This is a genomic window from Mycobacterium sp. SMC-21, assembly GCF_045310825.1.
In the GTDB taxonomy this organism is placed as follows: Bacteria; Actinomycetota; Actinomycetes; order Mycobacteriales; family Mycobacteriaceae; genus Mycobacterium.
In genome coordinates this window covers 1-49336 of record NZ_JBJIAO010000036.1, presented here as the reverse complement: position 1 = coordinate 49336, position 49336 = coordinate 1, and the positions used below count along the sequence as shown (strand labels likewise).

48 protein-coding genes, 2 tRNA genes and 1 pseudogene are annotated in these 49336 nt (G+C 68.0%); 28 read left to right on the top strand and 23 right to left on the bottom strand.

Translation table 11 applies throughout. The annotated features are described in order from the left end of the window. Positions 1-147 precede the first annotated feature (147 nt). A complete protein-coding gene (locus ACJH6H_RS24380; RefSeq protein ID WP_406775972.1) occupies positions 148-1161 on the bottom strand; it encodes a cupin domain-containing protein in 1014 nt (337 codons plus the stop codon). Between the two features lie 34 nt (positions 1162-1195). Here ACJH6H_RS24380 and ACJH6H_RS24375 point away from each other — a divergent pair, with 34 nt between their 5' ends. Further along, positions 1196-1888: an alpha/beta hydrolase gene (locus tag ACJH6H_RS24375; protein ID WP_318986717.1), complete on the top strand. Its 693-nt coding sequence runs from the start codon at positions 1196-1198 to the stop codon at positions 1886-1888. On the opposite strand, the gene ACJH6H_RS24370 is transcribed toward ACJH6H_RS24375, so the two are convergent. Both ACJH6H_RS24370 and mfd read right to left on the bottom strand, forming a co-directional pair. Beyond that, a complete protein-coding gene (locus tag ACJH6H_RS24370) occupies positions 1876-2823 on the bottom strand; it encodes a nucleoside triphosphate pyrophosphohydrolase (protein WP_318986718.1) in 948 nt (315 codons plus the stop codon). The two genes, ACJH6H_RS24375 and ACJH6H_RS24370, sit on opposite strands and share 13 nt — an antisense overlap. Next, complete coding sequence (gene mfd, locus ACJH6H_RS24365) at positions 2820-6470, bottom strand: transcription-repair coupling factor (RefSeq protein ID WP_406775971.1); 3651 nt, start codon at positions 6468-6470, stop codon at positions 2820-2822. Before mfd ends, ACJH6H_RS24370 begins: the two co-directional genes overlap by 4 nt. A gap of 107 nt (positions 6471-6577) precedes the next feature. On the opposite strand from mfd, the gene ACJH6H_RS24360 reads away from it, so the two are divergent. Next, positions 6578-7825: a diaminopimelate decarboxylase family protein gene (locus ACJH6H_RS24360; RefSeq protein WP_406775970.1), complete on the top strand. Its 1248-nt coding sequence runs from the start codon at positions 6578-6580 to the stop codon at positions 7823-7825. 79 nt (positions 7826-7904) lie between these two features. On the opposite strand, the gene ACJH6H_RS24355 is transcribed toward ACJH6H_RS24360, so the two are convergent. After that, positions 7905-8498 (bottom strand): TetR/AcrR family transcriptional regulator, encoded by a 594-nt coding sequence (locus ACJH6H_RS24355; protein WP_064983424.1) that lies wholly within the window; start codon positions 8496-8498, stop codon positions 7905-7907. An 85-nt stretch (positions 8499-8583) separates the two neighbouring features. Here ACJH6H_RS24355 and ACJH6H_RS24350 point away from each other — a divergent pair. The 8 genes from ACJH6H_RS24350 (at position 8584) to pth (ending at position 14511) form a co-directional block, all read left to right on the top strand. After that, positions 8584-8655, top strand: a tRNA-Gln gene (locus ACJH6H_RS24350). A 38-nt stretch (positions 8656-8693) separates the two neighbouring features. Beyond that, the gene (gene glmU / locus ACJH6H_RS24345) at positions 8694-10136 is read left to right on the top strand and encodes a bifunctional UDP-N-acetylglucosamine diphosphorylase/glucosamine-1-phosphate N-acetyltransferase GlmU (protein WP_406775969.1); all 1443 of its coding nucleotides are present in this window, start codon (positions 8694-8696) and stop codon (positions 10134-10136) included. A gap of 103 nt (positions 10137-10239) precedes the next feature. Then, entirely contained in the window at positions 10240-11220 is a 981-nt protein-coding gene (locus tag ACJH6H_RS24340) for a ribose-phosphate diphosphokinase (protein WP_318986724.1), read from the top strand. Further along, positions 11221-11559, top strand: a complete 339-nt coding sequence (gene arsC / locus ACJH6H_RS24335) for an arsenate reductase (glutaredoxin) (RefSeq protein WP_318986725.1) — start codon at positions 11221-11223, stop codon at positions 11557-11559. Positions 11560-11561: 2 nt separating this feature from the next. Further along, positions 11562-12215, top strand: a complete 654-nt coding sequence (locus ACJH6H_RS24330) for an LpqN/LpqT family lipoprotein (RefSeq protein WP_406775974.1) — start codon at positions 11562-11564, stop codon at positions 12213-12215. Positions 12216-12239: 24 nt separating this feature from the next. Next, positions 12240-13109, top strand: coding sequence for an oxidoreductase (locus ACJH6H_RS24325; RefSeq protein ID WP_346416164.1), 870 nt, complete (start codon positions 12240-12242; stop codon positions 13107-13109). 151 nt (positions 13110-13260) lie between these two features. Continuing rightward, a complete protein-coding gene (locus ACJH6H_RS24320; protein ID WP_318986728.1) occupies positions 13261-13929 on the top strand; it encodes a 50S ribosomal protein L25/general stress protein Ctc in 669 nt (222 codons plus the stop codon). A gap of 6 nt (positions 13930-13935) precedes the next feature. After that, complete coding sequence (gene pth / locus ACJH6H_RS24315) at positions 13936-14511, top strand: aminoacyl-tRNA hydrolase (RefSeq protein WP_064859487.1); 576 nt, start codon at positions 13936-13938, stop codon at positions 14509-14511. Between the two features lie 75 nt (positions 14512-14586). Here the strand turns inward: pth and ACJH6H_RS24310 are convergent, their stop codons facing one another. From ACJH6H_RS24310 to ACJH6H_RS24280, 7 genes are all read right to left on the bottom strand, one after another. Continuing rightward, positions 14587-14850, bottom strand: coding sequence for a hypothetical protein (locus ACJH6H_RS24310; protein ID WP_110767396.1), 264 nt, complete (start codon positions 14848-14850; stop codon positions 14587-14589). Positions 14851-15099: 249 nt separating this feature from the next. After that, positions 15100-15522 carry a hypothetical protein gene (locus tag ACJH6H_RS24305; RefSeq protein ID WP_406775968.1) on the bottom strand — a complete coding sequence of 141 codons (423 nt, stop codon included), beginning with the start codon at positions 15520-15522 and terminating at the stop codon, positions 15100-15102. Between the two features lie 146 nt (positions 15523-15668). Next, positions 15669-17306, bottom strand: a complete 1638-nt coding sequence (locus ACJH6H_RS24300) for a fatty acyl-AMP ligase (protein WP_293014853.1) — start codon at positions 17304-17306, stop codon at positions 15669-15671. 293 nt (positions 17307-17599) lie between these two features. Continuing rightward, the gene (locus ACJH6H_RS24295) at positions 17600-18568 is read right to left on the bottom strand and encodes a 4-(cytidine 5'-diphospho)-2-C-methyl-D-erythritol kinase (protein ID WP_226520758.1); all 969 of its coding nucleotides are present in this window, start codon (positions 18566-18568) and stop codon (positions 17600-17602) included. Between the two features lie 65 nt (positions 18569-18633). After that, complete coding sequence (gene rsmA, locus ACJH6H_RS24290; RefSeq protein WP_406775967.1) at positions 18634-19554, bottom strand: 16S rRNA (adenine(1518)-N(6)/adenine(1519)-N(6))-dimethyltransferase RsmA; 921 nt, start codon at positions 19552-19554, stop codon at positions 18634-18636. Continuing rightward, positions 19551-20678: a transglycosylase family protein gene (locus ACJH6H_RS24285; RefSeq protein WP_406775966.1), complete on the bottom strand. Its 1128-nt coding sequence runs from the start codon at positions 20676-20678 to the stop codon at positions 19551-19553. The genes rsmA and ACJH6H_RS24285 overlap by 4 nt, the downstream gene beginning before the upstream one ends. Before the next feature lie 128 nt (positions 20679-20806). Further along, on the bottom strand, positions 20807-21640 hold the full coding sequence (locus tag ACJH6H_RS24280) for a TatD family hydrolase (protein WP_133427946.1): 834 nt from the start codon (positions 21638-21640) through the stop codon (positions 20807-20809). 25 nt (positions 21641-21665) lie between these two features. On the opposite strand from ACJH6H_RS24280, the gene metG reads away from it, so the two are divergent. From metG to ACJH6H_RS24255, 5 genes are all read left to right on the top strand, one after another. Then, the gene (metG, locus tag ACJH6H_RS24275) at positions 21666-23255 is read left to right on the top strand and encodes a methionine--tRNA ligase (protein ID WP_406775965.1); all 1590 of its coding nucleotides are present in this window, start codon (positions 21666-21668) and stop codon (positions 23253-23255) included. A 9-nt stretch (positions 23256-23264) separates the two neighbouring features. Then, positions 23265-24620, top strand: a complete 1356-nt coding sequence (gene gdhA / locus ACJH6H_RS24270) for an NADP-specific glutamate dehydrogenase (protein WP_406775964.1) — start codon at positions 23265-23267, stop codon at positions 24618-24620. Positions 24621-24767: 147 nt separating this feature from the next. Beyond that, entirely contained in the window at positions 24768-25937 is a 1170-nt protein-coding gene (locus tag ACJH6H_RS24265) for an NAD(P)/FAD-dependent oxidoreductase (RefSeq protein ID WP_406775963.1), read from the top strand. Beyond that, the gene (locus tag ACJH6H_RS24260; RefSeq protein ID WP_226520751.1) at positions 25934-26845 is read left to right on the top strand and encodes an RNA polymerase sigma-70 factor; all 912 of its coding nucleotides are present in this window, start codon (positions 25934-25936) and stop codon (positions 26843-26845) included. The genes ACJH6H_RS24265 and ACJH6H_RS24260 overlap by 4 nt, the downstream gene beginning before the upstream one ends. A 287-nt stretch (positions 26846-27132) precedes the next feature. Next, the gene (locus tag ACJH6H_RS24255; protein ID WP_226520750.1) at positions 27133-28338 is read left to right on the top strand and encodes an aminodeoxychorismate synthase component I; all 1206 of its coding nucleotides are present in this window, start codon (positions 27133-27135) and stop codon (positions 28336-28338) included. Here ACJH6H_RS24255 and rsmI read toward each other — a convergent pair. Continuing rightward, on the bottom strand, positions 28310-29176 hold the full coding sequence (gene rsmI, locus ACJH6H_RS24250; protein ID WP_226520749.1) for a 16S rRNA (cytidine(1402)-2'-O)-methyltransferase: 867 nt from the start codon (positions 29174-29176) through the stop codon (positions 28310-28312). The genes ACJH6H_RS24255 and rsmI overlap by 29 nt on opposite strands. 24 nt (positions 29177-29200) lie before the next feature. Between rsmI and ACJH6H_RS24245 the strand changes: the two genes are divergently transcribed. After that, positions 29201-30739, top strand: coding sequence for a dolichyl-phosphate-mannose--protein mannosyltransferase (locus tag ACJH6H_RS24245; protein ID WP_060999283.1), 1539 nt, complete (start codon positions 29201-29203; stop codon positions 30737-30739). A gap of 102 nt (positions 30740-30841) precedes the next feature. Next, on the top strand, positions 30842-31453 hold the full coding sequence (locus tag ACJH6H_RS24240) for an alpha-ketoglutarate-dependent dioxygenase AlkB (protein ID WP_060999285.1): 612 nt from the start codon (positions 30842-30844) through the stop codon (positions 31451-31453). On the opposite strand, the gene ACJH6H_RS24235 is transcribed toward ACJH6H_RS24240, so the two are convergent. Both ACJH6H_RS24235 and ACJH6H_RS24230 read right to left on the bottom strand, forming a co-directional pair. Further along, positions 31454-32113: a DUF5642 family protein gene (locus ACJH6H_RS24235; RefSeq protein WP_061010658.1), complete on the bottom strand. Its 660-nt coding sequence runs from the start codon at positions 32111-32113 to the stop codon at positions 31454-31456. A gap of 10 nt (positions 32114-32123) precedes the next feature. After that, entirely contained in the window at positions 32124-32798 is a 675-nt protein-coding gene (locus ACJH6H_RS24230; protein WP_061007395.1) for a DUF5642 family protein, read from the bottom strand. Between the two features lie 148 nt (positions 32799-32946). Between ACJH6H_RS24230 and ACJH6H_RS24225 the strand changes: the two genes are divergently transcribed. Next, positions 32947-33639 (top strand): LpqN/LpqT family lipoprotein, encoded by a 693-nt coding sequence (locus ACJH6H_RS24225; RefSeq protein WP_061007396.1) that lies wholly within the window; start codon positions 32947-32949, stop codon positions 33637-33639. An 11-nt stretch (positions 33640-33650) separates the two neighbouring features. Here the strand turns inward: ACJH6H_RS24225 and ACJH6H_RS24220 are convergent, their stop codons facing one another. Further along, on the bottom strand, positions 33651-34487 hold the full coding sequence (locus tag ACJH6H_RS24220) for a shikimate 5-dehydrogenase (protein ID WP_406775962.1): 837 nt from the start codon (positions 34485-34487) through the stop codon (positions 33651-33653). Continuing rightward, positions 34487-35512 (bottom strand): GNAT family N-acetyltransferase, encoded by a 1026-nt coding sequence (locus tag ACJH6H_RS24215; RefSeq protein ID WP_406775961.1) that lies wholly within the window; start codon positions 35510-35512, stop codon positions 34487-34489. The genes ACJH6H_RS24220 and ACJH6H_RS24215 overlap by 1 nt, the downstream gene beginning before the upstream one ends. Before the next feature lie 121 nt (positions 35513-35633). On the opposite strand from ACJH6H_RS24215, the gene ACJH6H_RS24210 reads away from it, so the two are divergent. The 5 genes from ACJH6H_RS24210 to ACJH6H_RS24190 all read left to right on the top strand — a co-directional run bounded on the left by ACJH6H_RS24210 (position 35634) and on the right by ACJH6H_RS24190 (position 39374). Then, positions 35634-35885, top strand: a complete 252-nt coding sequence (locus ACJH6H_RS24210; protein ID WP_061007399.1) for a type B 50S ribosomal protein L31 — start codon at positions 35634-35636, stop codon at positions 35883-35885. After that, entirely contained in the window at positions 35813-36253 is a 441-nt protein-coding gene (locus ACJH6H_RS24205) for a WhiB family transcriptional regulator (protein WP_244881354.1), read from the top strand. Before ACJH6H_RS24210 ends, ACJH6H_RS24205 begins: the two co-directional genes overlap by 73 nt. A gap of 56 nt (positions 36254-36309) precedes the next feature. Further along, on the top strand, positions 36310-37224 hold the full coding sequence (locus ACJH6H_RS24200; protein ID WP_061007400.1) for a lysophospholipid acyltransferase family protein: 915 nt from the start codon (positions 36310-36312) through the stop codon (positions 37222-37224). A gap of 87 nt (positions 37225-37311) precedes the next feature. Beyond that, entirely contained in the window at positions 37312-38109 is a 798-nt protein-coding gene (locus ACJH6H_RS24195) for an enoyl-CoA hydratase/isomerase family protein (protein ID WP_061007401.1), read from the top strand. Positions 38110-38123: 14 nt separating this feature from the next. Next, a complete protein-coding gene (locus ACJH6H_RS24190; protein ID WP_406775960.1) occupies positions 38124-39374 on the top strand; it encodes an MgtC/SapB family protein in 1251 nt (416 codons plus the stop codon). Positions 39375-39388: 14 nt separating this feature from the next. Here ACJH6H_RS24190 and hchA read toward each other — a convergent pair whose 3' ends face one another. Then, positions 39389-40264, bottom strand: a complete 876-nt coding sequence (gene hchA / locus ACJH6H_RS24185; RefSeq protein ID WP_406775959.1) for a glyoxalase III HchA — start codon at positions 40262-40264, stop codon at positions 39389-39391. Between the two features lie 96 nt (positions 40265-40360). Beyond that, the gene (locus tag ACJH6H_RS24180; protein WP_061007404.1) at positions 40361-41656 is read right to left on the bottom strand and encodes a cytochrome P450; all 1296 of its coding nucleotides are present in this window, start codon (positions 41654-41656) and stop codon (positions 40361-40363) included. Between the two features lie 217 nt (positions 41657-41873). Here ACJH6H_RS24180 and ACJH6H_RS24175 point away from each other — a divergent pair, with 217 nt between their 5' ends. Next, positions 41874-42431 (top strand): TetR/AcrR family transcriptional regulator, encoded by a 558-nt coding sequence (locus tag ACJH6H_RS24175; protein WP_061007405.1) that lies wholly within the window; start codon positions 41874-41876, stop codon positions 42429-42431. A gap of 62 nt (positions 42432-42493) precedes the next feature. On the opposite strand, the gene ACJH6H_RS24170 is transcribed toward ACJH6H_RS24175, so the two are convergent. The 5 genes from ACJH6H_RS24170 to ACJH6H_RS24150 form a co-directional block, all read right to left on the bottom strand. Next, positions 42494-42566: transfer RNA gene (locus ACJH6H_RS24170), tRNA-Ala, on the bottom strand. 50 nt (positions 42567-42616) lie between these two features. After that, positions 42617-43813: a gephyrin-like molybdotransferase receptor GlpR gene (glpR, locus tag ACJH6H_RS24165; RefSeq protein ID WP_061007406.1), complete on the bottom strand. Its 1197-nt coding sequence runs from the start codon at positions 43811-43813 to the stop codon at positions 42617-42619. A gap of 194 nt (positions 43814-44007) precedes the next feature. Continuing rightward, positions 44008-44661, bottom strand: coding sequence for a GNAT family N-acetyltransferase (locus ACJH6H_RS24160; RefSeq protein ID WP_061007407.1), 654 nt, complete (start codon positions 44659-44661; stop codon positions 44008-44010). A gap of 3 nt (positions 44662-44664) precedes the next feature. After that, positions 44665-45903, bottom strand: a complete 1239-nt coding sequence (glp, locus tag ACJH6H_RS24155) for a gephyrin-like molybdotransferase Glp (protein WP_061010656.1) — start codon at positions 45901-45903, stop codon at positions 44665-44667. 86 nt (positions 45904-45989) lie between these two features. After that, positions 45990-46880: a UTP--glucose-1-phosphate uridylyltransferase gene (locus ACJH6H_RS24150; RefSeq protein WP_406775973.1), complete on the bottom strand. Its 891-nt coding sequence runs from the start codon at positions 46878-46880 to the stop codon at positions 45990-45992. Between the two features lie 159 nt (positions 46881-47039). On the opposite strand from ACJH6H_RS24150, the gene ACJH6H_RS24145 reads away from it, so the two are divergent. The 4 genes and pseudogenes from ACJH6H_RS24145 to ACJH6H_RS24130 form a co-directional block, all read left to right on the top strand. Next, complete coding sequence (locus tag ACJH6H_RS24145; protein WP_267324768.1) at positions 47040-47612, top strand: 5-formyltetrahydrofolate cyclo-ligase; 573 nt, start codon at positions 47040-47042, stop codon at positions 47610-47612. Positions 47613-47879: 267 nt separating this feature from the next. After that, positions 47880-48197 (top strand): FmdB family zinc ribbon protein, encoded by a 318-nt coding sequence (locus tag ACJH6H_RS24140; protein WP_267324767.1) that lies wholly within the window; start codon positions 47880-47882, stop codon positions 48195-48197. A 63-nt stretch (positions 48198-48260) separates the two neighbouring features. Then, positions 48261-48926 (top strand): SAF domain-containing protein, encoded by a 666-nt coding sequence (locus ACJH6H_RS24135; protein WP_406775958.1) that lies wholly within the window; start codon positions 48261-48263, stop codon positions 48924-48926. A 141-nt stretch (positions 48927-49067) separates the two neighbouring features. After that, positions 49068-49257: pseudogene (locus ACJH6H_RS24130) on the top strand (MscL family protein); the annotation flags it as partial. Between the last annotated feature and the right edge of the window lie 79 nt (positions 49258-49336).

Sequence of the window (49336 nt, the reverse complement as noted above, 5' to 3'; positions counted from 1 at the left end):
CACCGTCAGACGGCGATCAACACACCGAAACGGAGGTCGCCTGAAACACCCCGATCCACAGGTATTGACAATTGCTCTTGCGTTCAAGCGGTACGGCGCCGTCGCATCACGCGAGACTGACCTGACGGCGGAAATCCAGCTCGAAAATCACCCTGCGGTCAGGCTCGCCGAAGCTCCCGTGGCAACGGGAGTGACGAATATGCCGACTCGTCGGTCCGCGCGGCCCACGGTGTTCCGCCAGCGCAGCGGCGGGGCCCCGAACCGACGGCTGAATGCCCGGCTGAAACCGGCTTCGGAGGAATAGCCCACTGCCGCGGCGATCGCAGCGACCGACGCGGTATCCGTCCGCAACAACTGCGCCGCCCGGTCGAGCCGGCGGTCGATGAGGTAGCCGGCGGGCGGACACCCCAGCAGCCGGGTGAACCGCTCGGCGAACGCGGTCCGCGACAGGTTGGCCATCTGAGCGAGTTCGGCGACCGACCACGGCCGTGCCAAATCCTGGTGAACGGCCGAAAGCACTTGACCCAGTAGCGGATCCAACGCGGCAGTCAGCCAGCCCGACGGCGCGGCCGTGTCGCGCGACCAGGCCCGCAACGTGTGGATGAACAGCAGGTCCAGGATGCGCGAGATCATCACCGCCGATCCGGGCCGCGGCGCCGCGACCTCTGCCACCAGCAGCCGCAGGCTGACCTCCAGCCACTCCCGATCCACCCCGCCACCGGGCACCACGATGGCCGGGGGCAGCACCGACAACAGCGGATCGGCGACGGCGTCGTCGACCGCGAACGTCCCGGTCACCCAGCGCGGCGAATCCTGTTGCGGGAGTTCATCTTCGTCGGTGTAGCGGTCAGCGTCGACGATCTCGCGGACCGGTACGTCGGGCCCCGCCTGCAGCTGGTGCCGGTCACCGCGGGCCAGGAGCACCAGGTCGCCACCGCGCAGCGTGATCGCCGGCCCGCCGCCGCGCACCCGGAGCCGGACGTCGCCGTGCTCGACGATGTGCAGGAGGCGTTGCCCCGGCATCGCGATGGTGAACGGCACGCAGCGGGGCGCATAACGGGCGACGTGCTGACCGCGCAGGCGCACGGTGTCGAGGATCTCGGAGAACGCATCGGACACAGGTGGCGGTGAATCGGCAAAGTTTGGCGCCTGATCAGTCATTGAACTTGCCTCATCGTCCAAATACTGTCACCGCATGACCGAAAAACCAACAGTCGTCCTGGTCCACGGATTCTGGGGCGGTGCCGCCCACTGGGCCAACGTGATCGTCGAACTGAACCGGCGTGGCTACCCGTCGCTGCGCGCGGTGGAGAACCCGCTGACGTCGCTGGCCGACGATGCCGAGCGCACCCGCAAGATGGTCAGTCAGGTCGACGGTCCCGTCGTCCTGGTCGGGCACTCGTACGGCGGGGCCGTCATCACCGAAGCCGGAGACCTGCCCAATGTGAAGGCCCTGGTCTATATCGCGGCCTTCGCACCCGACGCCGGGGAGAGCCCCGGCGGGATCACCCAGGAGATGCCGCCCGCAGCGGCGGCCAACCTCGCACCCGATTCGGACGGCTACCTCTGGGTCCTCCAGGACAAGTTCCACGAGAGCTTCTGCCAGGACCTGTCGCCCGATGACGCGCTCGTCATGGCCGTCACCCAAAAGGCCCCGCTGGCATCGACTTTCGGTGACACGGTGACGGTGCCGGCCTGGCGGGTCAAGCCGTCGTGGTATCAGGTGTCCACACAGGACCGCATGATCCACCCCGACAACGAACGCCGCATGGCGGAGCGCATGAACCCGCGCAAGATCATCGAACTGGACGCCAGCCACGCGTCGCTGGCTTCACAGGCGGCGGCCGTGGCCGACCTGATCGACGAGGCCGCGACTCAGTCGACCTGAACCGGCCAGTGCTCCCGCCACTCATCCTCTGACACAGCACCCAGCGGTGCCGCGTCCAACTCCACCGCCACTTCGTCGCCGCGGCGGGCGGCGACGATGCGGCGCTCGGCCTCCCGCACGGTATCGATGAATTCGAGAGCCACTGTGCGCAAGGCACTCTCGGCGTCGAAGTCAGGTGCCAGGGTCACCGAGGTGAGTCCGGCCGGAAGCAGATCGGACGGCAGACCGGCCGTGCCGGCCCGTTCGATCAGCTTCTGCGCCAGGGCCAGCGCCGGCAGTGCCGTCGGCACCTCGTCCATGCACGACGTCCGCGCAGCCTTCTCGAGCGCTTTGCGCTCCTCCCATTGCGCAATCTGGTCTTCCAGCGAGATCTCTTGTCCGGCAAGCACTGCCGGCACGCGGTTGCCGAGCTTGCGGATCAGGGTGTCGGCCACGTCATCGATGCCGAACGGATGCAGGGGCGCGTCTTCGGCAATGCGGGCGTGAAACAGCACCTGCAGCAACACATCCCCGAGTTCCTCGCGGACGTCGTCGGCGTTGCCGCCCCGCACCGCGTCGAACAGCTCGTAGGTCTCCTCCAGCAGATACCGGCGCAGCGAGTCGTGCGTCTGCTCGCTCTCCCACGGGCCGTTGGTGCGCAGCTTGTCCATCATCGTGACGGCGTCGATGAGCCGCTCGCCCGGCTGCGAACTGTCCGCTGCGATCAGCTTCTCACCGGCCGCGAGCCGGGCCCGCACCTGCGGATGCTCCGGATCGGACGACAACAGCACGGGTGCCGGATTGTCGGCGTCGCCGTACGCCGGCCGGCCCGACGGCAACGACCACGGCACCTTGACCGGCAGTTCCTCGGTGTACTGCACGTCGCCGGTGAGCAGCACGAGCGCGTCGATCGGCATCAGCGAGGGGCGGCGCGGATCGACCAGGACGACCGTCATGTGCGATCCGCCTCTGCCACCGCGCTACCTCCCAGATCGGTGATATCAACTTCACCTGCCGCTTTCCCGTCGAGCACCAGCAGCAAACCCGCCACCGCGCGGGCCAGCTCCAGGTCCCGGATGCGGGGTGCGCCAACCCCGGCGCCGGCCCGTGGGATCGGGATCTGCACCGTCGACGTGGTGGCCCGGTACGTCGCGCCGGGATACATCCGCTTGAGGCGCAGCTGCCCCGAGTCCATGAGCGTCAGCGGCGTCAGCCGGATGGTCGAGTCCGAGATCGCGCTCACTTCGGTGACGCCGTACTCGCGGCACAGCAGCCGCAGGCGCGCCACCGCGACGAGGCGCTGCGCGGGTTCGGGCAGTGGTCCGTAGCGGTCCACCAACTCCTCGACCACCGACGCCACCGCCGCGTGGTCGGACGCCGCGGCCAACCGGCGGTAGGCCTCGAGCCGCAGCCGGTCGCTGCCGATGTAGTCCGGCGGCAGGTGGGCGTCGATCGGCAGGTCGACCCGCACCTCCTTCGGTTCCTCCACGGCCGCAATGGTTTTGCCGTCCACGGCGGCCCGGTAGGCCTCGACGGCCTCACCGACCAGCCGGACGTACAGGTCGAAGCCGACGCCCGCGACGTGCCCGGACTGTTCGACACCGAGCACGTTGCCGGCACCACGGATCTCGAGGTCCTTCATCGCCACCGCCATACCGGCGCCCAGATCGTTGTTCTGGGCGATGGTCGCCAGCCGGTCGTGCGCGGTCTCGGTGAGCGGAACCTCGGGCGGATACAGGAAGTACGCGTAGCCGCGTTCGCGGCTGCGGCCCACGCGGCCCCGCAGCTGGTGCAGCTGCGACAGGCCGAAGGTGTCGGCGCGCTCCACGATCAGCGTGTTGGCGTTCGAAATGTCAAGGCCCGTCTCGACAATCGTGGTGCACACCAGGATGTCGTACTCGCGGTTCCAGAAGCCCTCGACGGTCTTCTCCAGCATTTCCTCGGGCATCTGCCCGTGCGCCACGACCACCCGCGCCTCGGGCACCATCGCCCGCACCCGCGCGGCCGCGTTGTCGATCGACTTCACCCGGTTGTGGATATAGAACGCCTGCCCGTCCCGCAGCAGCTCGCGTCGCAGCGCCGCGGCGACCTGCTTGTCGTCATGCGGCCCGACGTAAGTCAGCACCGGGAAGCGTTCCTCGGGCGGCGTCAGGATCGTCGACATCTCCCGGATACCCGCGAGGCTCATCTCCAGCGTGCGCGGGATCGGGGTGGCGCTCATGGTCAGCACGTCGACGTGGGTGCGCATCGACTTGATGTGCTCCTTGTGCTCGACGCCGAACCGCTGTTCCTCGTCGACGATCACCAGACCCAGATCTTTCCACGTCACGCCGGTCGCCAGCAGTCGGTGCGTGCCGATCACCACGTCGACCGAGCCGTCCTTCAAACCCTCGACCACCAAACGGGATTCGGCCGGATCGGTGAACCGGGACAGGCCCTTGACCGTCACCGGGAAGCCCGCCATGCGCGCGGTGAAGGTCTGCAGGTGCTGGTCGGCCAGCAGCGTCGTCGGCACCAAGACCGCGACCTGCTTGCCGTCCTGCACGGCCTTGAACGCCGCGCGGACCGCGATCTCGGTCTTGCCGTAGCCGACGTCACCGCAGATGACCCGGTCCATCGGGACCGGCTTCTCCATGTCGGCCTTGACCTCGGTGATGGCGGTCAACTGGTCCATGGTCTCGGTGAAGCCGAACGCGTCTTCCATCTCGGCCTGCCACGGGGTGTCCGGCGCGAAGGCATGCCCCGGCGCGGACTGTCGCTTGGCGTACAGAGACACCAGCTCGCCGGCGATCTCGCGAACTGCCTTGCGCGCCTTGGTCTTCGTGTTGGTCCAGTCGCTGCCGCCGAGCCGGCTCAGCGTGGGCTCGGTGCCGCCGACGTAGCGGGACAGCTGGTCCAGCGAATCCATCGGCACGTACAGCCGGTCGGACCCACCGCCGCGTTTGGCCGACGCGTACTCGAGCACCAGGTACTCGCGCCGGGCGCCGCCGACCACACGCTCGGTCATCTCGACGAACTTGCCGATGCCGTGCTGGTCATGCACCACCAGGTCGCCGGCCGTCAACGCCAGCGGGTCGACGACGTTGCGCCGTTTGGCGGCAAGCCTTTTGCCCTCGGTGACCCCGGCCCGGTTACCCGTCAGATCGGTCTCGGTGATGATCACGAGGTTGACGCCGGCCAGCACCAGACCGTCGTGCAGCGGCCCCTTGAGCACACCGACGACACCGGACTTGGGCACCTCGCCGGGCTCCAACATCGTTGCGGCGACGTCGGATTCGCCGAGTTGCTCGACCACGCGGTGCGCGGTACCGGTGCCCGGCGTCACCACCGCGGCGAGCCCGCCGGTGGCGATGTGCGCCCGCAGCATCGCGAAGATCTCTTCGAGGCTCTGCTGGCTGCGCGCCGACGGCGCCGGCCGGATGTCGAGCTCCCGCGCCGACTCGTTGGCCAGCTGGCTCAGCGTCCACCATGGGTGGCCGCCGGCGGCCGCGGATTCACGGACCTCCACGAAGTCCCGGAAACCCGAACCACCGAGCTGCTCGATGTCGATCGGCGCGTCGCCGCCCACGGCGGCCACCGACCACGAGGCCTCCAGGAACTCGCGGCCGGTCTTGATCAGGTCGGCGGCGCGGGTCCGCACCTTCTCCGGATCACAGATCAGCAGCGGCGCACCGGCCGGGAGCCGGTCGGTGAGCAGCGCCAGTTCGCCGGGGCGCAACACCGGCAGCAGCGCCTCCATGCCGTCGACCGGAATGCCTTCGGCGAGCTTGGCCATCATGTCGGCGACGCTGCCGGTCACCTGGTTGTCGCTACTGGGCAGGCCCGCGCCGATCTCGGCGGCGCGTTCGCGGACGTCCGCGGTCAGCAGCAGTTCACGGCACGGCATCGCGATCACGGTGTCGACGGCGATCTCGGGAATGGACCGCTGGTCGGCCACCGAGAACATCCGCATCTCGGTGACCTCGTCGCCCCAGAACTCGACGCGCACGGGGTGCTCGGCAGTAGGGGTGAAAACGTCGAGAATGCCTCCGCGGACCGCGAATTCGCCGCGCTTGCCCACCATGTCGACGCGCGTGTAGGCCAGCTCGACCAGCCGCGCGACGGTGTCGTCGAAGTCGGCCTCGCCGCCGACGGTCAGCGTCACGGGTTCGGCGTCGGTCACGCCGCCGGCCAGCGGCTGCAGCAGCGACCGGGCCGTGGTGACCACCACGCGCAGCGGCGGCCCGAGGCGGGCGTCATCAGGCAGCGCCAACCGGCGCAGCACCGTCAACCGGGCACCCACGGTGTCGACGCCGGGCGAGAGCCGCTCGTGCGGCAGCGTCTCCCACGACGGGAACAACGCCACGGCGTCGCCGTGGACGGCCCGCAGTTCGGCGGTGAGATCGTCGGCCTCGCGACCGGTGGCCGTGACGACGAGCACCGGGCCCGCGGCGGCGAGCGCGGCCGCGACCGGGAGCCGTGCGCTGACCGGGCCCACCAGAGCCTGCTCGGCGACACCGTCAGCGGCCTGCCGCGTCAGTTCCTGCAGGCCAGGATCGGTGAGTGCGAGTTGGACGAGCCCCGCCAACGGGGTTTGGATCGATTGCTGCCCCGGGGAGGTCATGATGCCTCTGATTGTAGTTCGCAGGACTTCGTCAATATTGGGCACCGTCCCGTCAAGGGATCGTCAACGCGGCGCTCAGCGGCCGATTCGGGGCGCAGGGTGGATCCATGACACTGCTCGACATCCTGCCGTCCCTGCGGGGCGCCATGCGTCCGCGCATCGACACCGCCATCTGGCCGCTGACCACCCAGGTCGACGCCCTGGGCCGACTCTGCGTCGGGTCGGTCGCGCTCACCGACGTGGCCGACGAGTTCGGCACGCCCGCATACGTTCTGGATGAGGCCGACTTCCGCAAGCGGGCGCAGCACTACCGTGCCACGCTGCGCGGTGTCGAGGTCGTCTACGCCGCCCAGTCCCTGCTGACCAGGACCGTTGCCGGTTGGGTGCACGAAGCCGGCCTCGGCATGGCGGTGTGTTCGACGGCCGAGCTGGCCACGGCACTGGCCGGCGGCATGGACCCGGCGCGCATCGTCGTCCACGGCAGCGGCAAGTCGGTCGACGAACTGGCCACCGCCGCGGGCGCCGGCGTCGGCCGCATCGTGCTGGACTGCCCCATCGAGATGGCCTACCTGGCCGGCGTCGCGCGCCGGCGGCAGGCCGTGCTGCTGCAGGTCCGGCCCGGTGTCGACGTGCTGCCGACCGTCCGTCGCGCACTGGCCACCCCGCAACTGCCGCTGGCCGGGCTGTACTGCAATCTCGGCACGCAGATCGCCGAACCGGAGGTCTACGTCGAAGCCGTCCGCGGCCTCGTCGACACCATGACCGATGTGCGCGCCGCCCACGGCGTGGTGCTCACCGAACTGAACATCGGCGGCGGCCACGCCATCGCCTACCGCACCGGGGAACCCGAACTCGACGTGCCGGCCCTGGCCGATTTCCTGGAAGACGCCCTCGACGCCGCGTGCGCCGCCAACCGGTTCCCCCGTCCCCGGCTCGTCGTCGAACCCGGCCGGGCGATCAGCGGCCGCGCCGGCGTGACGCTGCACCGCGTGCAATCGGTGTCGGCCCGCACCGACGGCCGCGCCGTCGTCACCGTCGACGGCAGCCACCCGCATTCCGCGCCGGTTGCGAATTACACTGTCGCCCTTGCCAATCGGCACCCACTCGGGCCCACGCGGCGGTCCACCGTCGTCGGCCGCGACGGCTCCGTCATCGCTGATGATCTCGACCTGCCCGACGACGTCCATCCCGGCGATCTGCTCGCCACCGCGTGCACCGGCGCCTACCACCACAGCATGGCGTCGAACTTCACCATGACGACGCGGCCGCCGGTCATCGCCGTGTGCGACCGCCGGGTCCGGGCACTGATCCGCCGCGAGACCACCGCGGACCTGCTGCTGCGCGACTGCGGGTAGGACCGTCCGCCGAGCATGAGCTTGTGTGCCAACTCTGCGCCGAATCCCGCACACAAGCTCATGTTGGGCGAGCTACAGCTCAGTTCTCGTGCAGCTCGGGATCCGACTCGAGGTGCGTCAGCCCGTTCCAGCACAGGTTGACCACGTGCGCGGCCACCACTTCCTTCTTGGGCTGCCGCACATCCAGCCACCACTGGGCCGTCATCGACACCGAACCGACCAGCGCCTGCGCGTACAGCGGCGCCAGTTCCGGATCGAGCCCCCGCCGGGAGAAGTCACCGGCCAGGATCGACGACACCTGGTTGACGGCGTCATTGAGCAGCGTCGCGTAGGTGCCGGCCGTGATGGTGGCGGGCGAGTCGCGGATCAGGATCCGGAAGCCGTCGGTGTGCTCCTCGACGTAGGTCAACAGGGCCAGCGCCACCCGCTCGACACGTACCCGGGACCGGTTGTTGGTCAATGACGACGTGATGCCGTCGAGCAGTGCCGACATCTCGCGGTCGACGACGACGGCGTAGAGGCCTTCCTTACCGCCGAAATGCTCGTAGACGACGGGCTTGGAGACGTTGGCGCGCTGCGCGATCTCCTCGATGGACGTGCCGTCGTAACCGCGCTCGGCGAAAAGCGACTTCGCGATCTCGATGAGCTGCTGACGGCGTTCACTGCCGGTCATGCGCGCACGAGGGACGCGCGCTCCGTTCTCCGCCGCTGCCATGGTCGCCAGCGTATCCGCTTGCACTAGAGTCTCTGGCGAGTAATCCGTCGTGGTGTAATCGGCAGCACCTCTGATTTTGGTTCAGATAGTTCAGGTTCGAGTCCTGGCGACGGAGCAAGTTCAAAGCGCGATGCGGCGTAGAGAGAGGCGTACGTGACTCGAGGCGAAGCCGCTGTCATCGTTCTGGCAGCTGGGTCGGGCACCCGGATGCGCTCCGACATCCCGAAGGTCCTGCATACGCTGGCCGGCCGCAGCATGCTGGCGCACGCGCTGCATGCCGTGGCCAAGGTCAACCCGACGCACCTGGTCGTGGTGGTCGGTAAGGAGCGCGAGCGCGTCACCGCCCATGTGCACGAGATCGCGGGCGGCCTCGGGCGCAGCGTCACCGTCGCCATCCAGGACCAACAGCTCGGCACCGGGCACGCCGTCAGCTGCGGGCTGTCCGCACTGCCCGAGGACTTCGCCGGCACCGTCGTCGTCACCGCGGGTGATGTGCCGTTGCTCGGCGCCGACACCCTTGCCGACCTCGTCGACACCCACGCCGCCGCCACCGCGGCCGCCACGGTGCTGACCACCACCGTCACCAACCCGACGGGCTACGGCCGCATCCTGCGCACACAGGACCACGAGGTGATCGGCATCGTCGAGCAGGCCGACGCCACCGAATCCCAGCGCGCCATCCGCGAGGTGAACTCCGGGGTGTACGCGTTCGACGCAGCAGCCCTGCGGTCGGCACTGAGCCGGCTGCGCTCGGACAACGCCCAACAGGAGCTCTACCTCACCGACGCCATCGCGATCGTGCGCGGCGACGGCCAGATCGTCCGGGCCCACCACGTCGACGACAGCGCGCAGGTCTCCGGTGTCAACGACCGCGTGCAACTGTCCGAGGTGGCCGCCGAGCTGAACCGCCGCATCATCGCCGGGCATCAGCGCGCCGGCGTCACGATCATCGACCCAGCCACCACCTGGATCGACGTCGACGTGAGCATCGGCCGCGACACCGTCGTCAAGCAGTGCACCCAGCTGCTGGGCGCCACCGACGTCGGCGCGAACTGCGTCATCGGCCCCGACACCACACTGACCGACATGGAGGTCGGTGACGGCGCCGAGGTGATCCGCACCCACGGGCAGCTGGCCGTCATCGGCACCGGCGCCACCGTCGGGCCGTTCACGTACCTGCGGCCCGGCACCGAGCTGGGCGCCGACGGCAAGCTGGGCGCGTTCGTCGAGGTCAAGAACTCGAAGATCGGCACCGGCACCAAGGTGCCCCACCTGACCTACGTCGGGGACGCCGACATCGGCGAGTACAGCAACATCGGCGCGTCCAGCGTCTTCGTCAACTACGACGGCGAGAACAAGAACCGCACCACCATCGGTTCGCACGTGCGCACGGGCTCGGACACCATGTTCGTCGCACCCGTGACCGTCGGCGACGGCGCCTACACCGGCGCCGGCACCGTGGTCCGCGAGGACGTGCCGCCCGGCGCGCTGGCCGTCTCGAAGGGTGAGCAGCGCAACATCGAAGGCTGGGTCGAGCGCAAACGCCCCGACTCGAAGGCCGCAGCCGCAGCCCGGAAAGCGCGCGGCGAGAGCTGAGCTCGATGTTTGTTGTTGGTGTTCTGGTAACCCGGCAACAGTTCCGGGTTACCGGCAAGTACCATTACCGCGTATCGATCCCCCACCGCGAAAGCAGCACACAGTGGCCACGGACTGGACCGACAACCGCAAAAATCTGATGCTCTTCTCGGGGCGCGCGCACCCCGAACTGGCCGAACAGGTGGCCAAAGAGCTCGGCGTCGAGGTCACCCCGCAGACATCCCGGGACTTCGCGAACGGCGAGATCTTCGTCCGTTTCGACGAGTCGGTGCGCGGCAGTGACGCCTTCGTGCTGCAGAGCCACCCCGCGCCGCTGAACCACTGGCTGATGGAACAGCTCATCATGATCGACGCGCTCAAGCGCGGGTCGGCCAAGCGGATCACCGCGATCCTGCCGTTCTACCCGTACGCGCGCCAGGACAAGAAGCACCGCGGCCGCGAGCCCATCTCGGCCCGCCTGGTCGCCGACCTGCTCAAGACCGCCGGCGCCGACCGCATCGTCTCGGTCGACCTGCACACCGACCAGATTCAGGGCTTCTTCGACGGTCCCGTCGACCACATGCGCGGCCAGTCCCTGCTGTGCGGCTACATCGGTGACAAGTACTCCGACTCCGACCTCGTCGTGGTCTCCCCCGACTCCGGCCGCGTGCGCGTCGCCGAGAAGTGGGCCGACTCGCTGGGCGGCGTGCCCCTGGCCTTCATCCACAAGACCCGCGACCCGCTGGTGCCCAACCAGGTCAAGGCCAACCGCGTCGTCGGTGAGGTCAAGGGCAAGACCTGCATCCTGACCGACGACATGATCGACACCGGTGGCACCATCGCCGGCGCCGTGAAGCTGCTGCGCGAAGACGGCGCCAAGGACGTCATCATCGCCGCCACGCACGGCGTGCTGTCCGACCCGGCAGCCCAGCGTCTCGCCGACTGTGGCGCCCGCGAGGTCATCGTCACCAACACGCTGCCCATCACGCCGGACAAGCAGTTCGACGCCCTGACCGTGCTGTCGATCGCGCCGCTGCTGGCCTCGACCATCCGCGCGGTGTTCGAAAACGGCTCGGTCACCGGCCTTTTCGACGGATCCGCCTAAATGGCCCGGATTTACCACAACCCGAAGTGCTCGACCTCCCGCAAGACGCTGGATCTGTTGCGGGAGAACGGCGTTGAGCCCGAGGTCGTGCAGTATCTGAAGACGCCGCCGTCCCGGGCCGAGCTCGCGGCGATGATCGAGGATGCGGGCATCGACGTGCGCACCGCGGTGCGCAAGCGCGAAGCCCTCTACGCCGAGCTGAATCTGGCCGAGGCCACCGACGAGCAGTTGCTCGACGCCATGGCGGAGCACCCGATCCTGATCGAGCGGCCCTTCGTCGTCACCGACAAGGGCACCCGGCTGGCCCGCCCGATCGACGCGGTCCGCGAGATTCTGTGATCCTGCAGCGGATCGGTGGGGCGGTGCTGTCCATTGCGACCGCTCTCACCCTCGCCGCATGCGACGCGAAAACGCCTGACTACAAGTCGATCTGGTCGACGACGCCGACCACCAGCACGACTCCGGTGGACAAGGCCAGCCTGATCCCGTTCCCCGACTACCTGAACAAGCTCGGCGTGCAGAGCAAGCAGGTCGTCCCGGACCAGCTCACCGACCTCAAGGTGTCGCTGCCGCGGCCACCGGGCTGGACGGGCTACAAGAACCTCAACTACTCGCCCGGCACCGTGACGATCGCCAAGAACGACACCTATCCCCTGGCGATGCTGATGGTGTTCCAGCTGTCCGGCGACTTCGACGTCAAGGACGCCCTCAAGCACTCCGACGCCGACGCGCTGCTGTCCGAGAACTTCAAGAAGCTCTACAGCTCGAGCGAGGACTTCCAGGGTTATCCGTCGGCCATGATCGAGGGCAGCTACGACCTGCACAACCGCCGGATGCAGTCGTACAACCGGATCGTGATCGCCCAGCCGTCGCCGCCGCGCCCGGGCATCCACTACCTGATCCAGCTGACCGTCACGACGTACGCCGAACAGGCCAAGGAGCAGGCCGGCGACATCGAGACGATCATCAAGGGCTTCTCCGTCGGACCGAAGTAGCGGCGCCGCACTAAGCTCGCCGTCATGAGCGAATGGACCGCCGCGGACCTTCCTTCCTTCGCCGGCCGCACCGTCATCGTCACCGGGGCCAACAGTGGCCTCGGCGAGGTCACCGCCCGTGAGCTGGCCGGCGTGGGCGCCAAGGTCATCCTGGCCTGCCGCAACACCGCCAAAGGCGACGCCGCGGCCGCGGGCATGACCGGCGACGTCGAGGTCCGTCCGCTCGATCTGCAGAGCCTGGCCTCGGTGCGTGAGTTCGCCGCCGGGGTCGACAAGGTCGATGTCCTGATCAACAACGCCGGCATCATGGCGGTGCCCTTCTCGGTGACCGAGGACGGTTTCGAGAGCCAGATCGGCACCAACCACCTGGGCCACTTCGCCCTGACCAACCTGCTGCTGCCCAAGATCACCGACCGCGTCGTCACGGTGTCGTCCGAGCTGCACCTGCTGGGCTACATCAGCCTCAAAGACCTGAACTGGAAGTCGCGGCCGTACTCGGCCTGGCTGGCGTATGGGCAGTCGAAGCTGGCGAATCTGCTGTTCACCAAAGACCTGCAGCGCCGGCTGTCGATCGCGGGCTCGCCCGTCCGGGCGCTGGCCGCGCACCCGGGCTACTCGGCCACCAACCTGCAGGGCCACACCGGCAATGAGTTCGGCGACAAGTTCTGGCTCGCCGCCAACAAGATCGCCACCGACGCGTCCTTCGGTGCGCGCCAGACGCTGTTCGCGGCGTCGCAGGACCTGCCGGGCAACACGTTCGTCGGCCCGAAATTCGGCTTCCGCGGGCCGACCGGCCCCACCCAGCTGATCAAGCCGGCCGCCCGTTCGGCGCGCACCGCGACGGCGCTCTGGGACCTGTCTGCCCAGCTCACTGCCACTGAATTTCCGCTGTAAGGGGCGTTTCCGCTAGTCTGGCTCACGATCACGGCGAGGGTCGGTCCGATTTCGGGCCACCGTTATCGACGGGAATTCACAGCACGTATGTGCGCAGATATCCCAGCCCTGGCCGTGCCACCCAGTAGATACGGCATCAGGAGCGATTCACATGGCCAAGAACGCGGCCCCCACCTCGAACAATCTGACCGCTGCGGTCCGCACCCGGACCGGCAAGGGCGCCTCGCGTCTGGCCCGTCGCGAAGGCCGCGTGCCCGTTGTCCTGTACGGCCACGGCACCGACCCCCAGCACCTCGAGATCAACGCCCACGACTTCGCTGCCGTGCTGCGTAACTCGGGCACCAACGCGGTGCTGACCCTGGACATCGCCGGCAAGGAGCAGCTCGCGCTGACCAAGCAGGTCGTCGTCCACCCGATCAAGCGCAACATCGAGCACGCCGACCTGATCGTCGTGAAGCGTGGCGAGAAGGTCACCGTCGACGTGAACGTCCTCGTCGAGGGCGACGCCGCCCCCGGCACCCTGGTCACCCAGGACGCCAACACCATCCAGATCGAGGCCGAGGCCCTGTCGATCCCCGAGTCGCTGACCATTTCGGTCGAGGGCGTCGAGGCCGGCACCCAGATCCTGGCCGGCCAGGTCGAGCTGCCCAAGGGCGTCACCCTGGTGACCGACGCCGAGACCCTGGTCGTCAACGTCGTCACCGCGCCGACCGCCGAGGACCTGGACGCCGAGGGCGCCGGCGAGGAAGAGGCCGCTTCGGGCGAAGAGGCCGCAGCCGAGGGCGAGGCGGCCGAAGAGGCCGCTGCCGAGTCGGAGTAGTCCGCTTTGGCCGAGCCACTGCTGGTGGTCGGCCTGGGCAATCCTGGGCCGCGCTACGAAACAACGCGGCACAACGTTGGATTTCTGGTTGCCGACATCCTGGCCGAGCGCATCGGCTCAGGATTCAAGGTGCACAAGAAATCCGGAGCTGAGGTCACCACGGGCCGGCTGGGAGGCCGGTCCGTGGTGCTCGCCAAGCCGCGCACCTACATGAACGAATCCGGCAGGCACGTCGGGCCTTTGGCGAAGTTCTATTCGGTCGCACCGGCTGACGTCGTGGTGCTCCACGACGAGCTGGACATCGACTTCGGCCGTATCCGGCTCAAATTCGGCGGCGGCGAGGGCGGCCACAACGGCCTGCGCTCGATCGCTTCCGCCTTGGGCACCAAGGACTTTCAGCGCGTCCGCATCGGCGTCGGCCGCCCACCGGGACGGCAGGACCCGGCCGCGTTCGTGCTGGAGAACTTCAATTCGAGGGAACGGCCCGAACTGGGCACCATCCTCGAACAAGCCGCCGACGCAACGGAACTGCTACTGCAGCACGGCGTCGAGGCGGCACAGAACACCGTCCACGCCTGGTAGCCATTCCGGCCGTAAAACCACGAAAACCCCCAAATTCCACCGAATTTGGGGGCTTTCGCGATTCTCGCGGGAAGATTATCCGCAGATGTGTTGCCGGTCAACGGCATCGGTGTAGCAGTTACGGCGGCCCTGCGCGCCCACGCGCGAACTCTGGGTGGTGTCCTGGGTACGGATGCCCGGGGTCGCCTTGATCGCCACGCTGCCGTTCGTCTCGCATGTCGACGTGCTGCCGGAGTCCTGACAGGTCGGGCGGGCACCTGCGACGGGCGCCATGATGCCGCTGACCGAGGCCAGGCCCACCAGCAGAGCTGCCATCGTGCGCTTGCCTTGATGAGTCATGTCACCTTCTCACTTTCGGGGGAAGGCCGTCTGTCCCTCAGCCTGCCTTCTGGCCCCCGCATGTTAGTTCGACTATATGTTTCGGCCATGTGACCGTGCCATGAACTCATGGCAAACTCACATGTCCGTGAGCAGCCGAAATGCGGTGACCTGGCGATCTTGAAAAAGGCGGTGAGCAACGTCACCGAACAGCCGAGGAACTTTCCCATGCAACGGAATTCGTCACGACCGCTGCATGCGTGCCTCAGTTCACGGGCACGACGACACCAGTGTCGGCGAGTCCGCAGCAAGAGGAGTGTTGTTCGCCGCCGCCCGGTTGAACGCGTCGCGGCGGGCGTCCTCGACCGTCGGCCCCGCGCCGCCGGCCACGACACCGCTCTCGGGGGCGTGCACGTTGACGATGCACAACCGATCGTTGGTGACCTCATCACTCGTGCACTGGTCGGCGCCGGCCCGGTTACACGCCGCGATCACCGCCACAGAGGCCGCACGGACGTCAGGCCCGGTCGCGGTGAAGCCGACGATGACGCCGCCCCGGACACCGGAACCGACCGCTGCGGCAATGTTGTTCGGCTTCCCGAGCACGCCCGCCGAGCCGTCGGCGCAACCGGGTACCGCGGCGATGGCGCCCGCGCCGAGCACTGCAGCCAGGGCAGCCACCACACGCCTCATGAATACGCCGGTCCTCTCGTCGGTAATTGGCGAGATTACCCGGGGTTCACAGCTTTCGCTCAGCGTAGCGGGCAAGCCCATCCGTGTGGAAAACGTAAAAACCCCCGATCTCCTTGGAGATCAGGGGTTTTCACGACTTCACAAACCTAGCCGGTGACGAGTTCCACCGAGTTGGCGCGACGGAGCTTGCCGGACGGGGTCTTCGGGATGGTGCCGGGGCCCAGCACGACCACGTTGCGCGGCCGCACGTCGACCTCGGTCACGACCTCGTGCGCCACCTGATGCTCGATCCGGCGCACTTCCACCGGGTCCTGCCAGGCGTTGGATTCCACTGCGACAGCGAACGTCTCACGCGAATGACCGGCATCCAGGCGCACCGCCACGGCACAGCCCGGGCGCACACCTTCCACCCGGCCCGCCGCGCGTTCGATGTCCGTCGGGTAGATGTTGCGGCCCGCCATGATGATGACGTCCTTCACGCGGCCACACACCACGACGTTCTGCTCCTCGGTGATGTACCCAAGGTCACCGGTGTCGTACCAACCGTTCTCGTCCTGCGTCGGCAGGAAACCGGCCATGGTGATGTAACCGGGGGTCACCGATTCGCCGCGCAGCTGGATGACGCCGACACCGCGCTCGGGCAGGACGTTGCCGTCCTCGTCGACGACGCGGGCCTCGAGGTCGCGCAGCAGCGGGCCCAGCGATGCCAGACGACGCGTGTTGCCCTTCGAGGCGGGCACGGCACGCCGCAGCGCGGCCAGCAGGTCGGCGTCGACCTCATCGACGACCAGGCCGGCGTTGCACGGCGAGAACGACACCGCAAGGCAGGTCTCGGCCATGCCGTAGGCCGGCAGGATGGCCGAGGCCTTCAGCCCGAACGGCTTACCGGCGTCGATGAGGTCCTCGACGTCAGCGGGGTCGACGGGCTCGGCGCCGGACAGCGCGAACCGCAGGGTGGAGAGGTCATATTCGCCCGGCTTGGCCTGGCGGCGCAGCCGCTTGGCGAACAGCGCGTACGCGAAGTTCGGGGCCGCCGTCATGGTGCCCTTGTACTTGTCGATCAGCTTGGCCCACAGCAGGGTGTCGCGCAGGAAGTCCATGGGCGTGACCTTGACCAGCTCGGCGCCGAAGTACATCGGGATGGTCAGGAAGCCGACCATGCCCATGTCGTGGAAGCACGGCAGCCAACTGACCATGACGTCCTTGTCGACGTCGTACTCGGCGCCGATGAACATGGCCTCGGCGTTGGAGTAGATGTTGCGGTGCGTGATCTGCACGGCCTTCGGCGACCCGGTCGAACCCGAGGTCAGCTGCATCAGCGCGAGATCGTCCTCGCCGGTCTCGACGGGGTCGATGGGCTCGGCAGCGAGCAGATCGCCGACCTTGAGGACCTGCAGGCCCTTCTCCTCCAGCACCGGGATGGCCACCAGGAACGGCTCGGACACGATGACGGCCTTGGCCTCGATCATGCCGATGACGTTCATGGTGTCTTCAGCCCAGACGGCCAGGTCGGTGCGAGGGGTCGGCTGGTGCAGCATGGTGAGGCTGCCACCGCGCATCCAGATGCCCTGGACCGTCGGGGCGATCTCGACCGGGAAGCCGGCCAACACACCGATCTTGTCGCCGGGGCCGATGCCCGCGGCCGCCAGGCCGCCTGCGATACGGCGCGCCCGCTCATGGACCTCACCCCAGGTGTGGCGCACCGGCTCGTGCGGCTCACCGGTGACCATGCCCCGCTGCGATGTACGAGCGTTGTAGTACATCTTGTCGGTAAATCGGCTCACGACAACCTCCTGACGTCAGGCGCCACTGCCCGTCGTTCCATAGTCCGTCCGGTGCCAGGCGCACTTGTAGAGGCGCGCACGCACAATTCGGCCGCGGTTATATCTCGAATCGATGGCTCCGCTGCCATGACTCCGGCGCTGCGCATCCGCCCACCGACACCGCCGGTGAGAAAAACCATTGCGTTCCACGCCTGGCCGCTGGCATACACCATCGATCATCTTAAGAGACTCTTAAGTAGCTAACAAACTGTTGGCCGAATTGAGTGCTGGGTCACACCCGGCGGCACACCCGATCAGGCCTGCTTGCTGGGCGCCGGCACCACCCTGGCGCCGTGCACCGGGCCGCTGGCCACACGTACCGTCCGGCAGACCCCGGCACCGGAAAGCTGGGTACCGACCTCGACGGCGTCCTCGGCGGATGCACACAGGAACGCGCAGGTGGGCCCGGAACCGGACACGATGCCCGCCAGGGCACCCGCTTCGACGCCCGCGCGCAACGTGCGCCGCAGCCCGGTGTCCAGGCTGACGGCCGCGGCCTGCAGATCGTTGCCCAGCAGCGGCGCCAGCTCGCGCGGATCACCGGAGGCCAACGCGGTCAGCAACGGCTCAGGATCGTCCAGCGCCGGCGGCCCGCCCGCCCGGGCATCCTCTCGCAGGTTGTCCAACTCAGCGAAAACCTTCGGCGTGGACAGCCCACCCTCAGCAAATGCCAGCACCCAGTGGAACGTGCTCCGCGCCAACACCGTGGCCAACTGCTCGCCGCGGCCGGTGCCCAGCGCGGTGCCACCGTGCAGCGCGAACGGCACGTCGCTGCCGAGCCGGGCCGCCAGCGCATGCAGGTCCCGCCGGGGCACACCCAGCTCCCAGAGATTGTTCATCGCGACCAGCACAGCGGCCGCGTCGGCACTACCGCCGGCCATGCCGCCGGCCACCGGAATGGATTTCTCGATGGAGATCGCGACGTCGGGCGCGCGGCCGACGTGCTCGGCCATCAGTTCCGCGGCCCGCCAGGCGAGATTGCGGTGGTCGGTCGGCAGGCCTTCCGCACCGGCGCCGAACATCTCCACCGACAGCAGGTCCGCGTTGCGAACGGTCACCTCGTCGAACAGGGAGACGGCGTGGAACACCGTGGTGAGCTCGTGATAGCCGTCATCGCGACAGTCACCGACACCGAGGTACAGATTCACCTTGCCCGGCACGCGGACGGTCACCGAGCCTGTGGGTACCCACTCAGAAGCAGTGTTTCCATCCGACGTAGACACGCCACGACATTAACGCCCGCGGCGAGAGCCACAACACCAAGTGTGGAAAAGGCTGCCCGCCGGCCTCAGTGGGTGGCGTCGACCTGCTGCTCAGGCTCCGGGGCCGTGGCGCGCTGCTCGCGATCCAGCTCACCGGAACGCTGCAGCAACCGCACGAAGTCGGCGATCGCCAGGGTCTCGCCACGACGTGCCGGATCGATGCTGGCGGCCAGCAGCCGTTCGGCCGAGGCATTGCCCGAACCCGCCCACTCCGCGAACGCGTTGCGCGACGTCTTGCGCCGCTGCGCGAACGCGATGTCGATCAGGTCGAAAACCTGCGAGCGGAAGCTGTCGTCGGTCGGCCACGGCGACGTCTCGTGCCGGTCGATCCGGACCAGGCCCGAGTAGACCCGCGGGATCGGCCAGAACACCGTCGGCGACACCATGCCGTAGCGCCGCACGTTGCCGAAGAACCGCACCTTGGCACTGGGCACCCCGTAGTCCTTGGTGCCGGGGTCGGCGGCGAGCCGCTCGGCGACCTCGGCCTGGACCATCACCATGACGGTGCGGATGGTCGGGAATTCCGAGAGCAGGTGCAGGATTGCCGGCACCGCGACGTTGTACGGCAGGTTGGCGACCAGCGCGGTCGGCTGCTCTTCCAAGTCGGACGGCATCAGGTCGAGCACGTCGCGGTTGATCACCGTCAACCGGCCGATCTCACTGTGGGAGTGCTCGGCGACCGTGGTCGGCAACTGGCGGGCCAGCACCGGGTCGATCTCGACGGCCGTCACCTTCGCGCCGCGGTCCAGCAGCGCCAGCGTCAGCGAGCCCAGACCCGGGCCGACCTCCAAGACGTGGGACTGCCGGTTCACCCCGGAGGCCGACACGATGCGCCGCACCGTGTTGGCGTCATGCACGAAGTTCTGTCCGAAGGCCTTACGCGGCCGGAAATCAAGCTCTTTTGCCAGATGCCGGATTTCGGTTCGACCGAGTAGCCGGATCGTCATCGTGCCCCAATTCTCCCGCTACACACTGGCCAGGCACCCCAACCTTGGCGGGCTCGCGTCACTTCAGCAATCGCGATCTGCTCTTCACGTGTCGCAAGATCAGCTCTCGCAGCATAACGCAGACCACCCTGTCGTTCCCAGGTGTTCTGATCAAATTGGACGCCACCGTAAAAACCGTTGCCCGTATTGATGGCCCAGTTGCCGGTGGACTCACAACGCGCCAGCGCATCCCAGGCAGCCCCTTGCGTCACCGGCGGCACCTCGGTGCCGGGCTTGGCGCCGACACGCAGGACGCCGTCGCGCGCCGGGGTCAGCACCTGATTGGAGACCGGCAGCCGACCGGTCTCGACACCGTTGACCGTGGCAACGGCGAACGTCACGTTCTGCGTGCCGGGCTGGCCCGGATCGTCGACCACCTTGCGGCTCATGTTGAGCGCCGGGTCGGGCACCGTGTTCATGGTCGGGGGCAGCGGCGATTCCATGGTCACCTGCTGCAGCCGGATCCGGGTCACATCGATCTGCATGCCCTCGGTCACCGGCGTGGCCGCCGCGGGGACGACGGTGTCGCGCTGCTCCAGCGGCACGCCGGCGGTGGCCAGCAGCCCGGCGACGTTGGCCGCGGCCAGGTGCACCTGGCGCGGCACACCGCCGTCGACGATGGTCACGTTGCGGGCGCTGACCACGGGCAGCGACATGCCGGCCAGCGGCACGCGGGTGGCGCGGTCGGCCGCGACGGGCGCGGTGTCGGTCATGGACAGCTGCTTGAGGGCGTCCTGCACGGTGGCGGCGGTGGTCCACACCTGACGCGTGCCCTGGCCGTCCAGCGAAATCTCGAGCGGGCGGCTGCGGCGCAGCACGATGTTCTCGGCGTCGTGCACGTCCTGGTCGGCCGCGGGGAACAGGTCGTCGCGCTCGCCGACGGTGAAGCCGTTCTCGGTCAGGACGTCGCCGATGCGGGTCTTCATGGTCTGCACCGTCATCGGTGCGCCGTCGATGGTGAGGGTGACGGTCTTGTGGTTCGCGACGGCGAACCCGCCGGCGACGGTCAGCGTGGCGAGGAAGGCCCCGGTCACGCCACGCAGCATCGGCGAGCGCGCATCATGCAATTTGTTCAGAACGTTCAAGGCGTCAATCCCGTGTCTATCGAGCCCGGGGTGGCCCCGAGCAGCGGCCGCGGTGACCACATGAAAGCCACCTCGACCGGGTTGATCACAGAACGGTAACGAACGTCCCCGGGAGGCGGCAACTTGGACTAATGATACAGTCCATAGCTTTTCGAAGCGTTTTCCGAGGTCACCGCGGCAATTTCGGCCGCTGAAGAATTCCGGATCTCGGCCAGTGCGCGGACCGTGTACGGCAGGCAGTACGACTCGTTGGGCGCGCCGCGGAACGGGTGCGGCGTCAGGAACGGCGCGTCAGTTTCGACGAGCAACAGCTCCGCCGGGATGATCGCGGCCGCCTCCCGCAGCGCATGCGCGTTCCGGAAGCTGACGGTGCCGGACAGACTCATGAGCCAGCCGTGATCAGCGCAGGTGCGGGCCATCGCGGCGTCCGACGAGAAGCAGTGGAAGATCACCGTCTCCGGCGCGCCCTCGGACCTGAGCACGTCGAGAACCTCGGCGTCGCCGTCCCGGTTGTGGATCATGAGGGGCTTGCCGACCCGTTTGGCCAGGTCGATGTGCCAGGCGAAGGCCTCGCGCTGCGTCGCCTCGTCGGCGCACCCGTCGAGCTTGCCGGGCCAGTACATGTCGATGCCGGTCTCCCCCACCGCGACCACACGCGGGTCGGCGGCCAGGCCTTCCAGGGTGCGTCTGGCCTGGTCATCGAGGGCGTTGGCACGGGTCGGATGCAGCGCGACGGCGGCGTACACGCGCGGATCGGCATGCGCGGCGCCGACGGCCCACTCGGCCGCCTCGAGATCGTCGGCGATGGTGACGACCTTCTCGACGCCGACGGCTTCGGCACGATCCAGGATTTCTTTGATGCTCGCCGCGTCGGTCGCACCACAGGCGTCCAGGTGGGTGTGGGCGTCGATCAGTCCGGGCAGTGGTTCCGGGGCGGGCGGCTTCTCTCGTTTGGCGCTCACAGCGACACCCTAAAGTGAGACCCAAATGACTCAATCTCTCCCCGGCGCGGGGACGCGCACCCCAGGCGCCCCTTTCTACATCACCACCGCCATCGCGTACCCCAACGGCGCACCGCACATCGGGCACGCGTATGAGTACATCGCCACCGACGCGATCGCCCGGTTCAAGCGGCTCGACGGCTTCGACGTCCGCTACCTGACCGGTACCGACGTGCACGGCCAGAAGATGGCCGAGGCCGCGGCGGCCGAAGGCATCACCGCCGCGGAGCTGGCCACGCGCAACTCCGACGTGTTCCAGGCGCTGCAGGAGAAGCTCAACATCTCCTTCGACCGGTTCATCCGGACGTCCGACGCCGACCACTACGAGGCGTCCAAGGACATCTGGCGCCGGATGAACGAGGCCGGGGACATCTACCTCGGCACGTACGCCGGCTGGTACTCGATCCGCGACGAGCGCTTCTTCGCCGAGGACGAGACCGAGGTGCGCGACGGCAGCCGGTTCGCCATCGAGACCGGCACGCCCGTCACGTGGACCGAGGAGCAGACCTACTTCTTCAAGCTGTCGGCCTACACCGACCGCCTGCTGGCGCATTACGAAGAGCACCCCGAGTTCATCGGACCGGACGTGCGGCGCAACGAGATCGTCAGCTTCGTCTCGGGCGGGCTCAAGGACCTGTCGATCTCGCGGACCACATTCGACTGGGGCGTCCCGGTCCCCGACCACCCCGAGCACGTCATGTACGTGTGGGTCGACGCGTTGACGAATTACCTGACGGGCGTGGGTTTTCCGGACGAGGCGTCGCAGGCCTTCCAGAAGTACTGGCCCGCGAACCTGCACATGATCGGCAAGGACATCATCCGCTTCCACACCGTCTACTGGCCGGCGTTCCTGATGTCGGCCGGAATCGCCCTTCCGGAACGGGTTTTCGCGCACGGCTTCATCAACGTCAAGGGCGAGAAGATGAGCAAGTCGGTGGGCAACGTGGTGGACCCCATCGCGCTGATCGACGCCTTCGGCCTGGACCAGGTGCGCTACTTCTTCCTGCGCGAGGTGTCCTTCGGCCAGGACGGCAGCTACAGCGAGGAAGCCATCATCGGCCGCATCAACGCCGACCTGGCCAACGAACTGGGCAACCTGGCACAGCGCTCGCTGTCGATGGTGAACAAGAACCTCGGCGGAATCGTCCCGGAGCCAGGCGAATTCACCGCCGCCGACCTCGAGCTGCTGAAGCAGGCCGACGCCCTCCTCGAGCAGGTGCGGGCGCACTACGACGTGCCGGCGATGCATCTGGCACTGGAGGCCATCTGGCAGATGCTCGGTGCCGCCAACCGCTACTTCTCGGCCGAAGAACCGTGGGTGCTGCGCAAGTCTCCCGCTGAGTCGGACCAGACCCGCTTCGGCACAGTGCTATACACGACGCTGGAGGCGGTCCGGATCGCCGCGCTGCTGGTGCAGCCGGTGATGCCGGAGTCCGGGGGGAAGCTGCTCGACCTTCTTGGGCAGGACGCCTCGGCACGGGACTTCCGTGCCCTGGGCACCCGGCTGGCACCGGGCACGGTGCTACCGACACCCGAAGGCGTATTTCCCCGCTATCAAGCGGAGACCAAGGAGTAACGAAAAGATATGGCGCAGGACGGCTTACACGAGCGGCTGCACGACGTCTACGAGGAAGTCACCCGCCGCAACGCCGGCGAGATCGAATTCCACCAAGCCGTCTACGAGGTCCTGACCAGCCTGGGCCCGGTCGTCGACAAGCACCCCGAGTACTCCGACACCGCCATCATCCGACGGCTGTTCGAGCCCGAGCGGCAGATCATCTTCCGCGTGCCGTGGATCGATGACGCCGGAGCCGAGCAGATCAACCGCGGCTTCCGCGTCGAGTTCAACTCCGCGCTGGGCCCGTTCAAGGGCGGCCTGCGGTTCCATCCGTCGGTCTACCTGGGCATCGTGAAATTCCTTGGCTTCGAGCAGATTTTCAAGAACTCACTGACCGGCCTGCCCATCGGCGGCGGCAAGGGCGGTTCGGACTTCGACCCCAAAGGCCGCTCCAAGAACGAAGTGATGCGGTTCTGTCAGTCGTTCATGACCGAGCTGTACCGGCACATCGGCGAGTACACCGATGTCCCCGCCGGCGACATCGGCGTCGGCGGCCGTGAGATCGGCTATCTGTTCGGCCAGTACAAGCGCATCACCAACCGCTACGAGTCCGGCGTCCTGACGGGCAAGGGCCTGACGTGGGGTGGCTCGCAGGTCCGCACCGAGGCCACCGGCTACGGCACGGTGTTCTTCGTCGACGAAATCCTGCGCAGCACCGGGCAGTCCTTCGACGGCAAGCAGGTCGTGGTGTCCGGATCCGGCAACGTCGCGATCTACGCCATCGAGAAGGTGCACGCGCTCGGCGGCACCGTCATCGGCTGTTCGGACTCCAGCGGGTACATCGTGGACGACAAGGGCGTCGACCTCGAGCTGCTCAAGGAACTCAAGGAAGTACGCCGCGGCCGAATCTCCGAGTACGCCGACATGCGCGGCGGCAGCGCGCGATTCGTCGAGAACGACTCGATCTGGCAGCTGCCGTGCGACATCGCGCTACCGTGCGCGACGCAGAACGAGCTGGACGGCGACGACGCGAAGGCACTCATCGCGTCCGGCTGCCAGGTCGTCGCCGAGGGCGCCAACATGCCGTGCACCCCGGAAGCAGTGAAGTTGTTCGCCGAGGCCAAGGTCGCCTTCGCGCCCGGCAAGGCCGCCAACGCCGGCGGCGTCGCCACCAGCGCGCTGGAGATGCAGCAAAACGCGTCGCGCGACTCGTGGACGTTCGAGGAGACCGAGCAGCGGCTGGCCGAGATCATGGGCCGCATCCACGACCGCTGCCTGAGCACCGCCGACGAATACGGCCAGCCGGGCAACTACATGGCCGGGGCCAACATCGCCGGGTTCATCCGGGTCGCCGACGCGATGTCGGCCCTCGGAGTCGTCTGACCTGGGCATCGACCTTGCGGTGACTCGCTCTTTTGCGCCACGGCCGTCAGGATCAACAACAGCTAGTGTGAGCTGCGCCACACCGCGTCACATTTCGGGCGCCGCCGGTGTCTTGAGGGCATAACCAACCCCGAAGGAGATGCAGTGATGACCGGAAACCAGAAGCCCAACCGCGTCGTCGTCATCGGTGGCGGATACGCCGGCGCGCTGGCGGCCAATCACGTTCTTATGCGCGACGATGTGGCCGTCACCCTGGTGAACCCGCGGCCCAAGTTCGTCGAGCGCATCCGTCTGCACCAGCACGCGGCCGGAAACTACAACGCCACCGACGGCTACGACACGCTGCTCGCCGACGACGTGCGCCTGGTGGTCGACACCGCGACCCGCATCGACGCGGCCGCCCGCACCGTCGAGCTGGCGTCTGGCGACACCCTGGACTACGACTACCTGATCTACGCGGTCGGCAGCACCGGAACGGTACCGGCGTCGGTGCCGGGCGCCGCCGAATTCGCCTATCCGCTGGCCGAATTCGAGCAGGCCGAGCGGCTGGCAGCGCGGCTGCAGGACGTGCCGCTGTCGGCGCCGTTGGTGGTCATCGGCGCCGGCCTCACGGGTATCGAGGCGGCTTCCGAATTCGCCGAGGCCGGCCGCAATGTCGTGTTGGTCGGCAACAAGCTCGCGCCGGCGATGAGCGCCCCGGCCCGCCGGTCGGTGGCCAAGGCCCTCACCAAGCTGGGTGTGACAGTGATCGAGGGCGACGTCAGCGACGTCAGCGCCCACCGGGTGACCCTCGCCGACGGGCGCTTCATCAGCAGCGCCGTGACGGTGTGGACCGCGGGCTTCGGCACCCCGGACCTGGCGGCCGCCAGCGGACTGCGCACCGACGAACTGGGCCGGCTGCTCACCGACGAAACCCTGACCAGCATCGACGATCCGCGCATCGTCGCCACCGGGGACGCCGCCGCGCCGTCGGGTCAGCCACTGCGGATGAGCTGCCAGGCCTCGAGCCCCCTCACCGTGACGGCCGTGGGAACCGTGCTGAGCCGGATCGCCGGGACCGAGCCCGAGCCACTCGATCCGGTGTTCGTCGGATCGTGCGTCAGCCTCGGTCGGCACACGGCGACCATCCAGATCGCCCGCAAGGACGACTCCGCCACGAACTACTACATCGGTGGGCGGGTCGCGGCGAAGCTGAAGGAAGCCATCTGCAAGGGCACGCTGTGGGGCATCCGCCGGACCGCTCGCAAGCCCAGCTCGGTATTCGTGATCAAGGGCGGCAAGCGTGCCGAACAGCTGGCGGAGACCGTCAGCGCATGACCGGCTCAGCCAGTGTCGCAGGGGGTGAACACGCCGAGCGGTTCACCCACCTGCGGCCACTCCTGTTCACCATCGCCTACGAAATCCTCGGCTCGGCAACGGAATCCGACGACGTGCTGCAGGACAGCTACCTGCGGTGGGCCGAGGTCGACCTCGACACGGTGCGGGACACCAAGTCGTACCTGGCGCAGTTGGTCACCCGGCAGGCGCTGAACGCGTTGCGGGCCGGCGCGCGTCGCCGCGAGGAGTACGTCGGCCCGTGGTTGCCCGAGCCGCTGCTGCTCGACGAGCGCGACGCCTCGTCGGATGTCGTTCTCGCCGAATCGGTTTCGATGGCGATGCTTGTGGTTCTCGAATCGCTGACCCCCGACGAGCGGGCCGTGTTCGTACTGCGCGAAGTCTTCGGCTTCGACTACGACGAAATCGCCGGCGCAGTCGGCAAATCGGCCGCCGCGGTCCGGCAGGTGGCGCACCGGGCACGCGAACACGTGCAAGCCCGGCGCAAGCGGTTCACGCCCGACACCGCGAAGTCCGCGGAAGTGACAGCCCAGTTTCTGACGGCAGCGGCGACCGGCGATCTGGACGGCCTGATGACGCTGCTGGCCCCGAACGTCACGTGGACCGCGGACAGCGACGGCAAGGTCAGCGCCGCCCGCAGGCCGGTGTACGGCCCGGACAAGGTCGGGCGACTGCTGCTGGGGCTCATGCGTGGCGTCTCGGGATTCCCCGAGGCGCGCGCCGACCTGGCGACGTACAACAACGCCCCGGCGCTGGTGCTGTACCTCGGCGAGAAGCTCGAGGGCGTCATCCTGATCGAGGTCGAGGACGGCAAGATCAGCCACTTCTACGCGATGCGGAACCCCGACAAGCTCGGTGGTGTGCTGGTCGAGCGGGAGATCACGCGCTGAACCGATCCCGCGAGCTGGGGGCGCCGCGCGGCGCAACTGAGCTGCTGAGCACTTGACAAGCAATTACCCTGTGCGCGTTGACATTGCGTCCACGCAGACAGTCTGCGAGTAGACGTCTGCAGAGGCGCACAGTCAGCAGAGCCCCAAGTTGATCGTGCGTCCACGCAGACAACCTGCGAGTAGTCGACGCCCAGGACGCACGATCAACGGCAGCCCAAGATTCGACAGTTTTACTGGGGGCACCCCCGCTGGGGGCCTGCTCGCGGTCATAGGCGAAGCTGTGGGGCGTGCGAGTCGAGCGGTTGGCCGACCTGGGCGACGCCCCAGGGGTCTTGAAGGCTGTCGCCGACGCCGCCGCGCGCCGCGGCCTGCCACCGCCGGCCGCACTGCTGGGCGACTGGTTCGGCGCGACGGCCGTCATCGCGCCGAGCGTCGCCATCGAACCGGTGCCCGCCACCGAAGTCTTCGACGCGCCAACAGGTTCCGGCGAAGCGATCGGCGGCGGCTGGTTCGGTTACCTGTCGTACCCGGACGGTGGTCACCGAATCCCGGCGGCCGCGGGCGGCTGGTCGGACTCGGTACTGCGGCAGGACGCCGCTGGGCGTTGGTGGTACGAGAGCCTTTCCGGGGCAACGCTTCCCGACTGGCTTGCCGACCTGGAACCGGCGGCGCCCGCGCCGTACACCATCGACTGGCGTGCGCCCGACCGCGCCGAACACCGCGCCGGCGTGCTGTCCTGCCTGGACGCGATCGCCGCGGGCGAGGTGTATCAGGCCTGCGTCTGCACCCGCTTCACCGGACGGCTGTCCGGTGCACCCATCGACTTCTTCGTCGACGCGGTGACGAAGACCGCGCCCGCCCGGGCCGCTTTCGTCGCCGGCACGTGGGGCGCGGTGGCGTCCCTGTCCCCCGAGCTCTTCCTGAGCCGCCGCGGCGAGATCGTCACCTCCAGTCCCATCAAAGGCACCCTCCCCCTTGACCGTTCGCCGTCTGAGCTGGCGTCCTCGGCCAAGGACGTCGCCGAGAACATCATGATCGTCGACCTCGTCCGCAATGATCTGGGCCGCGTCGCGACGACCGGTTCGGTCCGGGTACCGCAACTACTGACAGTCGAACCCGCGCCGGGCGTCTGGCATCTCGTGTCGACGGTGGCCGCGCAGGTTCCGGTCGAGACCCCGATGGCGGCAGTGCTGGACGCCACCTTCCCGCCCGCCTCGGTGACCGGGACACCGAAGTGCCGCGCCCGCGAACTCCTCACCGAGTGGGAACCCTACGACCGCGGAATCTATTGCGGGACGGTCGGTTTGGCGTCGCCGCTGGCCGGCACCGAACTGAACGTCGCGATCCGCACTGTGGAATTCGACGCCGACGGCGCCGCGGTACTGGGCGTGGGCGGCGGCATCACCGCCGACTCCGATCCCGACCGCGAGTGGGAGGAGTGCCTGCACAAGGCCGCCGCCACCGTCAGCCTTGCCCTATCTCGCGGGACTTGAGGACAGCGTCGTAGAGCTCGCGGCGGGAAGGCGCGCCGGGGTTCTCCGCGATCACCTGGGCGCAGGCGTCTTTGACGCGCGCTCCGTCGTCGACCAATTCCTGCACCAGCGCGACCAAACTGTCGATATCCGCCACCGGTGTCGCGCCCGCCAGCACCACGGTGATCTCGCCGAGCACGCCGTCGGCGGCCCACTCGGCCAGCTCCCCCAACGTCCCCCGACGAATCTCCTCATGGGTCTTGGTCAGCTCACGGCACACGACCGCGCGCCGGTCCGGCCCCAGCGCCGTCACTGCCTCGGCCAAGGTCTCGGCCAGCCGGCGCGGTGACTCGAAGAAGACACACGTCCGTCGCTCGGCCGCGAACCCGGCCAGCCACGCCGCCCGGCCCTTGCGTGGCGCGAAGCCTTCGAAGCAGAACCGGTCCGACGCCAGCCCGGACACCGCGAGCGCCGTCGTCACCGCCGACGGGCCCGGCAGGCAGCTCACCGGCAGCCCGGCCTCGGCGCAGGCGGCCACCAGGCGGTACCCCGGATCGCTGATCAGCGGCATGCCGGCGTCGCTGACCACCAGCACGGTCTCGCCCGCGGCGATCGATTCGACAAGTCCCGCGACCCGGGAGGCCTCGTTCTGGTCGAAGAAACTGACGACGCGCCCGACGGGGCGGACATCCAGCGACGCAGCCAGCGCACGCACCCGTCGGGTGTCCTCGGCGGCGATCACATCGGCGGTGCCGAGCGCCTCGATGAGGCGGGCCGAAGCGTCGCCGGGCTGGCCCAATGGCGTGGCCGCGAGCAGCAGTCGACCAGCGTCCGCGGGCGGACCAGATACTGATGTCACACGGGACAGCCTAAGCTCGCTGACGTGACCGCCCCCGCTCTCGACGCCTCCGACGCCGAGCGCGAGGTCCCCGTGATCAGTCCGGCGCCACTGACGCCTGCCGCCGATTTCGGCCCGACCGATCGGCTGCGTGGCTGGACCATGACCGCGGTGATCACCGCGCTGGCCGTCATCACCCGGTTCCTGAACCTGGGCTCCCCGACCGACGCGGGCACCCCGATCTTCGACGAGAAGCACTACGCGCCGCAGGCCTGGCAGGTACTGCACAACAACGGCGTCGAGGACAACCCCGGCTACGGCTTGGTGGTACACCCGCCGGTCGCCAAACAGCTGATGGCCATCGGCGAATGGATCTTCGGCTACAACGGCGTCGGCTGGCGCTTCTCCGGCGCGGTGTGCGGCGTCATCCTGGTGCTGCTGGTGGCGCGGATCGCGCGGCGCATGACGCGCTCGACGCTGCTGGGCGGTATCGCCGGGCTGCTGATCATCGCCGACGGTGTCAGCTTCGTCTCGGCCCGCACCGCGCTGCTCGACGTCTATCAGGCCGTGTTCATCGTGGCGGCGTTCGGCGCGCTCATCGTGGACCGCGACCAGGTGCGTGCCCGAATGCACGTCGCGATGACCGAAGGCCGGATCAACGAGACGGTGTGGGGCCCGCGGCTCGGCGTGCGGTGGTGGCGATTCGGCGCCGGCGTGCTGCTGGGGCTCGCGCTGGCGGTCAAGTGGTCGGGCCTCTATTACATGGTGTTCTTCGGCCTGTTGACCGTCGCGTTCGACGTCGCGGCCCGGCGTGCGTACCGCGTACAGCGGCCCTGGCTGGGGACGCTGCGCCGCGACGTCGCGCCCGGGATGTGGGCGTTGACGCTGGTCCCAGTCGGGGTGTACCTGGCGTCGTACGCGCCGTGGTTCGCCTCGGAGACCGCGATCGACCGGCACATGGAGGGCCGGAACATCGGCGACGGGCCGTTCGCGACGCTGCGCTCGCTCTGGTACTACACGCACGACGTCTACCGCTTCCATTCCGGGCTGACCAATGCCGCGGGCAACCACCACCCCTGGGAATCCAAGCCGTGGACGTGGCCGATGTCGCTGCGGCCGGTCCTCTACGCCATCGACAACAACAACGTGCCGGGCTGCGGCGCACAGTCGTGCGTCAAGGCCGTCATGCTGGCCGGCACGCCGGCCATGTGGTTCATCGCGGTGCCGGTGCTGGCCTGGGCGGTGTGGCGGACGTTCGTCAAACGCGACTGGCGGTATGCCGCCGCGCTGACCGGCTACGCCGCGGGTTACCTGCCGTGGTTCGCCGACATCGACCGGCAGATGTACTTCTTCTACGCAACGCCGATGGCGCCGTTCCTGATCATCCTGATCACGCTGATCCTCGGCGACATCTTGTATCCGAGATCGACGGAACCGGAACGAAGAACGCTCGGACTGCTGGTCGTGTGCTTCTACGTGGCGTTGGTGATTACCAACTTCGCCTGGATGTATCCGATCCTGACGGGGCTGCCGATCTCGCCGTCCACGTGGAACATGGAGATCGTCCTGCCCTCCTGGCGGTGACCCTGCGCCTAGGGGTGCAAGAGTGCGAGTGGCGAACGCCGCCACCGCGGAGTCAACGGAAGGCTTCCGACACATCGAACGCCTGTGCGATAAGATCGCGGGGTGTCCTTGGCGGTTCAGGGTTCGCTGTTCGACCATGCCGAACGGCGATGGCTCGGCGACGGCGCCTGGGTCGATGTCCGCGCCGGCTGGCTGACTGGCGCCGACACACTTTTCGACGAGCTGCTGACCGCCATTCCGTGGCGCGCCGAACAGCGCCAGATGTACGACAAGGTGCTCGACGTGCCGCGTCTCGTCAGCTTCCACGACCTCGCGCAGGACCGGGCGCCACATCCCGGGCTGGCGCGGCTGCGGGTCCGGCTCAACGACGCCTACGCCCACGAGCTCGGCGAGCCGTTCACCACCGTCGGCCTATGCCTGTACCGGGACGGCAACGACAGCGTCGCGTGGCACGGCGACACCATCGGGCGCAGCAGCACCGAGGACACCATGGTCGCGGTGCTGAGCCTCGGAGCGACAAGGGTTTTCGCGCTGCGTCCCCGCACCACGGGCGCCGACGGCAGGCGCACCAGCGTCCGGCTGCCGCAGGGCCACGGCGACCTGCTCGTCATGGGCGGCTCCTGCCAGCGCACCTGGGAGCATGCGGTGCCCAAGACCGCCCGCCCCACAGGGCCGCGGATCAGTATCCAGTTCCGGCCGCGCAACGTGCGCTGACTACTGGCCCCGCACCGCGGTGACCGACTTGGTCAGCAGCTCCGTCGCCTTCTGCGTGTTGACCGGCACGACTGGCTTGTCCGGCACGACGAGCGAGTTGGCGGTCACGATCACCAGGAATCGGCCGAACCCGCCGACGTAGTTGTACAGCTGACCGGCAGCCGGCTTGCCGGCCGCCACCGTCTCGAGAATGCGGTGGGTGCCCAGCGTCTTCACCCCATCGATGGGCGGGGCGGGCACCTCTTCCACCAGGCCCCGCACCCCGGCGCCGGAGAAGGCCACCTTCTTGCAGCTGTCGCCCGGATCAGCCGGCGCGATCGGCTCGGACGTCTCCACCGCCAGGATGACGAACCGGTTGCCCTGCCCTTCCGCGGTGACGGCGGTCATGTTGCCCTTGGCACCTGGGGAGACGGCCATGCCGGACGCGAACTTCGCGCAGTCCGGTGGCTCGAATTTCAGGCCCGGCGGCAGGGTCTGCGGGGCGAACGCGCGCGGGTCGATGCCCGTCGGCGCGACGGTCTTGACCTGGTAATCCGGCCCGAAAGTGCCCTTCAGGTCAAGGATTTTGGTGATGTCGGGGTCGGCGACCACCACCTGGGAGTGGGACGTGCATGCCGCCACCAGACCGGCGGAGGCCACCGCGAGCACCGTTCTGCGCATTGTGGCGAATCTACCGGGCCAACCCGTCGGCGGCCGGGATGCCCCGCACCGACCGCACCGCCGCGTCCAACAATGTCGCCGGGAGTTCGGCGGGCAGCGGCGGCGCGACGGCACCCGGGTCGGTCACCATGGTCACCGAAACCGCCAGGGTGTCGACGTACGCGATCAGAGTCGTTGCCTGCGAATGGGTTTGCGCGCCGTTCTCGACGCTCGTGGTGATGTGCGCCGTCAGGCCCAGCGTGCGGCCGTCCGCGACCTGGGGCGCATCGGTGAGGTCGACGGCCGCGCGCGCCCGGTCTGTGCTCAACGTCCAGCTGTGGCAGTCGCCGACGAGCTCGGGCGCCGGGGCGACGGCCGGCGCCGCGGTCGCGTACACGATGCCACCGGGTCCCGATGCCGACCAGCCGCGAACGCCGGCAGCCGGTGCGGCCACCAGCGCTGCACAGTCCGGCGGGTCGGCGGCCGAGCCGGCGGACATACCCCAGAACGTCGTCGGGGCGGCGGGCGCGGGCAACGCCGCGAACTCGTAGCCCCGCAGGTCTTTGGGGAGGTGTTGGCGCATCCGGCCGATCGCGGCGGGATCGGCGGGTTTCGCGGCCAACGGGGTGGTGGGCCGCGTGGGCGGGGTCGTCGATCCGCACGCGGCGCACAGCAGAACCGCTGCCGACCACGCGAGTGCGCGCATTTGCTGTTGATAGCACGGCGAACGCGCCGACCCCGGCCGATGCCCGGCGCCACGCCGATACGACTTTTGCGGACACGGCGTTGCGCCGGAAGCTGACCCAAGCGGCTTCGTCCGCCCCGTAGTCTGCAACCGACGACAGGAGACGGAAATGTTGCCGATGAGGGTTGCCGGCGTTGCGCTGGCCGTGACTGTGACTGCGCTGGGCGCGAGTGCCTGCAACTCGGATTCGAAGCCGGCGCCGTCGTCGACATCGAGCAGCGCCGCGAGCAGCAGCGCCGCGGCGGCACCGACCTCCGCGGCACCGAGCGCGCCGGCGGTTCCGAAAAAGACCATCCGGGACTACCTGCACGAGAAGAACATTACCGAGCAGCAGCTGCACCCCGGCGATCCCGGCGCCCCGACGCTGACCATGCCGCTCCCCCAGGGCTGGGTGGACGCCGGTCCGCTGACGCCGAAATGGGCTTGGAGCGCAAGCAAATTCGACGACCCGGCCATGAAGGCCGACCCGCCGACCATCATCGTGCTGGTCTCGAAGTTGCCCGGCGCCAATGCCGACGAGGTGTTGCAGTACGCGCCCGGCGAGCTACAGAACCTGCACAACTGGCAGGACGCCGGCACCAACTGCGAGGCCAAGCTCGCCGGGTTCAAGGCGTGTCAGGTCGGCGGCACGTACAACCAGGACGGCAAGGACCGGTTGATGGCCCAGAAGACGGCGGCCATCCCCACCAAGGACGGCGTGATCGTTCTGCAGATCAATGCCAGCGGCACCAAGGAGACCATCGCGCCGCTGATGGATGCGACGGCAGCGATCGACAAGTCGATGACGATCACCGTGCCCTGAGGCGACTGAGGTCAGGCGCGCGAGAAGGCCGATGCCGCGGCCACCTGCTCGGCGGTCGGCCGCACCCCGGTATACCGTTCGAACTGTTCGGCGGCCTGCAGGGCGATGACCTCGGCGCCAGTGATCACCGGCACCCCGGCCGCGCGCGCCGCCCGGACCAGCGGGGTCTCCGACGGCAGTGCGACCACGTCGAACACGGTGCGCGCCTTGGCAATAACGTCCGGAGCGAAGGACAGGTCGTCGGTTTCGGCGCCACCAGCCATCCCGATCGGGGTGACGTTGACGACGATGTCCGCGCCGTCCGACGCCTCGGCCGCGTACCGGTACCCGAGCCGCTCGGCCAGCCGGCCGCCGGTGTCGGGGTTGCGGGCCACGATGGCGCCCGCCTCGAATCCCTTGTCCCGGAACGCCGCCGCCACCGCGCTGGCCATGCCGCCGCTACCGCGGATGAGCAGCGATGCGGCCGGATCCAAGTGGTACTCGTCGATGAGCCGGGCAATGGCCAGGTAGTCGGTGTTGCAGGCCGTCAACCGGCCCGCGTCGTTGACGATCGTGTTGACCGAATTGATCACGCGCGCCGACTCTTCCAGCTCGTCGACGAGCGCGATGACGTCTTCTTTGAACGGCATGGACACCGAGCAGCCGCGGATGCCCAGGGCCCGCACGCCACCGATGGCCGCGGCGATGTCGGTCGTGGTGAAGGCCTTGTAGACGAAATCCAGGCCCAGCTCGTCGTAGAGGTAGTTGTGGAAGCGCGTACCGATGTTGCTGGGCCGGGCCGCCAGCGAGATGCACACCGCGGTGTCCTTGTTCAGCAGCGGACGCCGCGAGTACAGCGAGTCCGTCATCAGCCGACCGCCTTGATCACTTGCTGCGCCAACATGTGGATTTCGCGATATTGCTTGTGCGACAACGACAATTGGTCGGGTTTCGGGACGTCGAATTCGGTGACGATCATGTTGCGGTCGTCGCGCTCCCAGGTGGCACCATAATGCTCGAGGATTTTGCGCATCGGAAAATTGTCGGACAGCACGCGCGCGGCGAACCGCTCGATGCCGGAGCCCCGGGCGGCGGGTACCAGCGCATCCATCAGAAAGGTACCGATGCCCCGGCCCTGATAGTCGTCACCGACCATGAAGGCCACCTCGGCGACCGTCGGATTCTCATGCAGCCGAACGAATCTCGCGTCGGCGACCATCGGCCCGTCCGGCCCGTCGACGCCGTCGGTCAGCACCCACACGAAGTGGTCGACGTAGTCGACCTCGAAAAGGTAGGCCATCAGTGCCGGGCTGGGCTGGTAGGCCGTCTGGAACCGGCGGTAGATGGTCTCGGTCGAAAAATGGACGGGCCCCTGGCGCACCCGCGGGTTGTCGCCCGGCAGCACGGGCCGCAGGTACATCTGACTGCCGTCGCTCAGCTTCACCGGAAGCGGCGTGATGAACTCCGCGAGTCGCTGCCGCGCCGTGCGCACCAGCCGCTCGGCCATACAGGGCACGTCGAGCATGGCGGTCAGCGCGTCATGTCCGCCGATCCACCCGGCCAGTGGCTCGGTGACCAGCACCGTGGCGTTGCGCGTGCCGCCGCGCAACAGGGCGATCTCACCGACGATCAGGCCCGGGCCGATGTTGTGGACGACGAGTTCGCCATCGGGAGCGGTGTGCGTCACCCGGACGCTGCCGGCGCTGATCAGAATGAACGACGACGCGACTTCGCCCTGCGTCATCAGCACCTTGCCCGGTTCGGCCGTCAGTGGACGCAGCAGGGGCGCCAGCCGGTCGAGGTCCTCCCGACGGCAGCTCGCGAAGAACCCCAACGAAGCCAGTTCATCCGTCGTCGCTTCCGGCACGCAGGAAACGTTACCGGCGGACGGCATGCCATGTGGGGCCGTTGAGACCCTGCACTATTGAAAACTGTTTTCGACAAGCCCCCGAGCGTCGGGTATGGTCGGCCACGTCTTAATGAAAACGATTTTCACTTGGTTGACGGAGGTTCCCATGAAGGCCGGCATTCACCCCGACTACCACCACGTTGTCTTCCAGGACGCCACCACCGGGCGCACGTTCCTGACCCGCTCCACCGCCACGAGCTCGCGAACCATCGAATGGCAGACCGCCGACGGCGTCCGCACCTACCCGCTGATCGTGGTCGACGTCACCTCGGACTCACACCCGGTGTGGACCGGCAAGCGGCAGATCCTGGACACCGCGGGCCGCGTCGAGAAGTTCAACCGCAAGTACGGACGCTGACCTTGGCGCGGGAATCCCCTTGCCACGGCGACACATTCACTTCTCCCTCGAGCCTGTCCCGCACCACCCGGCACCGGCCGCGCCCCGGGTCCCACACCCGGGGCGCGGCCACCACCGCAATCTGGGACTGGCAGTTGCATGCCCGTTGCCGTGGGCTGCCGGCCGAAGTGTTCTACACCGGCGACGACGATCGTGGCGCCCGGCGGGTCGCCCACGAAGAGCGCGCCAAACAAATCTGTCAGCACTGTCCGGTACTGCGCGCCTGCCTCGGCCACGCCCTGGAAGCCGATGAGCCCTACGGCATCTGGGGTGCGACGACTCCGAAGGAGCGCGCCGCGATACGAAGTTCACAGGCTTTTATTAGCTGATCTATCAAAACTCTCGGTACCTTGGTGTCAACATCACGACACCGACGGGAGCACCGATGGGATTCGGACCGCCACAGGGCCGGCCGACCGTCACCGACGACGAGATCACTGCCATCATGGAACCGCCGCAACGCGTCCGAACCCTGCGAAATGTGCTGGACGCCACCGGTGATGCCCTCGAACCGTTGATCGATCTGTATCGGCCGTACGTCACCGGCCTCGACCGGCTGCCGCGCGACGGCCGTTTCCTGTTGGTCGGCAATCACACCGCGTTCGGCTTCGCCGAGATCCTGCTGATGCCGTATTACACCCGCCGCGAGCTCGGAGTGCAGGTGCGCCCGCTCGCCGAGCGCGCCCTGGCACAGGCCAAGGGCTTCGGTGGCGACCTGGTCGCGGCGTACGGCGGCGTGGTCGGCCATCCCGACACCGCGCGAGAACTGATGCGGCACAACGAGACCGTGCTGGTCTTCCCCGGCGGCGGACGTGAGATGCCCAAGTTCAAGGGCGAGGAATACCAGCTGAAATGGGACGGGCGAAGCGGTTTCGCCCGGATCGCCATCGAGAACGGCTACCCGATAGTGCCGGTCGGACTGGTCGGCAGCGACGACGTCTACGAGCCCCTCTTCGAGCGCGACAGCACGCTGGGCCGGCTGAGCCAGTCCATCGGCGAGCGGTTGGGCGGACGGTCCGACATGGCGATGCCGCTGGTGCGCGGCATCGGCCCGACGCTGATCCCCCGTCCGCAGCGCATGTACCTGGAGTTCGGCGAGCCGATCAGCACCACGGCGCCGGCCGGTACGACCGATCACGCTCGGTGGGTCGAGACGGTCAAGTCCACGACTCAGCAAGCGCTGGAACAGATCTTGTCCGACCTCCAGGAAGTCCGGGCCGGCGATCCGTACCGCGGCCTGAATCCCCTGGCCTGGTCCCGGGCCGCTCAGCCACCCGAAGCCGCCATCCGCGTGGGCTGACCACGACGGCGGTCGGGAGACCGTAACGTGGGTTGCCGTCGGGCGCAGCGCTTCATGCACCCGCATGCGGCAGAAAGGCTTCGCGAGATGGCATTCACCGACTACCAGCAGCTGTCCCTGACGCGCCGCGACAACGGCGTCCTGCTGATCACCCTCGACCGGCCGGAGAAGTACAACGCCGCCGACGAGGGCATGCATGCCGAGCTGGCCAACATCTGGAAGGACGTCGCGGCCGATCCGGACACCCGGGTGGCCGTGATCACCGGCGCGGGAAAGGCATTCAGCGCCGGCGGGGATCTGGCCATGGTCGAACGCATGGCGGGTGACTACGACCGCGTCTCGCACATGCTCGGCGAGATGAGCGACCTGGTCTACAACATGATCAACTGCGACAAACCGATCGTGTCGGCCATCAACGGCGTCGCGGTCGGCGCGGGCGCCGTCGCCGCGCTGCTGGCCGATGTGGCGATCATCGCCGAGGACGCCAGGATCGGCGATGGCCACGTCAAACTCGGTGTGGCCGCGGGCGATCACGCCGCGATCATCTGGCCGTTGCTGGCCGGGACCGCGAAGGCCAAGTACTACCTGATGACGGGTGAGATGATCGACGGCGTCGAAGCCGAGCGCATCGGCATGGTCGCCAAAGCCCTTCCCCGCGAACAGGTTCTGGACGAAGCGCTCCGGGTGGCCGACGTGCTGGCCACCGGCGCCCAGCAGGCGATCCGGCTCACCAAGCGCGCACTCAACAACTGGCTGCGCCACGCCGGCCCGATCTTCGACCAGTCCGCGGCCTACGAGATGTTGACGTTCCTCGGGCCGGACGTGGTCGAGGGGTATACGGCGCTGCGCGAGAAGCGGCCGCCCCGGTTTCCGTCGGCGCAGTAGACGCGGCAACCGAAATGACCTGGCAGCAGATCGAGCCCTTCCTCGTCGCACTCGCCATCGGGCTGTCGCTCGGCCTGGAGCGCGAACGCAGCCACGCCCGCAAGCTCCCGGCCGGCTCGCGTTCGTTCGCGCTGCTGTCACTGGCCGGTGCGGTGGCGGCCGGTTTCAGTCAGTGGGCTGTCGTCGCCGGATTTCTGGCTGTCGGCGCGCTCATCGCACTGGCCTATCTCCGAACCAGTGCGGAAGACCCCGGGACCACTACAGCGACAGCCGCCCTCGTCGCGTATCTCCTTGGCGCCCTAGCCTATTCGCGTCCGGCACTCGCGGTGGCCCTCGCGGTCGTCGTCGCGGGCCTGCTGGTCTCGAAGAACCGCATCCACCGGTTCGCCCGCGACATCATGACCGAGGTCGAGCTGGAAGACGCGATCAAGTTTCTCGTCGTCGCGTTCGTGATCCTGCCGCTCCTGCCGGATCGCGGACTGGGACCGTACGGCATTCTGAATCCGGAGAAGGTCTGGCTCCTCGTCGTGCTGCTCACCGGCATCGGGTGGGTGGGCTACATCGGGGTTCGAGCGCTCGGCCCGGAACGCGGCCTGCTGGTCACCGGCATCGCCGGCGGGTTCGTCTCGGCGACCGCAACGACGGCGTCCATGGCCCGGCTCAGCCGCACGACACCGAGCGTGCGCGCGCCCCTGGCCAGCGCTCTGCTGGCCAGCCTGGCGACATTCGTGCAGCTGCTCATCGTGATCGGGGTGGTCGACGCCCACGTGCTCGAGCGCCTGTGGCCACCGGTGGCTGCCGGCGCCCTCGTGCTGGTCGCGATCGCCGCCGTCGTCTACCGCGGAACCGGACGGCCCACCGAAGCGAATCCGTCCCCGGAACACGACACCGGCGCGGCACCCGCAAGCCGACCGTTCGCCCTGCGTCCGGCCTTGATCCTGGCCGCGGTACTCACCCTCGCCCTGCTTGTCGGGCGGTGGGGCGCGGACGTGCTCGGTGCCGGCGGCACCGTGCTCGCCGCGTTCGCCGCGGGTCTGGCCGACGCGCACGCCGGTTCCGTCGCCGCCGCCAGCCTGGCTGCCAAGGGCGATATCACCGTCGACACCGCGCTGCTCGCGATAGCGGCCGCACTCGGCTCCAACCTGATCGTGAAGACCGTGCTGGCATTCACGGCCGGCGGTCGCCGGTTCGGGCTCCGGTTTCTCGCCGGGATGGCCGCGCCCGCGGTGGTTTTCGGCGTTGTCCTGGCCGTGACGATGACGTAGCCCGTCACCAGCGGCTACGCCTCGGCAGTCACCGCCTCGACCAATGCGTCCGCGGCGAGCAGACCAAGGTTGTTCGAGGCCAGCGGACTGTCGCCGGTGAGCAGCCGCCGGTCCTGATGGACCTGACCGGTCATCTGGTCATTGACGACCTTGAGACCCTGATCCTCCAGCGCCTCCCCGATGAAGAGCCGCAGCCCGCCGGGTATGTAACCCATCTCCTTGTTGGGCCCCTTGTCGAGCGCATCGGGAAAAACGCAGATGCGGTAGCCCTTGGACGGTGATTCCGTCTTGCCGATCGCGGCCGCCAGCAGGCCGGCCAGCCCGTGACACAGCGTGATGACGAACTTGTCGTTCTCGAGTGCCCAGTTGAGTACCTGACCGACCTCGGGGCTGAACGGGATACCGACCTCGGCGCCGTGGCCACCCGGGATGAATACCGCCAGATAGTCGGAATCGGGTCCCAGCCGGTCGACGATCACCTCACGAAGATTCAGCGGCTCCTTGAGTTTGGGCTTGAGGTCGGCGTAGGTCTGCTGCACGGCGTCGTCCTTGCCCGGCATCGCCCACAGCTCCAGCTTCGCCGGGTTTCCGGTGATGGTGGCGACGTCGACGTCGAAGCCCGCGGCCATCAGGTGATGCAGCGGCAGCAGCATCTCCACGGGGTGGTTCCCGGTGGAGAACATGGTGCCGTTGTCCATCAGCAGATAGCGCTCGTCGGTGGCGATCATCAGAATCTTCCACCGGCCGCCGGTATAGGCGCCGGCATGTTTGACGCCGCCGAAATCTGTTCTGTCCGAGGTGTATTGACTCAACGAGTACGCCGAGGGAAAGAAGGCGTTGTCCTCGGCCGGATCGGGTGTCGGGGACTTGCTCAGTTCGGATTCGCTCACGAGACGTCCTGACCTTGGCGGGAATTGCGACGACAAGGCCAGCCTACGAACTTCCCGGCGATCACGGAACCGTCGAAATCTCGCCGAAGGAGTGCGTCAGGGGTGAAGCACGACCGGAAGTCGCGTGGGTCCGCGCAGCGAACTGTTGGTGGACCATGCCGGCGGTCCGGTGATGGCCACTCGCGAAACGCGGTTGACGAGCTCACGCAGGACGGCATGCGCTTCCATCCGCGCCAGCGGCGCGCCCAGACACAGGTGCGCCCCGAAGCCGAAGCCGACATGGGTCCGTGGGTTGCGGTCCGTGCGGAAAACGTCGGGGTCATCGAATGCGAGCGGATCTCGGTTCGCGGCGCCGAACGACAGGAGGATGCGTGAACCCGTCGGAATGGTGACGTCGCCGACCCGGTAGGGCGCGCGGGTGTAGCGGTAGAGGTTCTGAATGGGACTGGTGTACCGGATATGTTCCTCGATGGCCTGCGGGATCAGGTCCGGGTTCTCCCGGATCATGTCGTACTGATCCGGGTGCAGCGCGTAGGTGTGGAGCATCCCGCCCAGCAGATTGGTGGTCGTCTCGTTGCCGGCGATCAGCAGCAGGATGGCGATCTGGAACAGCGCCTCGTCCGACAACGCGCCGTCGGAGCTGTGGGCGAGCAGCCGCCCCAGCACCGTGTCCGAGCCCTTCAGCTCTCCTGCCGCCAGATGCCGTAAGAAGTAACGGCGCAACGCCATTGCGGCACGCATCGACTTCGCGGCGTCGATGAGACCGGGGACGGTCGGGGTGAAATTGATGAGCCGGGTGCTCTCGTCGGACCATCGGCGGAACTCGGCGATGTCACGCTCGGGGACGCCGAGCAGCGCGGCGATGACCCGCAGCGGCAGCGGGACCGTCAGTCGCTGTACGGCGTCCGCACCCGGGTCGGCGATGAGATCGCCGACGAGATCCGCGGCGAGCCCATCGATGGTGGCGCGCCAACTGTCCAGCGCGCCTTTGGTGAACGCCGGCTGCACCTGCTTGCGCAGCCGGCTGTGCTGTTCGCCGTCGGTCACCACGACAAGGTCGGCGACCATCCGAATCCGCGTCACCCCCTGGCTGCTGGTGACCTGGTCGGTATCGCGCAGGGCGGCACGGACGTCGTCGAGCCGGTGCAGAATCCACGTCGACCGCTGTGGGCTGTAGTGGACGCGCCCACCCCGATGCAGCGCCGCGTACGCCTCGTGCGGATGGGCGGCCGTCTGCGGGTCCAGTGGGTCGTAGTCGGTGTTGATGGCGCCGGTCCAGCTGCGGTAGCCGAGGCGGCGGGCACGCACCGTGGCCGCGACGTTCAGCTGGCCGGCCGCCAGCAGCGGGGACAGCACCGAGGTGGTGCCACGTACCGCCTGTGCGATTGTCATGTCAGCGGACCTTCCTGGTTGCCACATGATCAGCGTCCGTGCCTGCCACCCGGGTGGTCAATGCGTCTCATCGAAGTTGAAAGACACACCAGCAGCGCGGCGCCGGTGGTCGGGCGCGGGGTGATTCCGGACCAGCCCATACCTGTGAGATAGAAACCGCAGAACGTCTCAAGGTGATAGAACGGATTTTGCTTCTATCGCCAGGAGGCCCCATCACATGCCACCACATGACTGGGTGCTCGGAACCGACCGCAATGCCGAAGCGCTCGCCCGCATTCTCTCGGCCTCGTCGGAACTCGTGTCCCGCAAGGGTTTCGACGCGTTCACGGTCGAAGCGGTGGCCGCCGAACTGCACTGTTCCCCGGCCACCGTCTACCGCCGCGCCGGCGGCAAGGCAGCGATCCTCGAGCGACTCGTATCGCTGTTCGCCGAACGAATCGTCGGCTCCATCCGTGAGGCCATCACCGGCCTGGGCGGCACCGAGCGCGTCGTGGCTGCCATCGTCGTCGCGCTGGACTGCATGCGGGGCGAACCGCTGGGAAAACTCATCATGGGAGATGTCCGGCCCGATCACGGCAGCGAGGCCGTGACCGCCTCACCTCTGGTTGCCAAGTTTGCCGACGAGATGATCGGGCGCCACGACCCGTTGGCAGCGCAATGGCTGATCCGGGTGACATTCGCACTGTGGTACTGGCCGCTCAAGGACAAACAGGCCGAATACGAACTGGTGAAGCGCTTCGCCGGGCCGTCGGTGACACTGGGCCTGGGCGAGTGAACTCCCGCGAGTTCCGGAAACAGAAATGGGGCCGGTGGACACCGACCCCATTTGAATCTCTGTGGAGCTAAGGGGAATCGAACCCCTGACCTTCTCGATGCGAACGAGACGCGCTACCAACTGCGCTATAGCCCCTTGTACCGGAAGCAAAGGCTACCAGTACCAGTCCGCCACATGAAAACCGGTTACTGCCCAGCCGCTCGGGGCAGGTCATAGTCGCGCGCCATCCGGGCATATTCCAGGTGCTCGAAGATCGGATCCTCGTCGTCGATGTCTAGGACGACGGCACCCGGACGGCGCAGGCGGGAGGGGACGACGTCGAACTCCTCGTCCTGCGTGTTCTCCACGCCATGCCGGGAGCGCATCATCCGCTGGGCGCGCCGGCGCCGCAGCTGTTCTTCGATCCGGGTCTGACGACGCAGGTAGGCCAGATACAGCACGGCGGCCGCGCTGACCACTCCGCAGAACCACCACCACGTGCTCGATGCCAGCGTGAACGCGGCGACGCCGGTCACGAGGATGGCCACAGCCAAGCCGGAGAGCATGCGGCTGCGGAAGCGGTACTTGCGCTCTGCGGCCGCGACGGCGGCCTTTGATTCGTGGCGGACGCGGCGCGCCTTGGACATCGAATCGGCCAGCTTCGGCTCGGCCTCGGACGCCGCCTCGACGCCCGAGGTGTCGTCGACGTACTCGTAGTCGTGTTCGGTGCCGTCCTCGGCTTCGTCCGCGGGCTCGGGCGCTACCTCGGCCTGTTCCTCGTCAGAGGCGATGGCCTCGTGCACGTCGGTGGTCGGCTCGGCCTCTGCCTCGACTTCCGCCTCGGGCTCCGCCGCCGCCATCTCGTCCGTGAGCGCTTCCTCGGGGTCGAAGTCGGCCTCGGAGATGGTCCGGATCGCCATGGTGGGCGTCGCGACCTCGTCGAAAAGCGTTGGCTGTTCGGCAGTTTCAGGCTCAGGAACGGCTTTCATGCGTCCCGAGGCACCGATCGGCAGGGCACCGGAGTCCATCTCGACGACCTCGACGTCGAGGTACTCCGACTCTTCGACGACGACATGCTCGACGACCACCATCGAATGCGTCTTGTCCGCTTCCGGATCGGCGACCGGGATCGAGTCGGTGGTCGCATCGCTGCGCGCGAAGTCTTCTTCGAACGCACTGAGATCGTCGTCCTGTTTCCAGTGCGGGTCACTGTAGTGCCCCGCAGCGGGTCCACTACGGCGTCGCAGCCGGCTGTTGCCGTTCGTGTTGAGCACGCGGGTCGCCAATGCGACATCGCTCGTGCGGCGGACGTTCTCGCGCTTGCTGATCAACATCGGCACCAACACGAACAACCACAACACGACGAGGGATATCCACAGTAGGGATTGGGGGATGCTTGGCATGTCGCCGGCTCCTTTCCCCATCAGATTAGGTCCGTGACCAGCGCATCCGAAGCCGACGCGCCAGGGTCAATTACACACCTGTAATTCGCTACTTACAAGCACATCAGTCTCAGATGTCACATCTGCAACACAGTCTCATTTGCGATTTGTGCACGGTTTGCCGCGCTGACCGCGGACTACCGTGCACAAATCCCTCAGACCCACGTGGCTCGGCCCTCCCTGACCAGCGCCGATGACGCCGACTGCGCCATCTCTTCCACGGTCATGGCGACCAGCAGATGGTCCCGCCAGGCCCCGTCGACTTCCAGGTAGCGCTGCAGCAGCCCCTCCTCGCGGAACCCCACCCGCGCCAGCACCGACCGGCTCGGACCGTTTTCCGGGCGGACGGTCGCCTCGATCCGGTGCAGTCCGACCGGCCCGAAGGCATGGTCGACGCCGAGCGCCAGCGCGGCCGTCGCGATGCCGCCGCCGGTGCACTGACGCGCCACCCAGTAGCCGATCCACGCCGACCGCAGCGCTCCGTGTGTCACGTTGCCGATGGTCAGCTGTCCGCAGAACTCACCGTCCAGCTCGATGACGTACGGCAGCATGCGGCCGCGCCGCGCCTCCGCCCGCAACCCCGAGCACAGCGCCGGCCACGACGAAACCGCGTGGCGCGCAGTCCAATCCACCTCACCGACGGGTTCCCAGGGTTCCAGGTGAGCGCGGTCCGTCAGCCGCATCCGGCTCCACACCGAACCGTCGCGCAACCGCACCGGCCGCAGCCGCACCACCCCGGCCCGCACGCGGATCGGGCCGACCGACAGCGGCCAGCCCGGATGCATCGCACTCGAACGCAACAGGTTCACGAATCAGCCGCGCTGCGCAAGAAAGGCCACATCGACCGATTCGCCCGTGCGAATCTGCTCGGCCTCGGTGGGCACGATCACCAGGCAGTTCGCCTCGGCGAGGGTGGCCAGCAGGTGCGACGCGCCGGGCGCCCCGCCCAGCGCCTGCACCAGATATTCGCCGGTGTCCTGATCACGCATGAGCTGCCCACGCAGAAATCCCTTGCGCCCCACCACCGATGAGATGGGCGACAGCGTCCGGGCCGGCACCACGCGCCGCATCGGCTGCCGCTTGCCCAGCGACATCCGGATCAACGGACGGACCATCACCTCGAAGACCACCAGCGCACTCACCGGGTTCGCGGGCAGCAGGAAAACCGGGACACCGTCGCGCCCGAGCGTGCCGAAACCCTGCACCGATCCGGGGTGCATCGCGATCCGGGCGACCTCCATCTCCCCCAGCTCGGCGAGCACCGCGCGCACGCCCTCGGCCGCCGCGCCGCCGACAGCGCCCGCGATCACCACGACTTCCGACCGGCTCAGCTGGCCCTCGACCACGTCGCGCAGGGTCTTGGGGTCGGCATCCACGATGCCGACGCGGTTCACCTCCGCGCCGGCGTCGCGACCGGCGGCGGCCAGCGCATAGGAGTTGACGTCATAGACCTGGCCGTTGCCGGGCGTGCGGGAGATGTCGACCAGCTCGCCGCCGACGGAGATGACCGTCAGCCGCGGCCGTGGGTGGACCAGCACGCGTTCGCGGCCCACCGCCGCCAGGAGTCCGACCTGGGCCGGCCCGATGATGGTGCCGGCACGCACCGCGACGTCGCCGGGCTGCACGTCGTCCCCGGTACGTCGGACATAGGCGCCGGACCGCACCCCGCGCAGGACCCGCACGCGCGATTCGCCGCCGTCGGTCCAACGCAGCGGCAGCACCGCGTCGGCGAGCGTGGGCATCGGCGCACCGGTCTGCACCCGCGCGGCCTGCCGCGGCTGCAGACGAGTGGGAGTGCGTTCGCCCGCGGCGATGGTCGAGACCACGGGCAGCGTGACGTCGGCGTCGCCGCCGGAATCCGCGCCCATCACGTCGACGCTGCGCACGGCATAGCCGTCGATGGCGGCTTGATCGAATCCGGGCAGCGGGCGTTCGGTGACCACCTCTTCGGCGCACATCAGGCCCTGCGCTTCGGCTATCGCCACCCGCACCGGCCGCGGTGCCACCGCCGCAGCCGCGACCCGGGCCTGCTGGTCCTCAACCGAACGCACAGCTCGCCTTTCTGCATACCTCGCACACCGTGGCTGACCACATGCTCGCGCACGTGCGGGCCAACCGTACCGCCGGTGTCAGGCGCTCAGCGCTCGGCAAGACCCAATCGCTCGACCAACCAACGCCGCAATTCCGGGCCGTAGTCGTCGCGTTCCAACGCAAAGTCAACCGCAGCTTTAAGGTAGCCGCCGGGATTTCCCAGGTCGTGTCGGGACCCGCGGTGCACCACCACATGTACGGGGTGGCCGTCCTCGATGAGGAGCGCGATGGCGTCCGTCAACTGGATCTCGCCGCCGACACCCTTCTGCACGCGCCGCAACGCGTCGAAGATCGCGCGGTCGAGGATGTACCGGCCGGCCGCGGCGAACGGCGACGGCGCGTCCTCGGCTTTCGGCTTCTCCACCATGCCCTTGACGCGCAGCACATTCGGGTTGGCCGCGTCGGGCACCGTCTCGACATCGAACACACCGTAGGCACTGATCTCGTCCTCGGGCACCTCGATGGCGCACAACACGGAGCCGCCGCGCTTGGCGCGTACCTTCGCCATGGTCTCGAGGACGCCGGTCGGCAGCACCAGGTCGTCGGGCAGCAGGACCGCGATGGCGTCCTCGTCGGGCAGCAGCACCGGCTCGACGCAGCTGACGGCGTGGCCCAGGCCCAGGGGCTCGGCCTGTACGACCGACTCCACCTTGATCAATGCGGGTGCGCGCCGCACCTTCTCGAGCATCACGTGCTTGCCGCGCGCCTCGAGCGTTCCTTCGAGGATGAGGTCCTCGACGAAATGCGCAACGACGCCGTCCTTGCCCGCCGAGGTCACGATGACCAGTCGCTCGCCGCCGGCGTCGGCAGCTTCCGCAGCAACCAGCTCGATGCCGGGGGTGTCGACGACCGGCAGCAACTCCTTGGGCACGGTCTTGGTGGCAGGCAGGAAACGCGTGCCCAGACCAGCCGCCGGGACCACCGCGGTACGCGGCATCGGCACTGAAGTCTGTGTCGTCATTGTTCACACGATAACGGCAATGCCTCGATCTGCCCTACCAAGGTGCACCTTCCAGGGGTCAGCGGCAACGCCGAAGTGGCCGTTACCTGGACAGGTGTACAACACCGGGCGAGCAAATATGACACGGTGGTAACCGTGACCCCTGAGGGAAAGCGTGAGCTGCGCAGCGCCATCCTGAGTCGACGGCGGGCCCTGACGCCGGAGCAGAGGCAGGCGGACGCCGAAGCGCTGGCGCGACGGGCGCCCGAATTGGTGAGCCCCGGCGTCGTGGTGTGCGCGTATGTCCCGATCGGCACCGAACCGGGTTCGCCGGCGATGCTGGACGCCCTGATCGACGCCGGTGCCCGGGTGTTGTTGCCGGTGACGCACCCCGACGCCCCGCTGAGCTGGGGCTGGTATCGCGCCGGGCATCTCACGAAGGCGTCATTCGGACTACTCGAACCGGCGGTGCCGCATCTGCCGCCCGATGCGATCCGGCAGGCCGGCGTGGTGCTGGTCCCTGCGCTCGGCGTCGACCGTGCGGGCGTGCGCCTCGGCCGCGGCGCCGGCTTCTACGACCGGTCGCTGTCGCTGGCCGCGCCGGACACGCTGCTGGTGGCGGTGGTGTACGACGACGATCTGCTGCCGGCGCTACCTGCCGAGCCGCACGACGTCGCGATGACGCATGCCCTGACCCCGCGGGCGGGCCTCGTCACGCTGGGAGTTTGACGCTGCGGGAGACGATCAGTCCTTGCCGCAGGTACATCCCGATCCGCAGTTGCAGTTTTCACAGGTGCAGTCCGGGTTGTCACAGCCGCCCTTGGTCATGATGCGAGTCATGCGCACAATGCTATGTGTCCCACCGCCATCCCGGACGTGATTGCCCCCGTCACCAGGCCACCGGGCCTGTCGGTCGGGGAATGCCCGGCACCGAATAGCTGTTTTGGCACTTAAGCCGGTAGAGTGCTAACAAGTTTGACGACCTCGGAGGTTTACGTGCCGACCTATTCCTACGCGTGTACCGAGTGCGACAACCGGTTCGACGCGGTGCAGGCATTCAGCGATGACGCGCTGACCGAATGCCCGAAGTGCCACGGCCGGCTGCGCAAGCTGTTCGGCTCCGTCGGCGTGGTCTTCAAGGGCAGCGGCTTCTACCGCACCGACAACCGCGATTCGAAGAGCTCCAGCACCGCCGCCGCTCCCGCAAAGAGCGAGTCGGGCTCCAGCTCGTCGGACTCGTCTTCGTCATCTTCGTCGTCCTCGTCGAGCAGCAGCACGAAGTCGGCCGCGCCGGCCGCCGCCGCGTCCAACTGAGTTATCCACAGGCCGGAAGCGTTCCGGCCTGTGTTTCCCGCACAGAATCCCTACCGTTACGGCATGGGGGATTCGCTCGATGCGCCGTTGATCGGCCGGCTGACACACAAGCTGCGGCCCGACTGGACCAGGACCACGGCCGCGCGCCGCGCCGCCGCAGGGATGTTGGTGGTCCTCGCGGCCGTCATCGAATTTCGGCCGGACCCCGCGGACGGACAGGTCGCCGTCGTCGTCGCCGCGCATGACCTGTCCCCCGGCTCAGCCTTGACGGCAGACGACGTCGTCGTCGAATCCCGTTCCGCGCCAGGCATTCCCGACGGCGCACTGCGCGAATCCAGCGCCGTCGTCGGCTCGACGCTGGCCGCCCCAGCGCGACGCGGCGAGGTCATCACCGACGTGCGGATACTCGGTTCCCGGCTCACCGTCGCCGCCGCCGGGCCCGACGCGCGCATGGTGCCACTGCATCTGGCGGACGCCGCGCTCCCGGACCTGCTGCGCGCAGGCGACGTGGTCGACGTCCTGGCCGGACCGGAGAACGCCGGCACGACAGCCGATCAATCGCCGGCCGAGGTGATCGCCACCGACGCGCGGGTGGTGCTGGTGTCCGAACGGCGCAAGTCACCGACGAGCGCCGACGAACGCCTCGTACTCGTCGCCCTGCCGCGGCACAGCGCCAATGTCGTCGCGGGCGCGGCGCTGCACCGGGCCATCACCGTCACTCTGCACTGATCCGCGAAATTTGCCGCACGGCTGATTTCGATTTCGTCACCAGTACGCATCTGTTGCGATCGTCCGGCCGCCGACTCCTGCACGATGCTCAGGTCGGTCTTACCGTTCGTGGGTACAGGCCGTATCACAGGGAGGGCAGTCATGCTTAAGGGCTTCAAAGAGTTTCTCGCACAGGGGAACATCGTCGATCTGGCGGTCGCCGTCGTGATCGGCGCCGCGTTCACCACGCTGGTGAAGGCGTTCACCGACCAGGTGATCCAGCCGTTGATCTCCAGCATCGGTGCCGGCGGCGACCACTCGTACGGGGTCCTGCGGATCCACCTGCTCGGCGACGAGCAATTGTCAATACCTGTGGATCGGGGTGTTTCAGGCGACCTCCGTTTCGGTGTGTTGATCGCCGTCTGACGGTG

Coding starts and splice junctions, on each gene's coding strand:
- ACJH6H_RS24135 (WP_406775958.1), top strand. CDS start 48,261: ATGGGGGATTCGCTCGATGCGCCGTTGATCGGCCGGCTGACACACAAG.
- ACJH6H_RS24200 (WP_061007400.1), top strand. CDS start 36,310: ATGGGATTCGGACCGCCACAGGGCCGGCCGACCGTCACCGACGACGAG.
- ACJH6H_RS24375 (WP_318986717.1), top strand. CDS start 1,196: ATGACCGAAAAACCAACAGTCGTCCTGGTCCACGGATTCTGGGGCGGT.
- ACJH6H_RS24265 (WP_406775963.1), top strand. CDS start 24,768: ATGACCGGAAACCAGAAGCCCAACCGCGTCGTCGTCATCGGTGGCGGA.
- ACJH6H_RS24310 (WP_110767396.1), bottom strand. CDS start 14,850: ATGACTCATCAAGGCAAGCGCACGATGGCAGCTCTGCTGGTGGGCCTG.
- ACJH6H_RS24260 (WP_226520751.1), top strand. CDS start 25,934: ATGACCGGCTCAGCCAGTGTCGCAGGGGGTGAACACGCCGAGCGGTTC.
- metG (WP_406775965.1), top strand. CDS start 21,666: ATGACTCAATCTCTCCCCGGCGCGGGGACGCGCACCCCAGGCGCCCCT.
- ACJH6H_RS24175 (WP_061007405.1), top strand. CDS start 41,874: ATGCCACCACATGACTGGGTGCTCGGAACCGACCGCAATGCCGAAGCG.
- ACJH6H_RS24210 (WP_061007399.1), top strand. CDS start 35,634: ATGAAGGCCGGCATTCACCCCGACTACCACCACGTTGTCTTCCAGGAC.
- ACJH6H_RS24215 (WP_406775961.1), bottom strand. CDS start 35,512: ATGCCGTCCGCCGGTAACGTTTCCTGCGTGCCGGAAGCGACGACGGAT.
- ACJH6H_RS24190 (WP_406775960.1), top strand. CDS start 38,124: ATGACCTGGCAGCAGATCGAGCCCTTCCTCGTCGCACTCGCCATCGGG.
- ACJH6H_RS24325 (WP_346416164.1), top strand. CDS start 12,240: ATGAGCGAATGGACCGCCGCGGACCTTCCTTCCTTCGCCGGCCGCACC.
- glpR (WP_061007406.1), bottom strand. CDS start 43,813: ATGCCAAGCATCCCCCAATCCCTACTGTGGATATCCCTCGTCGTGTTG.
- ACJH6H_RS24195 (WP_061007401.1), top strand. CDS start 37,312: ATGGCATTCACCGACTACCAGCAGCTGTCCCTGACGCGCCGCGACAAC.
- ACJH6H_RS24150 (WP_406775973.1), bottom strand. CDS start 46,880: ATGCCGCGTACCGCGGTGGTCCCGGCGGCTGGTCTGGGCACGCGTTTC.
- ACJH6H_RS24235 (WP_061010658.1), bottom strand. CDS start 32,113: ATGCGCAGAACGGTGCTCGCGGTGGCCTCCGCCGGTCTGGTGGCGGCA.
- mfd (WP_406775971.1), bottom strand. CDS start 6,470: ATGACCTCCCCGGGGCAGCAATCGATCCAAACCCCGTTGGCGGGGCTC.
- ACJH6H_RS24180 (WP_061007404.1), bottom strand. CDS start 41,656: ATGACAATCGCACAGGCGGTACGTGGCACCACCTCGGTGCTGTCCCCG.
- ACJH6H_RS24225 (WP_061007396.1), top strand. CDS start 32,947: ATGTTGCCGATGAGGGTTGCCGGCGTTGCGCTGGCCGTGACTGTGACT.
- ACJH6H_RS24360 (WP_406775970.1), top strand. CDS start 6,578: ATGACACTGCTCGACATCCTGCCGTCCCTGCGGGGCGCCATGCGTCCG.
- gdhA (WP_406775964.1), top strand. CDS start 23,265: ATGGCGCAGGACGGCTTACACGAGCGGCTGCACGACGTCTACGAGGAA.
- ACJH6H_RS24355 (WP_064983424.1), bottom strand. CDS start 8,498: ATGACCGGCAGTGAACGCCGTCAGCAGCTCATCGAGATCGCGAAGTCG.
- ACJH6H_RS24320 (WP_318986728.1), top strand. CDS start 13,261: ATGGCCAAGAACGCGGCCCCCACCTCGAACAATCTGACCGCTGCGGTC.
- ACJH6H_RS24220 (WP_406775962.1), bottom strand. CDS start 34,487: ATGACGGACTCGCTGTACTCGCGGCGTCCGCTGCTGAACAAGGACACC.
- rsmA (WP_406775967.1), bottom strand. CDS start 19,554: ATGACGATCCGGCTACTCGGTCGAACCGAAATCCGGCATCTGGCAAAA.
- arsC (WP_318986725.1), top strand. CDS start 11,221: ATGGCCCGGATTTACCACAACCCGAAGTGCTCGACCTCCCGCAAGACG.
- ACJH6H_RS24380 (WP_406775972.1), bottom strand. CDS start 1,161: ATGACTGATCAGGCGCCAAACTTTGCCGATTCACCGCCACCTGTGTCC.
- ACJH6H_RS24305 (WP_406775968.1), bottom strand. CDS start 15,522: ATGAGGCGTGTGGTGGCTGCCCTGGCTGCAGTGCTCGGCGCGGGCGCC.
- ACJH6H_RS24230 (WP_061007395.1), bottom strand. CDS start 32,798: ATGCGCGCACTCGCGTGGTCGGCAGCGGTTCTGCTGTGCGCCGCGTGC.
- ACJH6H_RS24370 (WP_318986718.1), bottom strand. CDS start 2,823: ATGACGGTCGTCCTGGTCGATCCGCGCCGCCCCTCGCTGATGCCGATC.